41 protein-coding genes and 1 tRNA gene (2 of these 42 cut by a window edge) are annotated in these 57671 nt (G+C 38.1%); 14 read left to right on the top strand and 28 right to left on the bottom strand.

Annotated elements, in window-relative coordinates; translation table 11 throughout:
* The 3 genes from V4P57_RS03050 to V4P57_RS03040 form a co-directional block, all read right to left on the bottom strand.
* Window positions 1-6598, bottom strand: the 5' portion of a protein-coding gene (locus tag V4P57_RS03050; protein ID WP_455466712.1) for a two-partner secretion domain-containing protein. It extends 1415 nt beyond the left edge of the window; 6598 of the gene's 8013 nt are visible here — the first part of the coding sequence; it begins with the start codon at window positions 6596-6598; its stop codon lies beyond the left edge, outside the window.
* 23 nt (window positions 6599-6621) lie between these two features.
* Window positions 6622-8385, bottom strand: coding sequence for a ShlB/FhaC/HecB family hemolysin secretion/activation protein (locus tag V4P57_RS03045; protein WP_455466711.1), 1764 nt, complete (start codon window positions 8383-8385; stop codon window positions 6622-6624).
* Window positions 8386-9530: 1145 nt separating this feature from the next.
* Window positions 9531-10925, bottom strand: coding sequence for an amino acid permease (locus V4P57_RS03040; protein ID WP_455466710.1), 1395 nt, complete (start codon window positions 10923-10925; stop codon window positions 9531-9533).
* A gap of 1012 nt (window positions 10926-11937) precedes the next feature.
* Between V4P57_RS03040 and V4P57_RS03035 the strand changes: the two genes are divergently transcribed.
* A complete protein-coding gene (locus V4P57_RS03035) occupies window positions 11938-12108 on the top strand; it encodes a hypothetical protein (protein ID WP_455466709.1) in 171 nt (56 codons plus the stop codon).
* A gap of 257 nt (window positions 12109-12365) precedes the next feature.
* Here the strand turns inward: V4P57_RS03035 and hutH are convergent, their stop codons facing one another.
* Together hutH and V4P57_RS03025 are read right to left on the bottom strand one after the other, a co-directional pair.
* Window positions 12366-13904 carry a histidine ammonia-lyase gene (gene hutH / locus V4P57_RS03030; protein WP_455466708.1) on the bottom strand — a complete coding sequence of 513 codons (1539 nt, stop codon included), beginning with the start codon at window positions 13902-13904 and terminating at the stop codon, window positions 12366-12368.
* Window positions 13905-14402: 498 nt separating this feature from the next.
* Window positions 14403-14479: transfer RNA gene (locus V4P57_RS03025), tRNA-Arg, on the bottom strand.
* 269 nt (window positions 14480-14748) lie between these two features.
* Between V4P57_RS03025 and V4P57_RS03020 the strand changes: the two genes are divergently transcribed.
* Window positions 14749-15522: an NAD kinase gene (locus V4P57_RS03020; RefSeq protein WP_455466707.1), complete on the top strand. Its 774-nt coding sequence runs from the start codon at window positions 14749-14751 to the stop codon at window positions 15520-15522.
* 148 nt (window positions 15523-15670) lie between these two features.
* The gene (locus tag V4P57_RS03015) at window positions 15671-17074 is read left to right on the top strand and encodes a DEAD/DEAH box helicase (protein WP_455466706.1); all 1404 of its coding nucleotides are present in this window, start codon (window positions 15671-15673) and stop codon (window positions 17072-17074) included.
* Between the two features lie 60 nt (window positions 17075-17134).
* Here the strand turns inward: V4P57_RS03015 and gltX (V4P57_RS03010) are convergent, their stop codons facing one another.
* The 7 genes from gltX (V4P57_RS03010) to V4P57_RS02980 all read right to left on the bottom strand — a co-directional run bounded on the left by gltX (V4P57_RS03010) (window position 17135) and on the right by V4P57_RS02980 (window position 27424).
* Complete coding sequence (gene gltX, locus V4P57_RS03010; protein WP_455466705.1) at window positions 17135-18514, bottom strand: glutamate--tRNA ligase; 1380 nt, start codon at window positions 18512-18514, stop codon at window positions 17135-17137.
* 10 nt (window positions 18515-18524) lie between these two features.
* Entirely contained in the window at window positions 18525-20186 is a 1662-nt protein-coding gene (locus V4P57_RS03005; protein WP_455466704.1) for an NAD+ synthase, read from the bottom strand.
* Between the two features lie 123 nt (window positions 20187-20309).
* Entirely contained in the window at window positions 20310-21689 is a 1380-nt protein-coding gene (locus V4P57_RS03000; protein ID WP_455466703.1) for a class II 3-deoxy-7-phosphoheptulonate synthase, read from the bottom strand.
* Between the two features lie 73 nt (window positions 21690-21762).
* Window positions 21763-23154, bottom strand: a complete 1392-nt coding sequence (gor, locus tag V4P57_RS02995) for a glutathione-disulfide reductase (RefSeq protein ID WP_455466702.1) — start codon at window positions 23152-23154, stop codon at window positions 21763-21765.
* 193 nt (window positions 23155-23347) lie between these two features.
* On the bottom strand, window positions 23348-23905 hold the full coding sequence (locus tag V4P57_RS02990; protein WP_455466701.1) for a DUF2059 domain-containing protein: 558 nt from the start codon (window positions 23903-23905) through the stop codon (window positions 23348-23350).
* A gap of 107 nt (window positions 23906-24012) precedes the next feature.
* Window positions 24013-24717, bottom strand: a complete 705-nt coding sequence (gene rpiA, locus V4P57_RS02985; RefSeq protein ID WP_455466700.1) for a ribose-5-phosphate isomerase RpiA — start codon at window positions 24715-24717, stop codon at window positions 24013-24015.
* Window positions 24718-25084: 367 nt separating this feature from the next.
* Complete coding sequence (locus tag V4P57_RS02980) at window positions 25085-27424, bottom strand: ComEC/Rec2 family competence protein (RefSeq protein ID WP_455466699.1); 2340 nt, start codon at window positions 27422-27424, stop codon at window positions 25085-25087.
* A gap of 116 nt (window positions 27425-27540) precedes the next feature.
* Between V4P57_RS02980 and gltX (V4P57_RS02975) the strand changes: the two genes are divergently transcribed.
* The 7 genes from gltX (V4P57_RS02975) (at window position 27541) to V4P57_RS02945 (ending at window position 35612) form a co-directional block, all read left to right on the top strand.
* A complete protein-coding gene (gltX, locus tag V4P57_RS02975) occupies window positions 27541-28965 on the top strand; it encodes a glutamate--tRNA ligase (RefSeq protein WP_455466698.1) in 1425 nt (474 codons plus the stop codon).
* 256 nt (window positions 28966-29221) lie between these two features.
* Entirely contained in the window at window positions 29222-30517 is a 1296-nt protein-coding gene (gltA, locus tag V4P57_RS02970) for a citrate synthase (RefSeq protein ID WP_455466697.1), read from the top strand.
* Window positions 30518-31362: 845 nt separating this feature from the next.
* A complete protein-coding gene (locus V4P57_RS02965) occupies window positions 31363-32115 on the top strand; it encodes a transporter substrate-binding domain-containing protein (protein ID WP_455466696.1) in 753 nt (250 codons plus the stop codon).
* Window positions 32116-32505: 390 nt separating this feature from the next.
* Entirely contained in the window at window positions 32506-33258 is a 753-nt protein-coding gene (locus V4P57_RS02960; RefSeq protein ID WP_455466695.1) for a transporter substrate-binding domain-containing protein, read from the top strand.
* Window positions 33259-33334: 76 nt separating this feature from the next.
* The gene (locus V4P57_RS02955; RefSeq protein WP_455466694.1) at window positions 33335-34057 is read left to right on the top strand and encodes an ABC transporter permease; all 723 of its coding nucleotides are present in this window, start codon (window positions 33335-33337) and stop codon (window positions 34055-34057) included.
* Window positions 34054-34761: an ABC transporter permease gene (locus V4P57_RS02950; RefSeq protein ID WP_455466693.1), complete on the top strand. Its 708-nt coding sequence runs from the start codon at window positions 34054-34056 to the stop codon at window positions 34759-34761. Before V4P57_RS02955 ends, V4P57_RS02950 begins: the two co-directional genes overlap by 4 nt.
* 77 nt (window positions 34762-34838) lie before the next feature.
* The gene (locus tag V4P57_RS02945) at window positions 34839-35612 is read left to right on the top strand and encodes an amino acid ABC transporter ATP-binding protein (RefSeq protein ID WP_455466692.1); all 774 of its coding nucleotides are present in this window, start codon (window positions 34839-34841) and stop codon (window positions 35610-35612) included.
* On the opposite strand, the gene lpxB is transcribed toward V4P57_RS02945, so the two are convergent.
* From lpxB to V4P57_RS02880, 13 genes are all read right to left on the bottom strand, one after another.
* Entirely contained in the window at window positions 35613-36809 is a 1197-nt protein-coding gene (gene lpxB / locus V4P57_RS02940) for a lipid-A-disaccharide synthase (protein ID WP_455466691.1), read from the bottom strand. It lies immediately after the preceding gene.
* Window positions 36802-37674 (bottom strand): LpxI family protein, encoded by an 873-nt coding sequence (locus V4P57_RS02935; protein WP_455466690.1) that lies wholly within the window; start codon window positions 37672-37674, stop codon window positions 36802-36804. The genes lpxB and V4P57_RS02935 overlap by 8 nt, the downstream gene beginning before the upstream one ends.
* Window positions 37675-37676: 2 nt before the next feature.
* Entirely contained in the window at window positions 37677-38501 is an 825-nt protein-coding gene (gene lpxA / locus V4P57_RS02930) for an acyl-ACP--UDP-N-acetylglucosamine O-acyltransferase (RefSeq protein ID WP_455466689.1), read from the bottom strand.
* 23 nt (window positions 38502-38524) lie between these two features.
* Window positions 38525-38992 carry a 3-hydroxyacyl-ACP dehydratase FabZ gene (fabZ, locus tag V4P57_RS02925; protein WP_455466688.1) on the bottom strand — a complete coding sequence of 156 codons (468 nt, stop codon included), beginning with the start codon at window positions 38990-38992 and terminating at the stop codon, window positions 38525-38527.
* 1 nt (window position 38993) lies between these two features.
* Complete coding sequence (gene lpxD / locus V4P57_RS02920; RefSeq protein ID WP_455466687.1) at window positions 38994-40040, bottom strand: UDP-3-O-(3-hydroxymyristoyl)glucosamine N-acyltransferase; 1047 nt, start codon at window positions 40038-40040, stop codon at window positions 38994-38996.
* Window positions 40041-40105: 65 nt separating this feature from the next.
* The gene (bamA, locus tag V4P57_RS02915) at window positions 40106-42502 is read right to left on the bottom strand and encodes an outer membrane protein assembly factor BamA (RefSeq protein ID WP_455466686.1); all 2397 of its coding nucleotides are present in this window, start codon (window positions 42500-42502) and stop codon (window positions 40106-40108) included.
* Window positions 42503-42709: 207 nt separating this feature from the next.
* Window positions 42710-43858 carry a M50 family metallopeptidase gene (locus tag V4P57_RS02910; RefSeq protein ID WP_455466685.1) on the bottom strand — a complete coding sequence of 383 codons (1149 nt, stop codon included), beginning with the start codon at window positions 43856-43858 and terminating at the stop codon, window positions 42710-42712.
* 15 nt (window positions 43859-43873) lie between these two features.
* On the bottom strand, window positions 43874-44689 hold the full coding sequence (locus V4P57_RS02905) for a phosphatidate cytidylyltransferase (protein WP_455466684.1): 816 nt from the start codon (window positions 44687-44689) through the stop codon (window positions 43874-43876).
* Between the two features lie 776 nt (window positions 44690-45465).
* Window positions 45466-46026 (bottom strand): ribosome recycling factor, encoded by a 561-nt coding sequence (frr, locus tag V4P57_RS02900; protein ID WP_455466683.1) that lies wholly within the window; start codon window positions 46024-46026, stop codon window positions 45466-45468.
* A 37-nt stretch (window positions 46027-46063) separates the two neighbouring features.
* The gene (gene pyrH / locus V4P57_RS02895; protein WP_455466957.1) at window positions 46064-46783 is read right to left on the bottom strand and encodes a UMP kinase; all 720 of its coding nucleotides are present in this window, start codon (window positions 46781-46783) and stop codon (window positions 46064-46066) included.
* 162 nt (window positions 46784-46945) lie between these two features.
* Window positions 46946-47869, bottom strand: a complete 924-nt coding sequence (gene tsf, locus V4P57_RS02890) for a translation elongation factor Ts (protein ID WP_455466682.1) — start codon at window positions 47867-47869, stop codon at window positions 46946-46948.
* 105 nt (window positions 47870-47974) lie between these two features.
* The gene (gene rpsB, locus V4P57_RS02885; RefSeq protein ID WP_455466681.1) at window positions 47975-48748 is read right to left on the bottom strand and encodes a 30S ribosomal protein S2; all 774 of its coding nucleotides are present in this window, start codon (window positions 48746-48748) and stop codon (window positions 47975-47977) included.
* A 157-nt stretch (window positions 48749-48905) separates the two neighbouring features.
* The gene (locus V4P57_RS02880; RefSeq protein WP_455466680.1) at window positions 48906-49730 is read right to left on the bottom strand and encodes a cell envelope integrity EipB family protein; all 825 of its coding nucleotides are present in this window, start codon (window positions 49728-49730) and stop codon (window positions 48906-48908) included.
* A gap of 140 nt (window positions 49731-49870) precedes the next feature.
* Here V4P57_RS02880 and V4P57_RS02875 point away from each other — a divergent pair, with 140 nt between their 5' ends.
* Both V4P57_RS02875 and V4P57_RS02870 read left to right on the top strand, forming a co-directional pair.
* Complete coding sequence (locus V4P57_RS02875; RefSeq protein ID WP_455466679.1) at window positions 49871-50332, top strand: RidA family protein; 462 nt, start codon at window positions 49871-49873, stop codon at window positions 50330-50332.
* A 137-nt stretch (window positions 50333-50469) separates the two neighbouring features.
* Window positions 50470-50892 (top strand): HIT family protein, encoded by a 423-nt coding sequence (locus tag V4P57_RS02870; protein WP_455466678.1) that lies wholly within the window; start codon window positions 50470-50472, stop codon window positions 50890-50892.
* Window positions 50893-50901: 9 nt separating this feature from the next.
* Here the strand turns inward: V4P57_RS02870 and clpA are convergent, their stop codons facing one another.
* Both clpA and clpS read right to left on the bottom strand, forming a co-directional pair.
* Window positions 50902-53253, bottom strand: coding sequence for an ATP-dependent Clp protease ATP-binding subunit ClpA (gene clpA, locus V4P57_RS02865; protein WP_455466677.1), 2352 nt, complete (start codon window positions 53251-53253; stop codon window positions 50902-50904).
* Window positions 53254-53259: 6 nt separating this feature from the next.
* The gene (gene clpS, locus V4P57_RS02860) at window positions 53260-53631 is read right to left on the bottom strand and encodes an ATP-dependent Clp protease adapter ClpS (RefSeq protein WP_455466676.1); all 372 of its coding nucleotides are present in this window, start codon (window positions 53629-53631) and stop codon (window positions 53260-53262) included.
* 243 nt (window positions 53632-53874) lie between these two features.
* Between clpS and V4P57_RS02855 the strand changes: the two genes are divergently transcribed.
* Window positions 53875-55221 carry a D-alanyl-D-alanine carboxypeptidase gene (locus V4P57_RS02855; protein ID WP_455466675.1) on the top strand — a complete coding sequence of 449 codons (1347 nt, stop codon included), beginning with the start codon at window positions 53875-53877 and terminating at the stop codon, window positions 55219-55221.
* Between the two features lie 31 nt (window positions 55222-55252).
* On the top strand, window positions 55253-55531 hold the full coding sequence (locus V4P57_RS02850; protein ID WP_455466674.1) for a hypothetical protein: 279 nt from the start codon (window positions 55253-55255) through the stop codon (window positions 55529-55531).
* 767 nt (window positions 55532-56298) lie between these two features.
* Here the strand turns inward: V4P57_RS02850 and V4P57_RS02845 are convergent.
* Window positions 56299-57671, bottom strand: the 3' portion of a protein-coding gene (locus V4P57_RS02845; protein WP_455466673.1) for an L-serine ammonia-lyase. 25 nt of this gene lie beyond the right edge of the window; only the last 1373 of its 1398 coding nucleotides appear in the window; the start codon falls outside the window, past its right edge; its stop codon occupies window positions 56299-56301.

Below are 57671 nucleotides of genomic sequence, written 5' to 3'. Positions count from 1 at the left end.
GACCAGAAGCAGATTGCTGAGAGTTAAATGTTTGAGCATTGTCACTACGGCTAGCAATGGTAAAATCGCCGCCAATATTGGCTTTTATACTCTTTCCAGCAACGACTGCACCACTTAATGTTGTATCTTTCTCACTGATGATGCGAATGTTCCCCGTACCTGAAAGACGGCTATTCTTGTGTTGAACACTCTCGTCAGACTTCTTTTGTTGGTTGAAAAAGCCATTACCCATCAAACTTATACCACCCTTTCCATAGCTGTATCCAAAATTGATGGAAGCGCTTCGCGATTTAATTGTGCTTTTTTGCACATTTTGCGCACTTTCAAGAGTGATATTCTGTCCTGCTTTCAGGATGATTTCTCTACTGTTTTCATTATTATGCTTATCATTGTTTGGGATATAAGTAGAATTTGCACCAATAATAACATCTGCTCCAACATCATGAAGTGTCCCTTTGTTGGCTTCAATACTCACAACACGTTTAGCTTCTATTTTATCCGTTACCGCCATTGAGGCATGAGAAGACGCCTCTGTTTTATCAGACATAAAATCTACTGTAACGCTAGAGGAAATATTTTCTGTATTGAGAAGAATATCCTTTGTTGTTTCATCTTTTATCCCATTGTAAAGATTTTTACCTTTGTTATAGAAATCATCGCCTTTGGTGCTGGCAATAGTATCGTTATTAATTTTGTCTTTACTCTCCCCATCTTTAAAAGACGTTGCTACATCTCCCACATTCTGTACAGTGCTCAAAAAATCAGCATTGACAACAGCTTTAACTCCTGCAAACAAAGTGTCGTGCATTTCGTTAGCGTCAAAAACATTATGACTTGCCAACAGCGTGACATCATTGCCTGCATAAACCTTGACATCACGGTCAGCCAAAATATCTGTCGCTTGCAAATGGGCATTATGTTTTGCGTTGATCTGCACATCTCGTCCTGCTGCAAAGCCAGCTTGATTCGCAAAATTTTCCTCTTTATGCGCTTTATCTGTCGATGAAGAGATTCCAATACTGAGTGGGACACTACTACGATTTTTTTTAAAATGAATACCAAAATCGGAGTGCTTTTCTTCAAAATTCATCGAATGGCTTTTGTGCCCAGCAATAACATTAATATCATGCGCAGCGGAAAAAATAAGGTCTCTGCTTGCTGCAAGGTCAGAACTCCCCACTATCAAATCTGATTTTTCTGCAATGATGTTGACAGTACCACCAGCAACTATTGAAGTTCCTTTATGCGTACCTGTTTTGTCTGTTTGTGTTTGCGCTTTTCTCCCCCATAGTGATAAAGAGCTAGAGTTTGAACCAACCCCAAGGCCAGAATTACGCTTTTCTGATTGAACGTTATAGTGCTCTTCCATTCCGATGACTGAAACACCGGCTCCAGTTACAGTAATATCTTGACCAGCAAAGAGTTTTGACCCTGAAATCATCGTATCTTCTTTTGCCTCCATAACAATATTACCCTTTGCAGTAAAACCAGAAGAGAGCGTTGTTGACTGTTTCTGAAATTGGTTTGAAGATTTCCCTCTCAAAAATCCACTTTTTGATAGTCCTTTTTGCTGATTAAACCGCTCTTTCTCTCCTGTTATGATAATGTTACCGCCAGATACAATGGAAATATTAGCCGCTAAACTACCTTGACTTGTTACATTTTTCATTTCCTCCGCTGTACCAGCAACAAGCGCTGATCCAACGAATTGAGTATGTCTTCCTGAATCCAATGCTGCTCCTTTACTCCCTGAGATATTTGCGCTCACTATTTGCGCATTTGCAACATTGTGATGGACTGATTTACTGCCGCCAAACACTCCACCAGTTGTGTGAAGTGATACCTCACGCTGTAAACTATTTTCTGTATTGGTGATCAGAATATCATTGCTGGCTTTCAGCCCCACTTTGCCATCAGAGGTAACAGTGCTTCCCGTGATGATGAGATCATGCTGTTTTCCATCTTTCCCCGCAACAGCCATAATATCACCTTCAGCTTTAATGGATGCCCCAACAAAAGCTGACACATGCCTGTCAATTGTCATGTTTTGAGTTTGAAGATGATATGCTATTTCATCTTTTTTTGCTCCTACAGTTACATCCCCTTGTGCGCTAAGAGCAACATAACCCTCAGCGTTTAAAGTAGAAGCAGCAACATGGACATCTCGTCCGGATTTGACAAAAATATCTTTTCCAGCACTCAAATAAGAAGCTTTGTGCAACACTAGGCGTGATGTTTCACCATGAGCATTGTTATTTATGCTATTGTGTATAGCCTCTATTGAAATATTTCCCTCTGCTTGTAAGCGCAGAGTATCGTGGGCTTGAATACAAGAACTTGCAACATTCAAATCTTTCCCTGCTAAAACTACCATCAAGCTTCCAGAACTCACTTTTGATGGATACTGTCCGACGGAATCACGCTGTCCCATGCGGTTGATGGTAGCTGTTGATCCTACAGACAAAGTGCCTTGTTCTGCTGACAACGCCAATCTCCTCCTTGTTGTGATACACACTCCTGAAGCTGTGAGGTCTTGTTTAGCAATCACTGTTGCATTGCTACCAGCAGAAAGCGCCTCGGTGTTTAAAACAGTTTCCACGCCTTCAACGCTTGTTCGCCCTGCATCAAAACGAATGTTTTTATCCGCAACCAAAACAATATCATCACCAGCAGTTAAATACCCTCCGTGATTAAGAATATTACCACCCTTGATATACAATTGGTGTGATGACTCAACCCGCCCTGAATTGATTACCGTGGAATTGCTCGTATTATGGCTGGTAATATTGACATTATCTCCCATGATCAAAGCACCTGCAGAGATAAAGGATGCTCTCTCTTTTTCTGGAATATAAAGTACGGGTGCATAAACATCCATACCCTTCACTTTTTGGCGCGTATAAATAACCATAGGAGTTTCTAGAGAAGTCAATTGTTCTTTGCTCAAAGCCTCACCAAAGGGGAGATGATGAGATTTTATATAATCAACCCCATTATCAAGTAAGGTTTTGACTTGTTCAATGGCATCACTTCCAGGAATAAAGGAGCCTTTTCCTAAACCTTGACCAACAAGATCATGCATTTGTTTTTCAATCAATTCCTTTTCAAAATACGCATCACCTAAGAAAAAAATCTCCCGATCAGGATTATAACCAATTCTCTTTAAATAATAAGAGACACCATAAGACTTGCTGACATCAAAGAAATCTGTTTGAGTTTCATAAAGGAAATTTTGTTTGGGCAACGTGCCATCATCTCCACTCGATTGGAGCTTTGGTAAAGACAAATCTCTTCCATTGGAAAAAGCGTCACGATTGATTTTCGGGGTAAATAAACCACCACCAACTGCTGTTAGGTTTTGCAATGCTTCTAATGGATTACCCGCAACCGCCTTTGCTTTAAAATGAGCACTTCCTGAAATGGAGCCTTCCGCTGCCTTGTTGTTTATTTGATCGACTTCCAAATTGAGAATGCTCCCCGCGCGAACAAGAGCAGAAACTGTATCTGTAGCTACTGAACCGGTATGGCGAAAAGTATCATTTGCTAGGTCTAAAGCGCTATTGCGACTTCCATCCGCATTATAGGCATAGCAATTATCTGTACCTGCTTTACAACCTAGATAGGTATTTTTATAAGTTGTTGCACCTGAATTGGTGAGCATATTGGCGTGAATATCAGCGTTTTCCCCTGCTTCTATAATACTATAATGGTTATCAATGTTGTCGGCATGAATGATGAGATTGCCACTAGTCTGTATCATCCCTTGAACGGTTGGCTTATGCGAAAAACTCTGTGTAACAGTTTTTTCTGTCATGTATGACCTATCATTCCATACATACGTTTGCATGCGATTTTTTCCATGTTCCGATGCTATTTTCCAAGTGAATGCCTTGTATACTGTTCCACCATTCAAAGTTAATTTTCCATAGGTTCTCTCTTTTTTACCCCACATCGCTTCTTCCAAGATAAATTCTCTGTGTTCAAGGAAAAGATCGTTAATGTCCCCTTTGCTCCAAAGATCCAATGTTTTTTTGTTAAATAGCCCCTCTTCATTGAGCGAAGAGTAATTGTCTGGCTTTTCAAATGCAAAGAGATTGCTTTCAATTTTTTTAATGTTCACCACAGGAGTACTATCGGCTTCATTTTTCAGACTGTTAGTTTGGATGGTTAAGTTTCCGCCTGCTTGAATAAACCCAGCTTTGTTAACAAGGGAAAGGCTTTTCCCTGTACCTTCTGTATTGACAAAAAATAAATCACGTTCTGCCAAAATAGCGCCAAAATCATTCAACACAGTGCCATCAACTTTCAAAAAACCATTGCCTCCTGCATAGATTAGACCTGTTTTGCTGTTGGTTATATCGCCCATCACGCTAAAGACTAAATTCTGCCCCGATACCAATTGCCCGCTATTCTCAAGACCCCCTGTTTTGATCGTGAAATCCCTGGCCGCTAAAACAGAAGTGTCCTGATCCACCATAACACTTGGAGCAACAAAGAGAATATCCCCAGTCCCTCCCTCATCAGTAATAGCTCTAAGCAATGCATGGCGAATCTCAAGAGCATTGGTGCTGTTAAAATCTAGCCCCCCATAAATCAAAGTGCTCCCCGATACATCAATATGATCCGCAATTAAATACAGCGTTTTTGGGGTATGAATATGAGAACGGTCATTGCTCAAATCTAGTATTTTTACTGTCAATCTAACATCCCCACTGACAGACATCTCATTCTCAATACTGATCGCTCCAGACACCGATATCAGTGTTGCGGTTCCATAGCCCATAACCTGATCATAATAAATGTCATTGCCCGCAAAAATATCAATATTTTTACCACTAACAATCTGCCCAACCTTTACACCTTTTTGTGCTGTAATAGAAAGTGAGCCTTTATCATGCAGAACAATATCGCCTGTAACGCCGTTAGATTGTACAAAATCTACACCACTAATAACTATACCAGCATCGAGACTCTCAACCGTTAAAACAGCATCACCACCCGTCATAAGAGAAGAAAAATCAACTGTTCCGCCACTAATGTCTGCCTTATCATAAGCCACAAGTTGTTTAAAATGAACGGGGGCATTCGTTTCTGGTTGTGCATGAATGACGATGTTTTGATGAGATAAAATCGATTGGGAAACAGAAATCCCTTCATGAGAAACCAGTCTAACATCACCCGCCCCATAGATATTTTCAGCTGCAATGCTCCCCTTCACACTTTGTAGATCGATATTACCCTGTTTCCCCAGAACAATAACACCAGCAGCTTCAGTAGCAGCCATATCAATCCCACCTGCTAAAAAATGCGCCTGTATATTGCCACCAGCGTGCGCCTTTAGGTTGCCTTCGGATAACACAAGACCACCAACCGTAAGGTCGCCACCTGTTTCAAACGTCAGATCAGCGCCAACGCCAAGTTGAAAAACTTTTATGGCATGGAGCGAAGACAACCCCATATTTCTCCCCGTCGTCGCTTTTCCGGTAATAGATAAAATCCCGCTTTTTGCATCTGCCATCAAATGACCATCAGCACTCAATGTTTCTAAAGAAATCCCCTGATGAGCAACAATCTTAATATCCTTTTTCGATGTAATGCGCTTTGCCAGCACGCTTTGGCTTTTTGATTTCAGTAAAACGCCTCCATGACCAAAAACATTCTTCAGAGAGATTTTCCCATCAGCAGAAAGATGCAACTGCCCAACATTCGCCGCCATATCATGACGCATCCGAACCGCAACGCCCTTTTCTGTCGCAACAAGTTTGATACGATCCGCCTGCAAAGCCCCTAACGCAGAACCATCTATCGCATATTCCGGTTTGCCAGTAATGTCGGTGAGTTCCTTCATTTCACGAGAAGCGTAATCAAAGTGCCCCGTCCCAACCGTCACCCTAATTTCTCTGCCTGCAACAGAACCTTCTAAATGTACAGTCCGTGAAACAATATCGAGAATATCAACTGAACCCTTGCCAGAGAAAAAATTTGCTCCCTTTGTTCCAAAAGTGATATCCCCTCCTTTCACCTCAAAACCTTTCAGAAAACCAGAGACATCAATTTCAGGAACACCTGTTGTTAATGTCGCATGAGGGGTATTAATAAAGCCACAGCCATCACAAGTTATGCCGTTTGGATTAGCAATAATAACATCTGCTTGGTGCCCAAAAACTTCCGCAGGACCGTTGAGTACACTGCGCTTGCCACTGGTCACTTCATTTAAAATCACTTTTGCTGAACCAGAAAAACGCAAATGCGGATTGCCCAGCATAATGCCCCCCAATTGTGATTGTCCCACTTCATTCGCATGATTGTTGAGAATGACACCTGGATTACCAACATTAAAATCGTAATATTTATTGTGTGATAAGCCCTTGCCATTGGGTGTTACAATATCAATCAAGGGAACCCCATTGGGCACTGCCACAATATCAGGGCGATATGCGCTACCTGCGTTAGGATCCACAGAAATTTGTGCATGAACCGCTGGAGATTGGAATAGAAAAGGTAAACTAATTCCGCTTACCAAAACTTTTTTGAGCATTGTACTGGAAACTAAAACTCCAAACAAAGTTGTTCTTTTTTCTCTTTTACCATATGTCATGCTTTAATTCCCCATAGCTATGCTTAAAGATCCATTGTTAATGTCATAAAAAATGTTCCAGACTTTTTATGCTTGACTGTGCTCCACAGAACGTTCGAATATCTCGCATCAAGAGATACAATACCCCCCGCAAGCTTTACGCCTGCTGTCCAACCTGCAAGCTGTTCACTCGTAAAACTATACAAAGGATTGACTGCCTGGGGCTGCGAAAACACACAACCATAGTCCAAACCAATATAAGGACGAAGTTCACCAAAAACCCTTTTAAAAGATGCATTGTTGCTCCACGGAATTATTCGTAACAACAAGTCATTACGGATGAAAAAACCGTCATTACCAAAAATCAAACTCTCACGCGTGCCACGCACATTGGAAGCTCCCCCTAATGAAATCTGCTCCACACCCAATAAATTATGAGGCGAATATTGCCCACTCAAAAGGTTGCTCAGTACAAAGTTCCATTCCCCTAACTTAAAGGGCGTTATTGCACTGATCGTACCAGTAAATTTCGCAAATTGAGGCTCCACATCCCCTGCTCCTGGATCATGTTTCTTTACTGAATGAAACAAGGGGATCCCTTGCAAATAACTTGCATCAAACGTCCACGTTCCACCAAGCATCTGGCGAGAATGCGAAATCCCAAAATTTACAACGCTATATTGGCGATTGCCAACCTCAATCTTATTTCCAAGCAGATAATTATTGGTTCTTTTATAAGAAAAACCTAAATTCAGTGTTGTGAGCGAAAAACTATCACGGTGAAGGACATAACTGGTGCTACCGTGTAATTCACTGGAATTACCTGTCGTTTCAATATCTGTGAAGTTGCCCTCTATAATGCTTTGATAATTATAAGCATAGCCGCTAAGATAAAATGTCCAATAACCGTAGGGAATACTCACACTCGCAGAAATGTTATTGCTATGCCCCTCTTGCTTGCTATCACCCCAATAATCTTGTTCACTGCGTTGATAGCCAAAGTCCCACGCATCATTGATCCCTAAAATATTTTCTACCCTTAAACCCGCATTATAACGCGCATATCCCGTTGATGATTGTCCCAAATTGTCATGGGAAACTGTAACCTTCAAAGCTTTATCAGGCTGATTGCTAATATTGAGAATTGTGCTTCCGTCTTCGTTTCCGGGAAGAAGTTCGCTTTTAGCATGTGCTGACTGGAGCCTGTTGATCTGATCAAGCCCCTGTTCAATATCGCGCATATTGAGAATGCGCCCTTTAAGCCCAGGAAAAGCACTCCATACAACATTGTTATAACGAGACGTTGGTGAACCATTATAGTAAATCTCTGAGAGCTTTCCTTCAATAACAACAAATTTGAGCGTCTTGCTGTTTTTAATATCTTGATCGGGAATATAAAAACGCGCCGTCACATAGCCCTTATCGAGATAAACTTTGGTTAACTGTTTGATCAATGTCTGGATATCAGAAAGCCCGATACATCTCCCAGTATAAGGCTCTGTTACGGTTGCGAGAGCGTGCTTCTTGACGTGATGCACTCCCTCAACAACAATATGATGAATGGCAAAGCAGACTCCATCACTAAGACGCGCATCCTGCTCTCTTTCAGGAGAACTGTTCATGCCTTTAGGCGTTAAAGCCCGTAAATGCTCAAGCTTCTGTGATCTTTGCTGCTCACTATGCTCACGGACAAAGTTATCGGTAGATATTTGCGCAGATACCGTAAAAATATTAAGAAAACCAAAACAATAAAATAAAAAAACAAAAAATCTTAATAAGCAATCTTGGATTAGTATTATAAAAAACATTATAGATTGGCTCCACGCATTTGTATTTCATGAAAAACTGCCTAAAGAAAATTCGGTGATGACAGAACATCCATTTAAAATGGAAAAAATGACTGCTTCCATATCGTTCTCTTTATAAAAGTACGCACAGTGTTCTGTCTTATTTCAATTGTGATAAAATCTGTTCTTCCCATCTTCGCCATCAACCCTGTAACGAAAACCATCAAACAGATAAACATCCAGCAGCATAACACCTGCCAATAAAAGTAACTGTCGGTTCATTCTCTATCTTTTCTGCCACAAAAATGCAGCAGCTATACCAAGAGATTCGTACTGTCACACCAGACTGAATGCTACTGTATCCGTAAAATTTCCTATTGTTTCTTTATTTCAGCTATTTTTTATGAAGGCTTAGAGAGCACACAACGATCAAACTAATCCTAAAGTTATTTTATTTAAAATCCTGCTTGTCGTTGATCCTTTATATAGATTGTTATGTAGTAAATTATATATCAATTGATACATAATGGATAAATTATAGAAAAACATAGTCATTCATCCCCACCATTGTAATTGTTATAATAAACCTGCCAAGTAGTTGTAGATAACTAATTTATATTTAAACCAATATGACACATTAATTTTATTCTAAAAATTAAAAATATCAATATATAAAATAATTAATTTTAAACAAAATGATATTTTAAATAAATAAACTTATTTTATTACTTGTTACATGAATAAAATAATAATAATTAAATAATTTAATTATTATTATAATTTATACATATTTTTGTTCAGCTAATGTTAAATGAAGCAATATTTTTTATAAAACAAAAAATAATGATTTCGATATAATTATTTTATCAAACAATACTACAAAGATTAGAGGATCTCTCCCTCTTTTCACGGCACTTTTGTATGTAGGGAAAAGCTTGTAGCCAGAGCTGGTGTAGTTGAAGTTGGAGAAGCAAATTTATGCAACTGCTTGTTCGTCAGTAATGACCTGTCGATTTTATAACTATCCCTGCTTTATATGATTTGACAGCTATTATCAGCAATAACATACATATCTCTTCCAAACAAAATGAGAATTAGCATGTTATTTCTAATTTTTGTTGAGCAATTACCCTTCCACCATCAAATTATCAGCCTTTTATCCTAGCTTAATTCTTATTCGTACTTTCTTGTTTCTTGTTTTTTTTCAGATTATAAAATTTAAGTGTATAGAAACAAATAACAAGCCAAACAACCCAACTAATACCTACGACTAAAACTGGTCGTGTATCGTCAAAAAAACATAACAGTACAAAAATAAAAACCATAAATAAGATAGAAAAAATTGGCCCTATTGGCCAAAATGGAATTGGAAATCTCAAACCAGATTGCACTTCTTTAGGCATTTTAAGCCGCATAAAAATTTGCGAAAATAATATCATCATCCAAACGAAAACTGTCGCAAATGTTGCCATTGCTGCAATGAGAAAAAAAAGCTGCTCATGGAACAAATAATTCAAAACAACTCCAAGAAGGAAAATACCTAAAATCAATAAAATAACAAAAATCGGTATACCATTTTTTGATAAATATTGAAACTTCTTTAAAGCATAACCTTCCTGAGAGAGCCCATGTATCATGCGAGCAGCGCCATACATCGCACTGTTCATTGCCGAAACAGCCGCTATAACAACAACAATATTCAGAATATTAGCTGCCGCTGAGATCCCAAGACTTTCAAAAATTGAAACGAAAGGACTATCCATAAGGCCAATTTTATTCCAAGGATAAAGTGACATTAAAATGGCTAAGCTAATGATATAAAATAGCAAAATACGTACAGGAGTAGAATTAATGGCCTTTGAGAGTGTCTTATGAGGATCTTGTATTTCCATCACTGCCATACCAATGATTTCTATACCTCCAAACGCAAAGATAACAACACTAAAGCAAGCCAAAAAACCAAACAAACCATTGGGAAAAATACCTCCATTTTTCCATAAATTATCGACACTTACAGTGGAAGAAGCAGGAGTTGCTCCCCAACCATACAAAATAATTGCTATTCCTAAAATAATCATTGCAATGATCGCAATAATTTTAATAGAAGACAGCCAAAATTCTAGCTCACCATACACTTCCACTGCTGCCAAGTTGATACTGGTAATGATCAGTGTAATGCTGAGTGCCCATATCCAAGGAGAAACATCAGGATACCAAAACCCCATATAAGTCGCAAAAGCCGTGATATCAGCCAAGCCAACAAGGAGCATCTCAAAGACATATATCCATCCTGTTAAAAAACCTGCCAATGGCGATATGTAATTTGCAGCATAACGAGCAAAAGAACCAGGCAGCGGATTGTGAATAATCATCTCACCAAGAGCTCGCATAACCATAAAAATAGCAAAACCAGAAATACAATAGGCTATGAGAACACTTGGACCAGCAAGCTTAATGGCTTGCGCAGACCCATAAAAAAGGCCCGTTCCAATAGCAGAGCCAAGAGCTAAAAAGATAACTTGGCGCTTGTTCATACCTCGTTTAAGCTCATTTGTTCCCATTTTTTTCCTTCTTCACTGAATTATTGACGAAAAACCATATACAATGCTGACTTTATCCATCATAAAGCCTCATTTTTCTCCCGAAAGTATATTTAAAGAGCATTGAGCAATGCCTACGAGAATCCTTATTGTAAACAATGAAAAAACACTCTTAGTTATGAGTTATTCAGCTTTTTCAACGCTCTCATTTTTATCATGTTATTTTGATCAAGTGATAATGCAATTTTTTATAATTGTCCTTTAATTTATTTTCGTATTCTCTATTTTTGTTTTGCAGAAAAAATGCTGAATTTGATGAGACTACTAATTGCAACACTCTCTTTTCACTTCACAGAAACAGAAGCCTAAAATCCGTAAAGCTAGATTTTGGGCAAGTCAATAAATTTTCTATCGGTACCTTAGGCAAATTTTCTATTGCTTTTTCAGTTTACAACAAACACAAATTGTGTACAACAGCCCATGAAACAGCTTTTAATACCAACTGAATGGCTTCAAACCAATAACAAAGGCAGCTTAATCCACTCCTTAGGAAATCTAATTACTTTAAAACACACGTTTTCCCTAAAAGAGCTATTTTGCCTCATGGTGATCTGATTTATCAGCATAAACTTATAAAAACCAATATTGAAAAAATTGCTTTTGGAAGTGATTTAATTTTCTATTTTTAGCTTATATTCTATAACATAATTAAAGTATAGACTTTGGCATTATAAATATTTTATTATTATTTTACCATTCACAAATAATATATTATATGTATTGCATCAAGTAAAATTAACAATTTTATCATGCATTTCTCTTTTTTAAGATATTTTATAATTTTTTAGAATTATTTTAAATAAAAAATGAAAAAAATGTTTAAAAGCAATATATTATGTATTTTTATAACAGTTACTTTTTGTTTTTTGCAAATTGTGGAGGTTAATGCAAATCTTGGGAGAATCAGATCTCAAGAGAGTCTTTTCATTGCCATCAAGTCACATGAGAAATAATCCTTGTTAAGGCGAAAAATATGGTTGTCATTCGCATTTCAAATAAAAATACTATAGAAAAAAGTGGATATACAATCAAAGAAAAAGTTAAAAAGGGAGTTATGATCGCTACAATAACTTTTTTTCTTGTAAACCTTGCACTTAAGGGGGCGATTTGGTTTAAAATATGGGCCCATAGAAACACTTTCTAACGCCCTTTCAAAGCTTTTAAAGATTGACGAGTCTCACTATATCACCGATTTTAGACCATTTCTGTTGATATTAAAAAGCTGGTTCATACGCTGTTATGCTCACTTAAGAGATAATTGGATACAGGTATCCACTGCATACTAGCTGATACATGAGTACATATTCATTTATTACTCAAATATATCACTTTACCCAATTTTTATATAAGAAAATTCAAAAATTAAGTGTCTCCCTGCCCTACTTGATATCAAAATAAATATTATTTGGATTCTAGTGATGGAAAAATTGTTTTTGGTAAAATGGACAATAACTGCCCCTCACTTACAAGTATGTACCCCTTATGAAGATCTGGGGCCATATAACGATCTCCCTTAAGGGTCTCAATATTTTTACGCAAGTGATCCATAACAGATTGTAGAAAGGAGCTTGTTTTTAAAGGAGTACGATATTCAATTCCTTGTGCTGCAATAAGCGTTTCAATGCCAATAATAGTAAAAAGGTTTTCACTCATCGTCAGTAACCGACGCGCACCATGGCATGCCATTGAAACGTGATCTTCTTGATTTGCTGAAGTTGGTGTCGAATCAACTGAAGCAGGATGTGCCATTTGTTTATTTTCAGACATTAAAGCAGCCGCAGTTACTTCAGCAATCATAAAACCTGAATTAAGGCCCGCATTTTGCGCTAAAAAAGCTGGAAGTCCATAAGAAACTGCTGGATCAACCATAAGAGCAATACGCCTTTGAGAAATGGAACCTATCTCACATAGAGAAAGAGCAATCTGATCAGCAGCAAATGCTACAGGTTCAGCATGAAAATTTCCACATGATACAACCTTACCATCGCTTAAAATTAACGGATTATCTGTAACTGCATTTGCTTCAATAATCAGTGTTTTTGCTGCTGCGATAAGAATATCAAAACATGCACCCATAACCTGTGGTTGACAACGTATACAATAAGGATCTTGTACACGGACATCATCGCGCAAATGTGCAGCCCGAATTTCTGAATCCTCTAAAAGCTTTTCTAATGTTTGTGATACGACAATCTGCCCATAATGTCCCCGTAAAATATGGATATCAGGGTGAAATGGAGCTGTTGATCCCATGACGGCATCTGTCGTCAATGCTCCTGCAAGAAGTCCACCACACAATGCCCTATAACCACGAAAAAGGCCTGCAAGAGCAAGTGCTGTTGATGTTTGGGTACCATTGATAAGAGCTAGACCTTCTTTTGCTTCTAAAACAACAGGTGACAATCCTGATTTTTCTAAAGCAGACGCCCCACTCATGCGAATATTTTGAAAGAATGCCTCTCCCTCTCCCATCATAACAGCGGCCATGTGAGCAAGAGGCGCAAGATCACCTGATGCACCAACAGATCCCTTTTCAGGGATGACAGGAATAACTCCATTTGCAAGCATGTTTTCTAACAAATGCACCAATTCTAGACGAACACCAGAAGCTCCTCGCCCGATCGAAATGAGTTTTAAGGCCATCATCAGACGTACAACATTTTCCGGTAAAGGCGCCCCCACACCACAACAATGTGATAAAATAAGATTTCTTTGTAAAACCGTTACATCATTTACATCAATTTTAATCGACGCTAATTTTCCAAAACCAGTATTGATACCGTAAACCGGCTCACTTCCCGCAGCAATTTTAGCAATGCGATCTGCTCCCTTTTTGATAGCTAGATGCGTATCATTATGAAGTTTGCTTACTTCACCATTCCAGTAAATAGCTTCAAGTTCGCTAAGCGTTACTTTACTAGGATTTAGTATAATAGTCATAATTTTCTCTCTCGCTCATTTATAGCTTATATTCATACTTTCCATTTATTTAGGATAACAGAAAAAGCACTTTCGCTCTCTAACACTTATGTGGGGATTAAAATTATTTTGATAAACAAATTATGTTCTTAAATAACAAAATAAAAATATCGAAAAGAATTTCTTAATTCCAATTGACTGAATAAAATAATGGAAAGAATAGCTTTACCTCATAAATTAAGGAGCATTTTCTGTTTTGTGTACAGAGTGTAATACCATTGGCAAAATAACTGCAACTTTCTCCATTATTCTCCCTAATTTTTTTATTTCAATATCCAAAATAATGAACCAAAATAGCTCCATAAAAAGAAACAAACTTGCTCATTTTAAATTACTTTCACCATTTAATATATAACTTAACAATGCACTTTAATGAAATTTCCTTTTAAAATAGGAATACTTTATTTTCAAAAAAATCAATACTGTTATAAAAATGATACAAAATGGTATTGAAGAGTTTGGTGCACCCGACAGAATTCGAATCTGTGACCTCTGCCTTCGGAGGGCAGCGCTCTATCCAGCTGAGCTACGGGTGCTTAAAACTGATCATTAAAATCATCCGTAGCCTTTTAACTGATCACACTCTCAGCTTCAATGGAGAATTATCATTCTGATAAAAAATACTTGTTTATGATTTATGCAACTACGCACACTTCTTATCCTCTCCTGCCAAGAGAATTTATCTTAAAACAGCTTCTTTGTCGCACAAAATTCTTTTCTTGTTGAGAAAACAGCTTTTATTACAACTTCAAAATTCTCAAAAAGTAAGCTACAAAATAAATTGTAAATATCAGGATAATTCTTAATGACTAAATTACCAAGCCGTTTTCATTTTATCTCTGCAGAAACTATAGATGCCACCAAAGCTACCCATAAATTAATTTCCATTTACGGTCATTCTTCTCTCGAAGAAAGTGACGTTGTTGTCGCAATTGGTGGTGATGGAACAATGTTACAAACAGTACGAGACGTTATGAACACCGGAAAACCTATTTACGGCATGAATCAAGGTTCTGTAGGATTTCTTATGAATGAATTTTATGAACAAAAATTGCCAAATCGCATTGCTGTCGCACATAAAAAGGAAATTCATCCCCTGCGCATGATTGCAAAAGCTGAATGTCAAAAATATATTGAGGCACTCGCAATCAATGAAGTCTCATTATTTCGTCAATCTTACCAAGCAGCAAAAATCCGTATCAGTATTGATGACAACGTGCGTATGGAACAATTAAATTGTGATGGTATCCTCGTTGCAACACCAGCAGGGTCTACTGCATATAATTTATCAGCACACGGACCTATCTTGCCCCTCATGGCTCCCCTTATGGCACTCACCCCTGTTAGCCCCTTTCGTCCTCGTCGCTGGCATGGAGCGCTGCTTCCCGATACGGCAATAGTACGCTTTGATATGCTCGAACCTGAAAAACGTCCTGTAAATGCTGCTGCCGACAATGTTGAGGTAAAATCTGTCCATTCAGTTACTATTTCAATGGCAACAGAAGTAACAGTCTCAATCCTTTTTGACTCTAACCATTCATGGGATGAACGTATTTTATCAGAACAATTTCGCTATTAATTATTGTAATATGATTTCTCTAGGTATACGGCCGTTAGAGTTGACTTTTTTATGAAGGCACTTTAACCCTCTTTAAGAGTATCGAATACTTAAATCTCACGAATAGTTCGGATAGAGAAGTTAAAATCGCAGAGCAATTGATAAAAAAATGATACCAGCTTTAAAAAGTTTTGATGATTTGGGCCTTTCCGAAAAGGTTATTAAAGCAGTAAAGTCAGCGGGATATACGATTCCAACACCTATTCAGAGTGAAACAATCCCTCACGTGCTTCAAAGAAAAGATGTTCTAGGTATTGCTCAAACAGGGACTGGAAAAACAGCTTCTTTCGTTTTACCTATGCTCACACTGCTTGAAAAAGGGCGTGCAAGAGCGCGAATGCCCCGTACTCTCATATTAGAACCAACACGAGAACTTGCAGCCCAAGTCGAAGAAAACTTCGATAAATATGGAATAAATCATCGTTTAAATGTTGCACTTTTGATTGGTGGTGTTTCTTTTGAGCACCAAGATCGTAAACTTGAACGGGGTGCTGATGTGCTTATCGCAACGCCAGGACGTCTTCTCGATCATTTCGAACGCGGTAAACTGCTCCTGATGGGCGTAGAAATTCTTGTTATTGATGAAGCTGATCGCATGTTGGATATGGGCTTTATTCCTGATATTGAGCGCGTCTGTAAACTCACCCCTTTTACACGTCAAACTTTGTTCTTTTCTGCAACAATGGCGCCAGAAATTGCAAAACTAGCAAAGAAATTTTTACATTCTCCTGTTTCTGTTGAAATTACAAAAGCATCCTCAACCGCAACCACAATTACACAGCGGCTCGTCAAATCGGGAAGTAAGTCATGGGATAAAAGAGCTGTTTTGCGAGAACTTATTCATAATGAAGGTGACGAACTTCAAAACGCTATTATTTTCTGTAATCGAAAAAGAGATATCTCTGAACTTTTTAGATCTCTCGTCAGACATAATTTTAGTGTAGGTGCACTTCATGGAGATATGGACCAATACTCGCGCATGAGCACATTAACCGATTTTAAAGACAATAAACTCACACTTCTTGTTGCATCTGATGTTGCTGCCCGTGGACTTGATATTCCAGCCGTAAGCCATGTCTTCAACTATGACGTTCCTACACATGCTGAAGACTATATTCATCGAATTGGTCGTACAGGGCGCGCAAATCGTAGTGGAAAAGCTTTTACGATTGTTACAAAAGCTGACCAAAAATATATCAATGCTATTGAAGAAATAAGCAATGAAAAACTTGAATGGCTCAATGGGGATCTTTCTACTTTAACGACCGATGATCAAGAAGACGACATCGATGTAAAGAAAAAATCTCAAAAATCAGTAAAAAGGACTTCTCAAAAAGGACGCGCTGTTCGAACTAAAAAGTCTTTACAAGATAATAAAGTGGATGATATGGAAACTGCAAACAATAAAGAAAAGCCACCTCAGCAGCATCATTCTCGAAACAATAAGAATTACGCTCCCCTTGGATTTGGCGATGATATTCCGGCATTTATGCTCATAAAAATCCGCACTTGAACTGAAAGTTTGCTTTTTTATAGGGCAAAAAATGAGTAAAGTACTCTGAAAGCGCTTCTTTTACTTCCCTTGGATAGCTAGCCTTTCTATTACTTTCTCACGCCCTAAAAGCTGCAAAAATTTTCCCATTTCAGGTCCATGATCCATACCTGTAAGTGCCTGACGTAATGGCATAAACAAAGCTTTTCCACCACGTTCTGTTTTTTCTTTTAATGCTGTTGTCCAAATTTTCCAACTTTCCTCATTCAAAGCACCTTTAGGTAAGAAATTGAGTGACTGCTGCACGAAAGCACGATCCTCTGGTGCCACTGTATCAAAATTCTGTTCATCATGAATGATTTTCCACCACAAAACTGCATCATTTACTTTATCAATATTGCTTCTTATCGCGTTCCAAAAATACTCCGCCTTTTCTCCATCAATAGAAAGACTTTTAAGTCGCATTTGAACTTCTTCATAGGTTAACTCATGTACAAGATGACTATTCAAAGCAAGAAGATCAGCAATATCAAATTTTGCAACAGATCTTGACGTATCTTGGAGATTAAAATGCTCTAAAAGCGCTGCTTGATTGGGATATGGATATACACTTTGTGATGTCCCAATCAAAACAGCAAGGCATTGAACAGCTATAGATTCAAACCCTTCTTCTCGTAGAGAGCGAATAGAAAGATCATTATTACGTTTTGAAAGCCCTTTTCCTAAAACTGTAGTCAATAAATTGATATGCCCAAAAATTGGTAATTCTGCATCAAGAGCTTTAAAAAGAGCAATTTGAGCGCCTGTATTTGTAATATGATCATCCCCACGAATAATATGCGTAATAGCCATATCTACATCATCAACAACAGAGGGTAATGTATAAAGGTAGCTTCCATCTTCACGAATAAGAACAGGATCTGAAAGAGAAGCTAAATCAATCGTCTGCTTTCCTTTTACTGCATCATTCCAGCAAGCTTCTGTTCGCTTTGTTTGTAGAGGATTATTTTCAAAATTAGGAAGAAGAAAACGCCAATGAGGTTTACGACCTTGTGATTCAAATTCTTTTTTATCTTCTGCTGTCAATTTTAATGCTGCACGGTCATAAATAGGAGGCAACTTGCGTGAAAGCCGGATTTTACGACGCCGCTCTAATTCTTCTGCAGTCTCATAACAGGGATAAAGAAGCCCGCGTTGTTTAAGAGTTTTTGCAACTTCATCATACCGGCCAAACCGTTTAGATTGGTAATAAATTTCATCTGGTTGGATACCAAGCCACTCAAGATCAATCGCAATAGCATCAATATATTCTTGTTTGGAACGTTCAACATCTGTATCATCATAGCGCAAAACAAATGCTCCATTATGCGCTTGCGCATAAAGCCAGTTAAATAAGGCAATACGGACATTGCCAATGTGAACATAACCTGTTGGAGATGGGGCAAAACGAACTTTTATCATTAAACAATGCTCAACTTTTATCACGAAAACGATTGACAATAGGATAACGACGAGCACGTCCGAAGTTCTTGTCGCTGATTTTTACACCGGGCGCGGACTGTCGCCTTTTATATTCGGCACCATAAAGAAGATGCTCAATTTTCTCAACCGTCTCCCGTAGATACCCACGTTTAATAATATCACACACGCTCATGTCATTTTCGACAAGAGATTGCAAGATGTCATCCAAGACAGGATAAGGAGGAAGAGAATCTTCATCTTTTTGATTTTCCCGCAGCTCTGCAGAAGGCGCTTTTTCTATAATATTGAATGGAATGACAATTCCTTCTGGTCCCTCAAAATTTTGCAAGTGATTTTTATTGCGCCACTTAGCTAATGCATAGACCTGCATTTTATAAATATCCTTAATAGGATTGAAGCCTCCATTCATATCACCATAAAGTGTTGCATATCCCACAGCCATTTCAGACTTATTACCTGTTGTCACTACCATTGAGCCAAATTTATTGGAAAGTGCCATTAAAAGTGTACCGCGTATACGGCTTTGAAGATTTTCTTCTGTCACATCAGACGGCAACCCTAAAAAAACTGGCGCCATTGTGTTCAAAAAAGATTCAACAGGTTGCTCAATCGGTATTATTTCATAATGACACCCTAAAAGACGTGCACACTCTTTAGCATCTTTTAACGATTCTTGCGAAGTATAGTGATAAGGCATCATTATGGTGCGAACTCTCTCAGAGCCAAGAGCATCCACCGCTATTGCCGTACAAAGTGCTGAATCAATCCCTCCTGAAAGACCAAGAATAACATTCTTAAAGCGGTTTTTATTGACATAATCTCTTAAACCCAAAACACAGGCTTGATAATCAGCAGCTAATCCATTGAGAAGAGTTTCATTGGGACCAGAAACGCATTGCCATCCTGTCGTTTTTCGTTGCCAATGGCTCAAAGCAAGATGGCTTTCAAAATGTTTCATTTGAAACACCATTTTTCCTTGTCCATCCAGCGCAAAAGACCCCCCGTCAAAAACAAGCTCATCTTGACCACCAACCGGATTAGCATAGATAATTGGCATACCAGACTGAAGCGCTTGTGCACGCACAACTTCTACACGTTTTAGTGTTTTCTTGCGGCAATAGGGAGATGCATTAAGAACGAGAATAATCTCAGCTCCTTTATTGCCAAGCTCCGCACAAAGTGAAGAATCATGCCAAATATCTTCACAAATCACTATTCCTAGTCTTACTCCACGATAGATAAAAGGCTTAGGGCGCGAACCGGGAGAAAATACACGCTTTTCGTCAAACTCTGCATAATTAGGCAAATCAAATTTCAAGCTTTCAGCAATTATCCGTCCTTCATCAAGAAGCATAGCAACATTGTAAACTTTACCATCCCGCCTTAAAGGAAGACCAATCACGATTCCAGTTCCCCCTACTGTTTCCTTTGCTAATTCCTTAACAGCATCTTCACATCTCTTTGTAAAAGCAGGTTTAAGAACAAGATCTTCTGGTGGATAAGCACTAATAAAAAGCTCAGTGAATAAAACAAGGTCAGCTCCCTTTTCTTTAGCCTCCTGATACACCCTTACGGCAAGAGAAAAATTCCCTTCAATATCACCGACAACAGAGTTCAATTGGGCAACTGCTACCCGAAAATCATTTTTCATAAGCTTTGTATCATTTCATCAGTTTTGGAACCACAACTCTATTTTAATCACCAAAAATATTCCTTTTCTCAAAAAATCCCCTTTACAAACACCTAAAATAAAAAGTGTTATGTCATTTTTTGTCTAACCATTCGCAGCAAGTGCTAATGAATCAGTATCACGATTTTTTTTAAGGAGTTCAGCAACAAGAAAAGCTAATTCCAAAGCCTGATCTGCATTTAATCGGGGATCACACTGCGTATGATAGCGATCCGACAAATCTTCTACAGAAATAGCATGTGCACCACCTGTACATTCGGTTACATTACGACCAGTCATTTCAATGTGAATGCCTCCTGGATAAGTTCCTTCCCCACGATGCACTGAAAAAAAGTTTTCTACTTCTTTTAAAACATAATCAAAGGGGCGAGTCTTATAGCCATTTACAGTGACTGTATTGCCATGCATTGGATCACACGACCATATAACCTTACGTTTTTCCCGCTCAACTGCACGGATCAATTTAGGAAGATAATTTTCAACTTTATCATACCCAAAACGCGTAATGAGAGTCAGTCGCCCCATCTCGTTTTCAGGATTCAGAATATCAATTAATCTCAAAAGTTCATCAGGTTCAATGGAAGGACCACATTTTAACCCAATCGGATTTTTAATACCGCGACAATATTCAACGTGAGCATGATCAATCTGACGTGTACGATCACCAATCCATAACATATGACCAGATGTTGCATACCAATCTCCAGAAGTCGAATCAATTCGTGTTAAAGATTCTTCATAACCAAGCAAAAGTGCTTCATGACTGGTATAAAAAGATGTTTCACGTAATGAAGAATTTGTTTTGGACGTAATTCCTATGGAACGCATAAAATCAATCGCTTCAGAGATACGTTCTGCTAATAGCTCATAACGCTCACCCTGCGGGCTATTAGAAACGAAACTCAACATCCATGCATGAACATTTTCTAAATCGGCATACCCTCCTTGTGAAAAAGCACGCAACAGATTAAGCGTTGCTGCAGATTGGCGATAAGCCATAGACATTCGTTGTGGATCAGGAATACGAGAATCTGCTCCAAACTCAATGCCATTAATAATATCCCCCCGATAAGAAGGAAGTTCAACCCCTCCTTTTTTTTCCATATCACTCGAGCGTGGCTTTGCAAACTGGCCAGCAATACGACCAATTTTAACAACTGGCTTAAAACTTCCAAAAGTTAAAACAATCGCCATTTGCAAAAATACACGAAAAAAATCACGGATATTATCAGCTTCATGTTCTGCAAAGCTCTCTGCACAATCTCCACCTTGTAATAAAAAAGCCTGACCTTGCGCAACAGCTGCTAATTCATTTTTCAAATCACGTGCTTCACCCGCAAAAACTAAAGGAGGATAGCTACGTAGCTTTCGTTCAACATCCGCTAACACAGATTTATCTGGATAAGTCGGAACTTGTTTAATTGGCTTTACTCTCCAAGAGCTAGGCGTCCATTCTTTTATCATTACACTCTCTCCAGAGCTTAAGATCACAACTCGTCGTAATAAAAGCTTCGTCGCTTACCATAACATGCGCTGTTCAATTTTCTACTTTTCTTCCATTTTCATAGACATAACTTGGTTTATACATCGTTACCAGTTCTTCTGCCATTGTTGGATGCACGGCCATGGTTTTATCAAAGATATCTTTCATCAACTTTCCTTTGAGAGCTATCCCAATAAGCTGCGCCATCTCACCAGCGTTTTCTCCCAAAATATGGGCTCCTACAACGATACGACTTTCACCATCAACAACGAGCTTTATAAACATTTTTTCTGAACTCCCAGAAAGAACATTGCGCATAGGACGGAAAACTGAACGATAAATTTCAAGACGTTTATAACGGCGTACCGCATCTTCTTCTGAAAGACCAACCGTTCCAATTTCGGGCTGTGAAAAAACCGCCGTCGTGATTAAATCATAATCAGGTGTTGTGGGCGTATTCTCAAACGCAGTTTTAACGAAACACATTGCATCATGAATCGCAACAGGTGTCAATTGAATATGACCTGTTACATCACCAATAGCCCAAATATGGGGTACATTTGTTGTCATTCGTTCATCAACAACAACTGCACCAAATTCATTCAATTTAACACCTGCCCGTTCGAGTCCTAAGCCCGTTGTATTTGGCACACGCCCCGTAGCCAACATAATCCGATCAGCACCGATCGTTTGCCCACTTGATAAAACAACATCACAACAATTCCCTCTCGCTTGCACTTTGGAAACTGTCGCCCCATAGATAATAGAAATCCCTTTTTCAATCATTGCATCATTAAGCAATTGTCGCAAATCATAGTCAAAGTTACGAAGGATTAAATCACCACGATGGAGTAACGTTGTTTTTACACCTAATTCATGAAAAATGTTAGCAAATTCAACACCAATATATCCGCCACCAACAATGACTATTGATTTTGGGAGTTTTTCAAGGTCAAAAATTTCATTAGACGTAAGGCACAAATCACTGCCTTTTATCGCAGTGTTTGGTGCAATTTTTGCCCCTGTTGCGATCAAAATCTTTTTTGCCCTTACCCGCTCACCTGTTGCAGAGAGCTCTAATGTATGATCATCTACGAAGGCAGCACGACTTTCGTAAATATGAACATTATTATCTTGCAATCCCTTGCGATAAAGCCCTTCTAATCTTGATATTTCTTTATTTTTAGCCGCAACCAATTTTTCCCAGCTAAAAATTGGATCAGCATATTTCCATCCAAAACCAATGCTTTTCCTGAACTCTCTTGCATATTGTGACGCATAAACATACAATTTCTTGGGAACACAACCGCGAATAACACAAGTGCCCCCTATACGGTATTCTTCTGCTATAGCGACACGCTTACCAAGCCCTCCAGCAAGGCGTGCAGCACGCACTCCACCAGAACCACTTCCAATAACGAATAAATCAAAATTAAAAGTTTCCACGAACTATTCCTTCTCATACGTCTACAATAATAGGCTATGGTCATTTATTATCAAACGAAAATCTTTTTTATTTTCAAGCACTCTTTTTTCTATAACGCAGCTTTCTGAAAAGACCTACTTTTATTAAAAACGGCGAGAAACCGCCGCTTTTAAAAATAAACATCGCACATTTATTGTAATGAAATTAACTAAACTATTTTTGATTTTCTGAAGTGTTCGATTTCATAGGCGTAATAGAGTTGTTCAAATTAAGTGCTTCAGACATCTCTTTTCTTACATTTTTTATAAGATCCTGCATAAGAGCAGAACGCCATGCATCAAATGTAGAATAAGCATCACGCGCAATATTTGGAACTTCTGTCAAAAACTTTTTACCGGTATCAGAACTATAAAATGCTGTAATTTCATCAAGTTCTTTTTGAGTAAAATATCTTGCATATACGTGAGCAATCTCTTTTTCTAAGTCAGAGCGTCGTTTAGCCAGAGCAAGCGCTTGCTTGTCAACAATCTCAGAAATAGCAGTTGCTAAATTGGGATCATCGCTGATTAATTCATTTTTTAGATCATGTGCCGCATTCGGTAAAAAATTATCAAATTGATCAGTTGCGTGAATGGCACTTATAGCCTTCCTAGCTGAATCTAAATGCTGATCACTCACACCTTGTGCATAAACCATTCCAACATTCACAACAAAAACGGCAACTGCACTCAAATATACGACAAAACGCTGAAAAGAAAATATTGTTTTCATTTAATGATTACCCCGATTACTAGTTATAATTCAAATTCGTTATTTTATTCAAAATCTTCAGTACCCTTTACTATTATGCTAACATATCGTCATGTAAACTGTCTTTTCTAAAAATCAAACGGTTCTAAAACTTTTATTTGACCATCTGCCATCGCTACAACGGCACGCGAAGCCAATCCCAAAAAAAGACCATGCTCGATAACACCAGGAATTGCAAGAAGTGCTTCCGATAATGGTTTTGGCTGCAAAATACACCCCAAAGATGCATCAAGAATGAAGTGACCACTATCTGTTTCAAAAGGATTGTCCCCATCCATTCGGAGTGTAATTTCTCCAGAAAGCCCTAGATCCTCAGCTGCTTTTTCAATGGCTCTGCGTGTAGCATTCATACCAAACGGATTGACTTCAATTGGCAACGCAAAAGCACCAAGCGTTTTTACTATCTTTGTTTCATCCGCGACAACAAGCATCGTACGAGATGCAGTCGCTACAATTTTTTCACGCAACAACGCTCCACCACCCCCTTTAATAAGAGTCATCTCTGGGCCAATTTCATCGGCCCCATCAATATCAAGATCAAGTTCAGGCATTTGTTCTAAAGTAGTGGTAGGCACCCCAAATTCACGACAGAGCTGCTCAGAATATCGTGAAGTAGCAACACCCGTCACACGCAGACCTTCCGCAACGCGCTCGCCAAGAAGGCGAATAAATTCATTTGCTGTAGAACCTGTTCCTATACCAAGCCGCATATTATCTTGAACAAACTCAAGTGCTTTAGCAGCCGCCATTTTTTTTAATTGCTGAACATCCATGAATCACTTCACCTTTGTGCCAATCAGTGACATTTATTACAGATTGATAACAAAAAGTAGCCTATTGCCTCAACCTGCCATAAATTTATTCGCCACCTCTTGGTTAAAAAAGTGTTAATTGCTACAAAATACGTGATAATAATAGAATAGAATAATTAACAATTTTATCTCTTTCTAAAATTTATTAACATTTTCCATAGCCAATAAGCATTTTAGCTTACCACTATTGATAAGGTGTACTAAGCACTTCTGCAAACTTATAAATTATTCAGATACTAAAAAAGTTGTCTGCTTTTTTGAAAAACCACGAATTATCAGTTAGCTCTAGTGAAACTGACAATGCCATAACAAAAATAACAAAGCATGATCAAAAAATATACCTCTCATTTCCTATTCTGTTGTTATCCGGACTGAGGAAGGAAAATGGGTAGTTATACGCTTTTTCTGAATGCTGCCTGTGCATATTCCACGGTCTATGAAACCCCATTGAAGACCAAATGATGTCCCCATTTTTGGTCATCATAACGCTCCCTCGTGATAACAATTGTTGAGAAGTAAATATTATTTTCGCTTTTTTGTTGCATGCCTTATTATCCATTGCGAATGCCGTAATCATAATGTCTGCCTCTACGCATCGATCTGTTTCTCCACGTAACACAATCACTCTTAATCCATTTTCTAATAAGGACGCACATACATGATTATCACAAACGAACTGTCCCTTAAATGGGGGACCATATTTTGTTGGCTTGATCGTCTCATTCACACGAAATGATTTTTTCCATATGGATGTCATAAGCTGAGAGATATGATAACGATCAATATATAATTTCTTTTTATTGATAACACCCACAAGCCTCATATTATCTGCTATAATGAGTTGTACAGGTGAATGCATCAGGCAAACATAAATACCAGCTAAAATTAAAAGACTAAAAAAGAACCTGATGGGTGTTTTACAAAAAATAAGTCCAACCAAACCTATATTCAATAAAATCAACGCAGATAACGGCATAAATCCAGGATTTAAATCAGGAGAAATATCCTTTATAAGGTAAGCAATTTTTATCACAAGACCAACACCAAAACCCATAATTTGAAGCGGTAACCATTCAAGACCCCAAAACATTGCAAGGACTGCTATTAGTCCAAAAGGTATGATGAGGGTTGATACTATCGGCAAGGCTAAAGCATTACTGACAATACTAAGAAATGCAATATTGGAAAAGTGATAAGCAGCGTAAATTCCACTGGCAGTTCCCGCTACAAACGAAGATGCACATATTGAAAGTATCGATAAGAATGCAAAATGAGTCACTCTACCTCCAACATAAACAGGTGTTGTTTTGTTTTTACGAAAAAACGACCTCCCACTCCACCAATCAAAAAACGCAATCAAAGCTGCTGTTGCAGAAAAAGACATTTGAAAGCTTGGTCCTAATATTTCATGCGGCTTAACAGCCAAAGTTATCAAACCCGCAATAGCAAAATTACGCATTGTTATAGCTGAACGATTACATAATACAGCAACCAACATAACAGCAATCATCACAAAACTTCTTTGTGCTGATACAGCCATACCAGACAGTAATAAATAAAAAGCTGTCATCATCAATGCAACAATAGCTGCAAATTTTTTAGCAGAATAATAGGATGAAAAAACTGGGAAAAGTGCTAAAAAACTACGGATGCTTACAAGAACTATACCACTCAACAAAGCCATATGCAAACCTGATATTGATAAAATATGCGCTAATCCAGCCGCACGCAATGCTTCATTTGTGTCATTTGAAATACCACCCCGCTGTCCCGTTATAAGAGCAGCCGCAACACTGCCCTTTTCTCGGTCAATTGCCACACGGATTCTTTGTGTCATGTTTGTCCGTAAATTTTCAATTTTTTGTAAGAGTATACCTAATATTCTATTGGGCTGTGAAACTGATATTTTAATTGGCTTTCCCAAATAAATTCCCTGAGCACCAATTCTTTTAAAATAATTATGAAAACTAAAATCGTAACCTCCTGGCCGTACAGGCCCAGATAATGCACGAATCTTTACCATCCCACGTAGCCCATCGCCAATTACTAATCCATATGGCAAATGCCTTGCCGATAAACGGACACGATTAGGCCCATGACGTAATGCTGGCTTTTCTGTCCTCAAAACATCCAGAACTAAACGAAATCCCCCTCTTTGCATTGCCTCAATAGAAACAATTCTTCCCGTTAATGTTGTAACAACATCACCACTTAGCATTGGTGTAGATATACGCTGCGTTTCTATTTTTGCAGCCAAAGCGCCCAATACAATACAAAACAGAAATCCCGCGGTAATCCATATTCTCGGATAAAAACGCAAAATGTAGAGCATTCCAAGAAAGATACTCATTAACACACCAAATTGCCCCCAACTTGGCTCTTGCTCTAAACTAAAATAAAAAATGATACCTGTAGAAAAAAATACTAAAATCAACGAAAAAAGAATTCCAAAAGAGATTTCTTCGTCTATATAATCTACAAACCACTTCCAGAAAAAAATTATTGCTTCTTTTAAAGGTGTAAATAAAAAAATCTTTTGTTTATTACGGCTGTCGTTATTTGCATTATAAAGAGTAAAAAAAGCATCTTTCCATGGAAAAATTAATTTTTTTCTTTTTGACACACCGATTCTGGATAAAGTACTCTTGGCTTTGTTTTGATTAAACATCTGCAAACCTCCCACTTTAACCTGCAATGCTGCTATTGCACACCCTGTCACTTATGCTAACATAATCTTTCCATAAAATTCTACGAATAACATCTTAATTTTAAAGGAAGATATCCGTGTCCGTTATTACCCGCTTTGCTCCCTCACCAACAGGATTCCTTCATATCGGAGGTGCTCGTACTGCTCTCTTTAATTGGCTTTATGCAAAACATACTGGTGGGAAAATGCTTCTAAGAATTGAAGATACAGATCGGGAACGCTCAACAGAAGCAGCTGTAAAAGCTATTATAGATGGCTTACACTGGATGGGTCTTAGCTATGAAGGTGAGCCTATTTCTCAATTCGAACGCGCAGAACGTCATCGCCAAGTTGCTGAACAATTGGTAAAAAACGGCAAAGCTTACTATTGCTATGCCTCACCTGAAGAATTGGCTGAAATGCGCGAAAATGCCCGTGCAGAAGGTCGTCCACCACGTTATGATGGACGTTGGCGCAACCGTGATATTTCTGAAGCTCCTAAAGGTATTACGCCTGTTATTCGTATAAAAGCTCCACAAGATGGAGAAACAATTGTGCATGATCGAGTCCAAGGTGATGTTCGCTTCCCTAATAAAGATTTGGATGATTTTATTATTTTGCGTTCTGACGGCTCGCCCACCTACATGCATGCTGTTGTCGTTGATGATCATGATATGGGTGTGACACATATCATACGCGGTGATGATCATCTCACAAATGCAGCACGTCAAACAATTATCTTTAATGCAATGGAGTGGGATATCCCTGTTATGGCGCATATTCCACTTATTCACGGTGAAAACGGTGCAAAACTCTCAAAACGTCATGGCGCATTAGGTGTTGATGCCTATCGAACAATGGGATACCTTCCTGCTGCTTTGCGCAATTACCTAGTCCGTCTGGGTTGGAGTCATGGTGATGACGAATTGATTTCAATCGAAGATATGATTTCTTGGTTTGATATTGATGATATTAATAAAGGTGCGGCTCGTTTTGATCTCAAAAAGCTAGATGCCATCAATGGACACTATATACGTACAAGCAATGACCAAGATCTTTTTGTTGCTGCACTTCATATTCTACCAGAGATTGAAGGCGGATTAAAAATAATAGAAAGACTTGATGAACAACGCCGTGATCAATTTTTTAAAGCTATACCAAATTTGAAAGAACGTTCAAAAACACTGTGCGAACTCATTGACAATGCCTCCTTCATTTTTACACAACGACCGTTACTTCTTGATGAAAAAGCACAAACACTCTTAGACAAAAATGGCCTAGCGATCTTAGAAAATATCTATCACGCTCTGAAAGCGTGCCCCTCTTGGGATACAGAAACGTTGAGTGAAACTCTTCGATCTTATGCACAAACACAGGATATCAAATTAGGAGCTGTTGCCCAACCACTTCGAGCAGCTCTCACAGGACGCGCAACATCACCAGGGATTTTTGATGTTCTGATTTTATTGGGACGAGACGAAGCTCTCAACCGCATCAATGACCAACTGCTCATGACCGCGTAGGCTAATTACATGTACCTATGTTTGCTTAGCCAAATGAGCATTTAAGTACAAATGTCTCAACGTGAACTGAAGGCTGTCCTCTATCTTAATTAGTCGCAATACATATTTTATAAAATTACAAATAAAAAATATTTTTAGATTGCATGAGTTAACTTTTAGAGTAAATCTACCTTCAGTGTAGGTAGGAAAATCTTCCGTTGTATACCTCCCTATTTAAATCTAGATTTTATGGCGAAGGATCTGAAAGGAACATCTAATGTCTAAGAATAAAGCGCACCTTACAGTAAATGATAAAAAAATAGAACTTCCCATGCGTAAAAGCACAAGCGGACCTGATGTCATTGAGATTGCTTCTCTCTACAAAAAAACAGATACTTTTACTTACGATCCTGGCTTTACCTCAACTGCTTCTTGTGAATCAAAAATCACTTATATTGATGGTAATAAAGGAATATTGCTTTATCGCGGTTATCCTATCGACCAACTGGCTGAAAAAGGAGACTTTCTCGAAAGCTGCTACCTTTTACTTTATGGTGAACTCCCAACAAAGCAAGAGAAAAATGATTTTGACCATTGTATTATGCAGCACACGATGGTACACGAGCAGTTTGCACGGTTTTTTCACGGATTTCGTCGCGACTCACATCCTATGGCCGTCATGGTTGCATGCCTTGGAGCTATGTCTGCATTTTATCACGACTCTATTGATATTACAGACCCTCAACAGAGAATGATTGCTTCTGTTCGCCTCATCTCAAAGGTTCCAACTCTCGCTGCTATGGCCTATAAATACAGTATCGGACAAACTTTCGTTTATCCGCGGAATGATCTTAGCTATGCTGAAAACTTCCTTCGTATGTGCTTTGCCGTTCCTTGTGAAGAATACAAAATCAACCCTGTACTCGCTCGAGCTATGGATCGAATCTTTATCCTTCATGCAGATCATGAACAAAATGCTTCTACATCCACTGTACGTCTTGCAGGATCATCAGGCGCCAATCCATTTGCATGTATCGCAGCAGGTGTTGCATGCCTTTGGGGACCAGCGCATGGTGGAGCCAATGAAGCATGCTTAAAAATGCTACAAGAAATAGGTTCCGTTAAGAGAATTCCTGAATTCATTGAACGTGCAAAAGATAAAAATGATCCTTTCCGCCTGATGGGATTTGGTCATAGAGTCTATAAAAATTATGACCCACGTGCAAAAATCATGCAAAAAACCTGTCATGATGTTTTAAGAGAACTAAATATTCAAGATGATCCGCTTCTTGATATCGCTATAGAACTTGAGAAAATCGCCTTAAATGATGAATATTTTGTTGAGAAAAAGCTTTATCCGAATGTTGATTTTTATTCTGGCATTACATTAAAAGCTCTAGGCTTTCCAACCGAAATGTTTACTGTTCTTTTTGCATTAGCGCGTAGTGTCGGTTGGGTTGCACAATGGAAAGAAATGATTGAGGATCCTGCACAAAAAATTGGTCGTCCTCGTCAACTCTATACAGGTTATGCCATGCGTGAATATGTCCCTATAGATAAACGTATGAATTAAACAAAATAACTAAATCAATAAAGCTTCAATTTACTGGATCTCTATTATAGATAATCAGATGCTATAATCTGAAAGTACCTTTACAAACCTTTATTTTGAAATTCTTTTTGCAGATATAGTACCATCATAGGGATTGTACAGAAAATTTTCTGATAGCTTCCCTTTAATAAATCAATAAAATTCACAATGCTTTTTTTAGATTGAAAAAATATTGATAAAAAAGAGATAAAAAATTTCAACTTATGCTTCTCGTTCCGCTCAATGAGGCGTATTCTCCATCATTCTATGTAAAAATTCTGCCTCTAAAAACAGTACTGCAAAAAAATTACAAAAATACTCTTTATAATTATACGCCAAACATTGCCTACTGCTCTTCAGAAGATTGGAAAAAATGATATACGCTCTTACAACCCTCATACGCAAAATGATATTTTACCAAAGAAGTGCCACAAGAAGCACCATTGTGTAACTAGCATCCCCTCAAGAATTCCTCTTAAAATTATCTGTTAATAACACGCTTTTTTACAAGAAAAACATTCACTCTTCTCAGAAAATAAATTCCCATGTATCTCTCGAAGTATTTAAACATTTTATAATACCAGTGATGACAATCACATTTTACTTTTTTCCTAATGTCTAAAATTTCTTTATGCTTAAATTGAATAATTTTTCTTTAAAGCTAAATTCCGCATTTTTAAAATAAATAAATTTTTTTGATAATAATACCCATTATGATGATAGCAAAATGGAACACTCATAAATTTTTGAATTGCTCCACAAGAGTTTACAGATTATAAAAAACTACGACGATCTTATATTTTTCCGCTTATCCAATAGGAGACAGAATGAAATTATTTAAAATGGTTCTTATAATAAGCGCAACACTGTTCATCCAATCTGCCAATGCTCAAACGCTGAAAATTGCGAGTGATGCCTCCTACCCCCCATTTAGTTACATTGATTCAAATAATGAATTGCAAGGTTTTGATATTGATATATCTTATGCACTTTGTGAAAAAATGAACGTTGAGTGTACTATCATTACCCAAGACTTCGAGGGAATGATTCCTGGTCTTCTTGCAAAAAAATACGACGCTATCGTTTCTTCCCTTGCTCCTACACAAGAGCGCTTACAAAAGATCGACTTTACGGATCCTTACTATAATACAGCACTTGCTGTCATTGTTACAAAAGATTCAGAAATTAAAGAGATCTCAACTAAAGCCTTTAAAGGTAAAAATCTTGGTACGCAATCAAATACAACACAAGCCGCATATGCTGAAGATCATTATGCCCCTGAAGGAGCAAATATTAAACTCTATCCTACAATAATAGAAGTGAATCGTGATCTTTTAAGCCATCGGCTTGATGTGATAATCAGTGACAAAGTACACGCCTTAAATTGGCTCCAAAATGAAGGAAAAGATTGCTGTCAACTTCTAGGAATTCTTGAAGAAACAAAATTGCCCATTGCAATTGCAATCCGTCAGAATAATAATGATCTTAAAAATAAATTCAATCAAGCAATAAAAGAAATCCGTTTGGATGGAACCTATGATAAAATTATGAAAAAATATTTTACATCCGATATTTACTAAAATAAGTGTGAGCTAAAATTGGACAAACCATCTATTTTTGAAAATAGCATTCGTAGTTATTAAAAGGTCAATACTTCTTGGTACCTAAATGTTTTACAATGCTAATGACGACAGCAATATGTTATTTTTGTCTTCCTAAGATTTAAGCTTGTACGTAGATTGAATTGACTTTTCTAAAACAAAATTTTGTATTTTTTTGAAGAAAATGATAAAAATCGTCTTATAAGATGTAATCATGCAATATAATCAATGAGATATTTATTTTTTTGTATCTATCATAATGAGGGCAAAATGAACACCAATAAATTTTTGCATTGCTCCCTCAAAAACTTACAGATTATAAGATACATGACAATCTCATTTTTCCCGCTTATTCAACAGGAGAACATAATGAAATTATTAGCAATAGCTCTTATAATAAGCGCAACACTGCTCACCCAATTTGCCAATTCTCAACCGCTAAAAATTGCAAGTGAAGGCTCATACCCTCCATTTAGTTATATCGACTCAAATAACGAACTCAAAGGATTTGATATTGATATATCTTATGCACTTTGTGAAAAAATGAATGTCGAGTGTACTATCAACACTCAAGACTTTGAGGGAATGATTCTTGGTCTTCTTTCTCAAAAATACGATGCCATCATTGCTTCTCTCGCTCTCACACAAGAGCGTTTACAAAAAATTGACTTTACAGACCCTTACTATAACACAGCACTCGCTGTAATTGTTACCAAAGATTCAAAAATTAAAGAGATCTCAGCAGAAGCCTTTAAAGGTAAAAATCTTGGTGTGCAATCAAATACAACACAAGCTGCGTACGCAGAAGACCATTATGCTTCTGAAGGAGTAAATATAAAACTCTATCCTACAACAATAGAAGTGAATCGCGATCTTTTAAGCCATCGCATTGATGCCGTTATCGTTGATAAACTACACGCATTAAACTGGCTCAAAAATGAAGGAAAAGATTGCTGCCAACTTCTAGGAACTCTGGAAGAAACAAATTTTCCTATTGCAATTGCAATCCGTCAAAATAATAATGATCTTAAAAATAAATTCAATCAAGCAATAAAAGAAATCCGTTTGGATGGAACCTATGATAAAATTATGAAAAAATATTTTACATCCGATATTTATTAAATATCACTCTGAACTAAAATTAAACAAACTATCTATCACTAAAAACATTATCTAACTCTTTATGAGGAACACAAGAATGATTGAAGATTTAGCATTGCTATCATTTAGCAATGGTCGGTGGGGTATGGTTATACTTTCTAGTGCGGGAATGACGCTATCATTGGCTTTGTGCTGTGGGCTCTTAGGGCTTCCTTTAGGTCTTCTAGCTGCTGTGATGATTCGATCCAATATTAAAGTAGCTAAAGCTATAGCGTCTCTCTTTTCATCAGTCTTCCGTGGATTACCGGAGCTTTTAACATTATTTTTAGTTTACTATGGTCTACAGAATATTATTCAAATTGTTTTTGATTATTTCAATATTGAGATAATGTTCAGTATCAATGCTTTTGTTGCCGGTGTTCTTGCACTCAGTATGGTTCTTGCTGCCTTTTCTTGTGAAGTTTGGCTTGGAGCATTCAACATTTTTGATAAAGGACAATATGAAGCGGCTAAAGCTCTAGGGCTTTCACGCTCGACTACATTTTTTCGTATTGTTTTTCCTCAGCTCATTCAAAATGCTTTGCCAGGGCTTTCTAATAATTGGCTTACCTTACTTAAAGATACATCCCTCGTATCAACTATTTCGCTTGTTGACCTTATGCGACAAACGAACTTAGCAGTCGCAGCCACCGATAAACCTATGCTTTTTTATCTTGTGGCATGCTTACTCTATTTGTTATTTTCAGCATTCTTTTCTGCAATCTTACGCACTCTGGAAATATATACTCAAGCAGGATATCGGAAGGTATTGTGTTCATGATTCCTGAGTGGCTTTATTTTCTTTTTAATCCTGCTCTTTTAAACCGCTATGGGCCTAAATTTATTGAAGGCTTTATTGTTACTGTTGAGCTTGTTTCTATTGCTTGCTCTATTGGATTTTTTCTTGGTATGCTTATCGCATTTGCACGTTTGTCAAATAATAAATTTGTACGATATTCTGCAGAAATTTATGTCTATTTTTTTCGTGGCTCTCCTTTATTAGCCCAACTTTTTCTTTTTTATTACGGTCTTGGTTCAATGAATGACTTCTGGCAACAGGTTGGTTTGTGGTGGTTCTTTCAAAATGCATGGTATTGTTGTCTTTTCATTTTTACACTCAATTCTGCTGCCTATCAATCCGAAATCTTTAAAGGAAGTTTTTTATCTGTAACAACTGGACAACGTGAAGCATCAAAAGCTTTAGGATTGAGCAGTTCTGTAACATTTTTTAGAGTTATTCTTCCGCAAGCCATGATTGTAGCATTACGCCCTTTGGGAAATGAAGTTATTTTAATGATTAAATCCAGCGCCATTGCCTCACTCATTACTATTTATGATTTAATGGGAATTACCAAGCTAACTTATTCGCGTACGTTCGATTTCCAAGTGTATATTTGGGCTGCTCTTATCTATCTTCTTATCGTTGAATCTATTCACCATTTTATCGTTTTTATCGAACATCGTCTAACCCGATATTTACGATAAATAAAGAGCACAATAACTTCTACCAAATAAAAATGTTAAATTAACCAATTTATTTATCAATGAAAGAATACAACAAGATGAGTTTGGAAAATAATAAATCTGCCGATACCTCCAAAAATTCCGTGATTTCTATTCGGAATTTAAATAAATGGTATAGAGATTTTCAAGTACTCTATGATATTAGCTTCGAAGTTAAAGCTGGAGAACGAATTGTTATTTGTGGCCCTTCCGGTTCAGGTAAATCGACTTTGATTCGTTGTATTAATCAATTAGAAAAAGCACAAAAAGGTTCAATCCACATTCACAATGTTGATATTCATACTGCTCCTCTATACCAGCAGAAAAACGTTCTTCGTAAAATAGGAATGGTTTTTCAGAACTTTAATTTATTTCCTCATATGACTGTTATGCAAAATTGCATTTTAGCACCTATAACAGTCCAAGGACTTTCCAAAAAACAAGCAAAAGAACGGGCAATTCGTTATCTTACTGATGTTGGAATTGAACAACACTGTAATAAATACCCTTTACAACTCTCTGGAGGGCAACAACAGCGTGTTGCAATCGCCCGTGCACTTTGTATGAAGCCAGAAGTGATGCTGTTTGATGAACCTACGTCAGCTCTTGATCCAGAAAGTGTTGGAGAGGTTTTAGAAGTTATGGTTCAATTAGCGGATACAGGTATAACGATGCTCTGTGTTACCCATGAAATGGGTTTTGCACGTGAAGTCTCAGAAAGAATACTCTTTCTAGAAAACGGAAAGATTATTGAAGATACAGCATCTGATGAATTTTTTACCAATCCTAAAAACCAACGTGTTTATGATTTTCTTTCTAAAATCAAACATTAATCATAAAGGTTGTTTTGTGGATACAATTTTAGCACTGCTCTTCAGAAAAGTCATAATTGTTTGCGCACCCAAAACTCCCGATGGTATTTCAATTTTCATTCTCTGTTCCATCATCTCAAAAGCGTCGAGCTGTGCCTGTCGTATTAAAGGATTATACAAAAGTTGTTCTATCTGCCTTGCTAACATGCCTGGGCGTAGAAATTCATCAAAATATTCCGGGACAATAGGCTTATCAGAAATAATATTGGGAAGCGCTGCACTCCATAACATTATTTTAGGAAAAATAAAGAATTTAGAAAAACGATCAAGTTTATAGCAAAGAACCATTGGAATTTTAGCTAATGCTAATTCAAGTGATACCGTTCCAGATGCTGCAAGTGCCACATCTGCATTAGTGAAAGCATGCCATTTTGCATCCTCACCAACGACAATCTCTACTTTGCTGTTCCAGCCCTGAACAAAATCACGAATTTCATCTACTAAATGTGGCAAGGTTGGTAAAATAATACGTAAATAAGAAATACGTTGTGCAAGAATTTCTACTGCTTCTCTAAAAATAGGCATTAAAGAACGAATTTCTAACTTGCGTGATCCTGGTAAAATAACCAACGTGGGGCATAATGCTTGTTTAATACACGGCTGTTCTTTTTTTGATTGAACAGCCAAAAGCGGAGGATAAGTTAAAAGACGATGTCCGACATAAGTAGTGGGAGGACCACCCAAATCTTGCATAATTTTTTCTTCAAAAGGAAAAACTGCTAAAACATGGTCAATAAATTTGCGCATAGCTTTAGCGCGCTCTGAACGCCATGCCCAAACAGTTGGTGCAGCATATTTAATGATAGGAATAGAAGGCGCTAAAACACGTACCTTTTTTGCAACACGATGGGTAAAATCAGGGCTATCAATAATGATGAGACAATCGGGTTGTTCTTGTGCGATGAATTTAGACAAATTACGAATATGCATCAGCAATGAAGGCAGTTTTTTTAACACTGCACCTAAACCTATTAAAGCGATATCATTAATATCAAAAATGCTTTTTAAACCTAACGCCTTTAAATGGCTTCCACCAACACCAATCAAATGAATATTGCACCCTGTTTGTTGTGATAAACAAGAAATCAAATCTGCTCCAAGCAAATCACCAGATTCCTCCCCTGCGACAATAGCAATTTTAAAGGAATAATCATTCATGATTAAACTCTTCAAATGTTTCTATAAAAAGTGAATGTTCATTAGCTTCTTTTACTGTTTCTTTTACAGACAAGATCAAACTTCTATTCGCTTCTAAAGCAACACCAGATAGTCCACTCTTTGCAGAATTCATCATCGTCGTAGGTCCAATTGATGGCAAATCAACACGATGGTCTTGTTGTGGTTTTGCACATTTAACAAGAACACCACCTTTAGGTGGAACCTGCCCTCTTTCTCTCATTTCACAAACCCGCCACAGCATATTATCAGTTCCCTCTGCTCCTTCAACCGCAACAACTCTCCCATTGATAGCCACAACTGCTTGCCCAATATCTAATTGACCTAAAAGCTTTGCTACTTCTGCTGCTAAGAAAATATTTTTTTTCTCTTTTCGCGTAGCACGCCGCACTGTTAAATCAAATTTCATTGGAGCTAAAAGATCTGCTACTATCTCGTGAGCACCAACAACACGAAAACCATACGCTTCAATAATCCGTATAAAAACTTTCAATAACGCATCATCCCCCTTTTTTAAAGCCCACAGTAATTTAGGTAAAGCTAAAAAGGTTGTTAAATCAGGACGCAATTGCGTAAAAAGCGGTCGCTTTTTTACACCACCCGCTAAAACGATATTACAAACAGAAGCTGCTTTTAAGATTTTAATAAGGCGTGCTAATTCTACAATTGATAACTCACAATGCTCATAACGATAAAGTACAGCGTCTGCCTCATCACGCAACAGTACGAGAAAAGGGTTCTGTCCATCTTTCTCAAGAGCCTGAGCAACGCTAATCGGTAGAACACCATTGCCTGCTATAATAGCAGTACGACCGGAAAGAAAACTTCTGGCACCAGAGACAGACATTTTTAATCCTTATTTTCTTTTAGTCTATCACCTTCAAATTTTGGCGTACAATAAAAACGTTTTCCTTCTTCCTTAATAAAATTAACTATGTCCAGAACAGGCTGCGAAGTGGAATAGAAAGAAGAAACATCACTTACACGCTCTTTAAATGGCTTACTGTGATCAAAAAGCATGGCAACCGCATGGCGTAATGCATGAATATCTTTACGCTCAAGTCCCGCTCGCTTCATACCAATAATATTTAATCCAGCAAGTTTTGCCTGTACCCCAACAGCTGTTCCATAGGGAATGAGATCACCAACCAATGCCGATACACCGCCAATAAATGCATGATGCCCAACTCGAACAAATTGATGCACAGCAGCACCACCGCCAATAATAACATAATCATCAACGATAACATGACCAGCAATCATCGCATTATTTGCAAATGTTACATGATTGCCTACATGGCAATCGTGGGCGATATGAGCATAACAAAAAAATTGGCAATTATCACCAACAACCGTCATTCCCACACTCGAATCGGAGCCTCTATGCATTGTTACGCCTTCACGAATCGTACAGTTTTTACCAATAGAAAGAGTTGTATGCCCCCCCTTATGTTTATTATTTTGTGGATCTCCCCCCAAAATTGCATGTGAAAATACTTTACTATTGGCTCCTAACGTTGTTTTCCCCATTATCACAACATGACTCATCAAACTGCATCCATCATCAATAACAGCCTCTGAACTAATATGACAAAATGGTCCAACTTGTACATTCTCACCAAGCTGCGCTCCCCTCTCCACAAGAGCAGTTGGGTGGATTTTCGTACCGGACATTTTTAAATTCCCATCAATATCGTTTACTCTTCTTCGATAATCATCGCAGCAATTTCCGCTTCAGCGACGCGGACATTCTCTACTTTTGCAACACACGAAAAACGCCGCATACCAGACCTCTTTTTTAAAAGCTGAACATGAATTTTTAACTGATCACCAGGTACAACCGGTTTGCGAAATTTCGCATGATCAACAGTCATAAGATAAACTAAATTGGTTTGCTTATTCCCTAATCTTAAAAGTGAAATTGCCCCTGCTGTTTGTGCCATAGCCTCTAAAATCAATACCCCAGGCATAACGGGTTTTGCGGGAAAATGTCCCGTAAAATGTGGCTCATTAATCGTTATATTTTTAATACCAATAGCTTCTTGCTCACCATCAATTTCAATTATGCGATCAATTAATAAAAACGGATAACGATGTGGTAATATTGACAGCAATTTTTCAATATCTACAGCCTCTAAGCTTTTAATTTCCTCAGTGTTGATCATATTAGCGTTTCTCCTTTTTAATTTTGCCAATACTGCGCAACGCCGCCACTTCACGGAACCACTGCTTAAATGGTCGTGCTGGACTCCCACCCCATTTTTCCCCATCCGGAATATCATTCATAACACCACTACCAGCAGCAATCTGAACACATTTACCTATTACGATATGATCTGCTACTCCGACGCTACCTCCAAGTTGAGACATATCACCTATTGATGTACTTCCAGCAACTCCGCATTGCGCAGCAATAAGGCAATTGCGACCAATCTTTACATTGTGCGCAATCTGGACGAGATTATCGATCTTGCTTCCTTCACCAATAACGGTGTCTTCAAATGTTCCGCGATCAATCGTTGTGTTCGCACCAATTTCTACACCATCTTCGATAATAACACGACCAAGTTGCGGGATTTTTTCAATCCCGGAAACACTACAAACATAACCAAAACCATCTTGCCCAATGCAAACGCCAGGGTAAATTTGAACTCTATCACCTATTAAAGAATACTGAACTGTTACCTTGGGAGCAATATAACAGTTACGCCCAATACGACAATTTTCGCCAATTACAGCAGTGGAGGAAATAAGAGTTCCTGCACCAATCTCAACATTTCGACCAATAACAGCTCCTGCTTCGATACATACATCGTGCGCAAATTTAGCGGTTGGATGAATATGCGCATGCGGTGAGATTTCTCTCTTTCCAAACCAAGGCATTGGCTCGACAGAATCAGGAAATAAGATGCGACCAATCCGAGCAAAATCACGCTGTGGTGTGGATGTTACCAAAATCGCCATGGACTCAGGAACTTTGAAGACAATTTCATTCGTGCAAAAAACAGCAACAGCAGAGCTCCCTAAAAGCGCATCGGAAAATTTTCTATGCTCCACAAACACAAGAGAACCTTCCACAGCACTCTCAAGTGAAGAAAGAGTGTTTATAACCGCATCAGAAAACTCTGGATTAAGAAGTTTAGCACCTGTCAACTCTGCAACATTAGCAACCGTCAATCGCCGGGACGGCGTAAAAAAAAATATATCCGCCATCAAAATAATTTCTCTCCCAGCCTAATCCATTCTCTTCAATTTTTTTCTTCTAAAGAAAATTCAAATCAGAACTTCGTAGAAATACCAAAATTTAATTTCTGCAATCGGTCACCTTCCTGTTTTTTTATTGGCCAAGCATAATCAAAACGCAGCGGACCAAATGGTGAATCCCATATCAAACTTAAGCCAGCAGACGAACGCCAATCACTTTTAGTATGTGTAACAGGCGTTTCACCCTGAAAAACAGGCTGATAATTATTCCCATAAAGTGTTGCAACATCCGCAAATAAAGCGCCACGCAATCCTAACCCTTCAGGTACAACAGGTATAGGAAATTGCACTTCAGCAGTCGCATTCATATATGTCGTTCCACCCAAGAAATAAACTTCACCTTTATTAGAAATCTGACGAGGACCTATTCCATTGTATTTGAACCCTCGGATCATATCAGTATTTACTTTAAACATATCGAAGATACGAACACCATCTTGGCCCATTCCATGGATATATCCCCCCCCAAAGGAAAGCAAACCAACAATATCCATTTGTTCAGAAATCGTCTTATACATCATCGCTTTACCAGTTGTCTTCAAGAACTTTGCACTTCCGCCAAGCCCCGCATATTCCTGAAGAAGACGTACATACCACCCATCATGTGGGTTTTTCATATCGTCAATCGTATTATAAGTCAAACCATAGCTAATTGATGAACGCTTCCAAGGGCTGTGCTTTGCCGCTTGAACAATTGCACCAGAATATTTCCCATATAACTCTTTTATGTTAGTCTCTGTGCTTAAATCATACTCTTTACCAAAATCATATTCTTCTTGCACATAAGAATAAGCTAAATTAGCCGATAATCGATCATTAATAGGCAACGCGAACCGAAGCGACCCACCTGTCTGCCGTACATCATATGCTTTATCAGCACGATACACACTGCGAAAAATATCAACACCAGCAGACAAACGATAACCTAAAAAATAAGGATCAACAAATGACAGATTGTAATTACGAGATTTTTCTTGCCCAGCACCTAATCCTAAACGAACATATTGACCACGTCCTCCAAGATTACGTTCGGTAACAGACACCTCGAGTGACATACCAGGGCTTGTACCACCCGTTGTATATCCTCCAGACAAAGAAAGATCCCCTGTGGGAGCTTCAACAACATCTATAACTAAGGTAACCTGATCAGACTGATCCGTTGGGACCATTGAAATGTTAACAGCTTTGAAAAAGCCTAGACTTTCTAGGCGACGTTTTGCTCGTTGCACTAAAGTCTGATTGTAAGCATCCCCTTCATTTAAATCAATCTCACGGCGAATAACATAATCACGTGTCTTCTCATTGCCGCGTACCTCGATACGCTGAATATAAGCCCGTGGCCCTTGTTCAATGTTATATAAAATTGAAATTGTATGATTTGCCAAATCACGATTTCCCCGTGGCTCAACTTTAGCAAAAGCATATCCCGAATCAGCAACCTTATTATTAATAATTGCAACAGACTGTTCAATGCTCTCTGCACTGTAAACGTCACCTGGTCGAGTTTTAAGAACCCCTTTTACAGATTGAACGTCAATCCCATCAACATCACTTTCGACCTGAATGTCACCAATTCTATAGCGTACCCCCTCATCAAGAACAAAATAAATTTTGTACGTATTACTTGCTTCATCAAAAGTTGCTTTAGAGGAAACAACACGAAAATCTGCATAACCGCGATTATAATAAAAGCGGCGTAAAACTTCTTCATCAGCAGCTAAACGCTCCTCACTATAAACATCACCCCCCAATAACATCGAGAATATTCCCGAAGACTTTGTTGAAATCACATCACGCAACCGGCGGCTTGCAAAAGCATGATTCCCCTTAAAGATGATATCACCAATTTTTGTTTTTCGGCCTTCAACAACATTAAACACCACATTTACACGCCCTTTTCCTAGATTAATGGTCTGAACTGTAACAGCAACGTTATTACGACCAACAGTCTTATAAGCTTCACGAATCGTATTAACATCCGCCGAGAGCTTACCAGAGTTAAAAGGCTCATTCGGTTTTAAAGAAATAAATCGCTTAAGATCATGATCTTTAAGAGACTTATTTCCCTGAAACAACACCTGATTGACTACTTCATATTCCTTGACGAATACAACCAACCTATCGTTAACTCGATTTATTTTCACATCATAAAACAAGCCCAATCCAAAAAGCTGCTTCACTGCAGCATCGACGTCACCACTGGAAAAATTCTGTCCAGCTTTAATACCCAGATTGTCTCGAACTGCTTGAGCGCTTACAAACTTATTCCCGCGAACATCAATAGAATGAACCACAGATGCTTGCACTTCTCCAATCATCGCAGTTGACATAAAGATTGCTGCTGGAGCAATCAACCCCATCCTCAACATCAACACAGATGCTGCATTTAAAAATTTTGAACTCATAGTCATTGGCTTTTTTTACCTTACTCTTACTTCCCTGGACATGATGCCTCAAAAAGCTAACCGCCATAATAACTCTTTTTTCACAGCGAAACTCTTCACCCCTTAATTACTTATTACAGTCCACGATGCCACAATATTTTGCGAACATGGTAAACGACCTTTAATTTACTTTCCCTATTATTACCCAATTTATAAAATGTTTTCCATCATTTATTAGCTAAACCAACAAAAATAATCATTAAAGAACGCAAAAATCATAAAGAAGAGAATAACCAAAAAACCTAAGCGAAAAAAAAACTTCCGAATTTTAGCAGATATTGACCTTCCAGTAAAAACTTCAATAACGTGAAATAACAAATGCCCACCATCAAGTGGCGGAAGTGGAAAAAGATTAATAAACCCAATACTTACAGAAAGAAAAGCTGCAAAATTCAATAAAGAGATAAAACCTGTTTCACTTACTTTCCAAGCAATCTTAACCGTCTTAGAGGGACCACTTAGCCGACAGCGATCTTCTTTTCCTCCTATTAAACGACTCACAAAAAAAATTGTTTGGGTAACAATAGATGCAGTACGTGCCGATGCTTCCTTCACTGCTCTTACAAAGCCGTAGTTAATATGTTTCACATAAGCTGGATCTAAACGCGCTGGATTATCTCGATCAATAGGAACTCCTACGCCTATCATGCCGCTTTGAATCCGATTACCAAATCCATCATCCCGTTCAATCACTTTTGGCGTGATCACCGTCGTAAATACCTGCCCCATGCGCTCTATTTTAAACTCTATAGGATCTTTACCATGTAAAGTCATATAATTCATCAGATCTTCAAAACTTTCAACCCGATGCCCAGCCATTTCAACAAAACGATCACCCAATTCTAAACCAGACTGAATAGCAGGGCTATCTTTTACCAAAGACCCAACAACAGGTTCAATGGCTACACGACCGTAAAAAAAGAAAAAAAATGTTAAAATAACAACAGTAAAAATCGCATTGAATAAGGGACCAGCAAAAACAGTTGCTGCTTTTTTCCAAGCATGCGCATTCGCAAATGAACTGTAAACTATCGGAAATGATTGAGATGATGGCAGACCCGTTTCCTCTTCATTCTCACTAAACTTTACATATCCTCCCAAAGGAATAAGCGCTAAACGCCACTGTGTGCCACGCTTATCTGTGTAACCAAATATTTGTGGTCCAAATCCAAGCGAAAAAACCGATGCCTTAATACCGCACCACTGCCCAACAAGATAATGCCCGGCTTCGTGCACAAAAATGATAATCATAATGACGAAAAGAACGCCAAAACTTCTCAAAAGCAAATTGCCTACGTCAATTATATGATTCAAAAAATCCAAGATATCTTCTCCCGATTAAACCATGCGAAAAAGATTAAAAGGTGTATCCATATCAGACATAAATGAACCAATTAAATAGAGGAGAAAAGCAGCCCCTACCAACCCATCCATACGATCCATAAATCCTCCATGCCCAGGCAATAAAGAACTAGAATCTTTAACAGAAAATTTCCTTTTTAGCCATGATTGCCCCAAATCACTCAATTGTGAAACAATCGATAAAATGAGGGAAAGTAATGGCACAAAAAAGCCTACTACACTGACGTCAAAAAATCGATAAGCAACCAATATACCGCCAGAAACTCCAACAAAGGTACCACCAATCGCCCCTGCCCATGTTTTATTAGGGGAAAATTGTGGCGCTAATTTAGGACCACCAAACGCACGTCCGCTGAAATATCCAGCAATATCTGTTCCCCACACTATCGTAAATAAGAAAATAACAACTTGGAATCCTAACATTTCATAGCCTCGTAAAAAGCATAAAGCCACAACCGGAAAAGAGGCATATAAAAAGCCTGAAAAAACCCAACTACCCTTTTTCACAGATCCAATAGCTAACATTGCTGCTAAAACTACCAAAACACAAAGAATCAAAGAAGCAGGTGCACCCGTTAGCAAAAAAGAACCAAAAACCAAATAAAAAATACTTGCCAATATTTTTTGTGAAACATGCCATTTCTCTTTAGTGATACGAATCCATTCATAAAGAATAAAACCACCAATGAGCCATGCAAACAAAAAAAAGATAGTTCCTCCAAGCCATGTCAAACTCAAAGCAATAATACCAAAAACAATGGCTGTCAGAGTACGAGAAATAAGATTAGACAAAACAACATCCAAACAGTAAAAATAGAAAATACAAACTCAAAAACTGACACAAGCAAAAAACTTTTCTACGTAGTCTTTATGCTCATACTTTTGCAAACTTTTCATACAATCCATTGTATATGATCTGATACACCAAGATGACGCTTATAAGACTAAAAATCCGTGTAAACAGCGTCAAAATTCTAAGTATTAAGATTAATCCTAAAATATATTTCCTAACACTCCATAGAGATTAAAAAATCAGAAAGCTGCTGTTTACTCCCTCCGTGAATTACGAAATCTCAATTTAATATCCCTTCTCATTATAAAAGCATTTTTTATCAAAATATAAATTATCTGAAAAAAATTACGCAAAATCGCAGCGGCTTGACCTATCCCACTGCATTTCTTATAATAGAAAGCAATGGTAAAGTTAAAGCGTTATTCTTTATGTAACATTTTTTCTCCAACATTTATCATGGCAGATTTAAACAACCTCCAACAACGAAAAAATTTTTATCATGTAATTTAACAAAAATATGTTAAACAAAGGTCTTTTATTGTCCTGTTAGGTAACTTTTTCCAGCAGATAGCCTCAATTCGACGCATAGATATAGATCTTTAAAAAACGCCTGTCTCTTCAAACCAGTCTTACTTTGTATTGTACAATCATAACGAAATATGTCTATTTCCATCTCATGGTCTTCTATCAACAGCACAGAGCGTTTCGCACTCTCATCCCTAAAAAGATGTTATAGGACACAGATATTAACATTTTTTCTAGCGACAAAATCGCCTTAAACATGCATAATTTCAGATTCTTTCACAGCTAAAATTTTATCAATATCAGCAATGGTTGCATCCGTAAGTTTTTGAACTTTATCTGACAAACCATGAGCTTCATCTTGACCAATTTCACCTTCTTTCTCTAATTTTTTTAAATTATCCATGCCATCCCGACGGACATGGCGAGCAGCGACACGAGCTAACTCTGCATAATGATGTGCAATTTTTACGAGTTCTTTACGGCGCTCTTCATTTAATTCAGGCAAAGGAATACGCAAATTCATACCGTCCGTGATGGGATTTAAACCAAGACCAGAATCGCGAATAGCACGCTCCACAGCTCCGACCATCGTTTTATCCCACACAGAGACTGAAAGCATCCGCGGTTCTGGAACAGAAATATTTGCAACCTGATTTATATGGACAACAGAACCATAAGCCTCAACTGTCAACGGCTCCAATAAACTGGCTGATGCTCGCCCAGTCCGCAAACCACCTAATTCATGTTTAAAAGCCGAAATAGCTCCATCCATGCGACGTTTCAGATCATCCATAATCGATGTAATACTCATATTTCTGTCTCCTTTAATTACGCCTTGAAGATTATCTTCATTCCGACACTATTGTAAACCGTCCAGTTCCATTCAATACCTTCGCTAAACCACCTTTTTCATGAATAGAATATACAATGATCGGCACATTGTTCTCGCGTGCTAAAGTGACGGCAGTTGTATCCATAACAGAAAGCCCCAATTGTAAAATATCCACGTGTGTTAATCGATCAAAACGCTTAGCCGTAGGGTCTATTTTAGGATCTGCAGAATAAATACCATCTACTTGTGTTCCCTTCAGGAGAACATCCGCACCAATTTCTGCCGCACGCAAAGTAGCAGCAGAATCAGTAGTGAAAAATGGATTACCAGTACCACCCGCAAAAATAACGACTTTTTCTTGATTCATATAATTTATAGCTTTACGCTGTGAAAAACTCTCACAAATTTGTGGCATAGCAATTGCAGATAATACAACTGTTTCAACCCCTAATTTTACCAATGATGTTCGCAACGCTAAAGAATTAATAGCAGTTGCAAGCATTCCCATATGATCACCTGTTACACGATCGCCACCATGTGAAGCAACAGCAACTCCGCGAAAAATATTGCCTCCACCTATAACAATAGCAACTTCTATACCCATCGCCCGCACTTCAGCAATATCAGCAGCGACACGGTCTGCAACGGAAACATCAATCCCAAAGCTCTGTTCCCCCATAAGGGCTTCACCAGAAACCTTTAAAAGGATACGTTTATACTGAAACGCTAATGCCATTGATAACCTCTCTCCAAAAGCACTTTTACTTTTTGCTTTTGACACTACTAAGGGCACCACTTTTCCACGTGACGCCCTCTCGATAATCATACTCTTTGCTCTTTAGTGATTTTATAATCAACGATACGATTTAAAATCTCTTAATCAACAGCTTACAAAGAGCTACCCTTTTGCAGCAGCCGCAACCTCTGCTGCAAAATCAGATTCTTCTTTTTCCACACCTTCACCCAATGCAAAACGAATAAAACCTGTAATTTTTGCCGGCGCCCCAATCGATTTTTCAGCATCCCTTAAAGCTGTCTCAACGGTAATATCAGGATTTATAACGAAAGCCTGAGATAGTAAAACAACTTCTTCATAAAACTTGCGCATGCGTCCCTCTACCATTTTTTCAATGATATTTTCAGGTTTTCCAGACTGACGTGCTTGATCTGAAAAAATCGCTTTTTCACGCTCAATAGCACCGGCATCAACATCTTCCGCTGTTAGCGCTAACGGATTTGTTGCAGCAATATGCATGGCAACCTGCCGACCAAAAGTAGCAGCCGCCTCCTTATTTCCTGCAGTTTCAACAGCAACCAAAACACCAAGTTTGCCAAGCCCCTCAGCCACACTATTGTGTATATAAGTAGCAACGACACCATTCTCAACAGAAAGTTTAGCGGAACGCCTAAATGTCATATTTTCGCCAATGGTACCAATCGCATCTTTAATTGTTACCTCAACTGTCTTCTCAGAACCAGGGTAAAGAGATGCCGAAACAGATTCAACCCCCCCTTGCGTACCCAAAGCAGCTGTTGCTACATTGCGTACAATGTCTTGGAATAGTTCGTTGCGCGCCACAAAATCTGTTTCAGAATTAATTTCAACTAAGACCGCGCTTGAACCATTTGATACAGTTCCGATTAATCCCTCAGCCGCCGTACGACCAGCCTTTTTATCTGCTTTGGCGATCCCTTTTTTACGAAGCCAATCAATAGCGGCTTCCATATCACCATTGGTATCCGCCAGTGCTGCTTTACAGTCCATCATACCAGCACCTGACAATTCTCGAAGTTCTTTTACTTGTGCAGCAGTAACGCTCATATTTGCCTCTTTATTCTGTAACGGTAAAAGCGTGCAAAAAAAATTCCTGTGCACGCCTATAACCTTTTCTTTAGAAAACAATTACCCTAACGGGCATTTTTAATATTACTCAGAAACTGGAATCGCATTTTCCAAAATAGGTTCTATAGGTGCATCAACTTGAGCTCCTAAATCGACACCCATTGCGCCTTGTTGGCGCGCAATACCATCAAGAGCTGCACGAGCAAAAAGATCACAATAAAGAGAAATTGCACGTGACGCATCATCATTACCTGGTATCGGATGAGTAACATTATCAGGATCACAGTTGGTATCAATAATAGCAATAACCGGAATACCTAAACGTTTTGCTTCTTGAATAGCAATATTTTCTTTATTTGTATCGATAATGAATATAAGATCTGGAACAGATCCCATATCCTTAATGCCACCAAGAGCGCGATTAAGCTTTTCACGATCACGTTCAAGATTTAAACGTTCCTTTTTGGTAAAACCTTGTGCTTCAGCAACAAGAATTTTGTCTAGCTTACGCAAACGGTGTATCGAATGGGAAATTGTTTTCCAGTTCGTGAGCATGCCGCCAAGCCAGCGCGCATTGACATAATATTGCGCCGAACGATTTGCCGCATCAGCAATAATGTCAGATGCCTGCCGTTTAGTACCAACAAAGAGAATGCGGCCACCACGCGCAACCGTATCTGAAACAAGTTTAAGCGCTTGGTGTAAAAGAGGGACGGTCTGAGCAAGGTCAATAATATGGATATTATTACGCTCTCCGTAAATGTAGGGAGCCATTTTGGGATTCCAGCGATGTGTCTGGTGTCCAAAATGCACACCCGCTTCTAAAAGCTGGTGCATAGTAAAATCTGGTAGTGCCATAACTTATCCTTTCCGGTTCAACCTCCGCGGAAAAAGCAGGGAAACCTACTACCGGCGGACATTTGCAAGATTTTTTTGCAAACACCCAAATTCCGCGTGTGGAATAACGCTACCATACTAATATTTAATTCTTTTTCAAGTTATTTTCTGCAATCATTTAATGTTTACATTGATTAATATCTTTTCCAGCCTCAAGAAATTCAAGACTGTTCAATTTTGCACGCACTGCAAAAGTCCCATAATCTATATACAGATCACGCATAACACCATTTTCATATAAGAAGAAACTGGTACGATAGACTGGCAAACCATCTTTTTTTTCTATATCATCAAAATAAGAAATCGTAATGGGCCAATATTGCTCCTCATCTAATTCTCCTATTTTTTTCGTTTCAGCACCAGATAGTTGTATCTTCGTCTCGCCAATGAATACACTTTCTTTTATCACTTTGTCTGCTTTATCTGTTCCGTCAAATACAGTGGTATGGTAGAAATGATCTCCTGCTTTTGCATGGCGGATGATGTTCTTTAATTGCATAATTGGAAACTCAGCCATTGCGAGCTTGTATTCTTTTTCCTTTGGCTTTTTTAGTTTAACTATAACTCCATTTTGAATACGCTCTGCTACTCCTTCGGCACGATGTGCAACCTCTTGTCCAACTTGGTCTGTAACACTAAAATGAAATGTACGGCTGTCACCCGTTTCATAACTCGTCGTCTGTTGATCAGTTAAACGCACCGGCATATCTTCAGTATGAATACGATTGACAAAACGAAAACGTGTAGTATAGCCCTGACATTCTGAACCTGTGAGCTCGTAAACCATTCGCCCTGACATCCCCGAAATTGTCATTTCATGAGAAACACTATCGAGTTGAAAATCATAGATAGCCCGATGAGGTGCAATAAAAATTGATTCCTCAGCTTTCGCCGTGTCTAAAAAAACAACATATAAAATTATCATAAATAACGATCTGATCATTCCCAACTTTCCATTCTATCCCCGTCGCATAACACCATACAATAAGGTAAAAAAGGTTCTCTTCTCGATTAATCACACATTTCCTTAAATCGAAAAATAGTCTATGCAATGTACAATAGAATAGCTATGGAGTTTAAATTATGACCAATGCGATTGAAATCCATTTAAAAAAATTAGGAATCGCTCTCCCCGAAGCAATGCAACCTATTGCTAATTATGTAACAGCCTTACAAAGCAGCAACCAGCTTTTTATTTCTGGACAATTGCCTTTTTCTTACGGAAAGCCCATAGCAATCGGGAAAGTTGGTGCAACTGTTAGTGCCGAACAAGCAAAAAAGGCAGCTGAAATCTGTGCACTCAATATTCTCGCACAAATCAAGGCAGCTCTTGGTGATTTAAATAGAATAAAACGCGTAGTAAAAATCACCGTTTTTGTCGCTGTAGCTCCTCATTTTACCGATATTCCTCTTGTCGCTAATGGAGCTTCTGATTTACTCGTCAATATCCTTGGTGAAGCTGGGAAACATGCCCGATCTGCTATTGGTGTTACCTCTCTTCCTATGGATGTTCCAGTAGAAGTTGAAGCCATCATAGAAATCTAAATTTTCATAAATGGCAGCGCACCTACATAAAGCGACAATTGAATGCAAAATCTCTCTTCTAACCCTCTACTAACCCTCACATTCTTCAGTCTTGAAATTAAAGTTCTGAAGCAAAACTCACAAAAGGAAATATTTGTATGAAACAAGCCTATGACAATAACAATATTTTTGCCAAATTGATTCGCAATGAAATCCCTTCTGTTCGTGTCTATGAAGATGAGGATGTTATTGCATTCATGGATATCATGCCACAAGCACCAGGTCATACACTCGTTATTCCCCGAAAAGGCTCTAGAAACCTACTAGACGCAGATACTGAAACATTGTTTCCAGTTATCAAAGCTGTTCAAAAAATCGCTAAAGCTGTTAAAAAAGCCTTTCAAGCAGATGGTATAACAGTCATGCAATTTAATGAGGCAGCTAGTCAACAAACCGTTTATCATCTCCATTTCCATATTATACCACGTATGGAAGGAATAAAGCTTACCCCCCATAATAATGTTATAACGCCTACAGAAATACTTGAAGAAAACGCAAAAAAAATCCGTGCAGCCCTTTAAAGCACTTCTTTAAGTTGTTGAGCTTTTTTTCTTTACACGTTTTTTTGTAAAATGCGCTATTTTTCTACCCTTTGAATCAACAGACATATCAGAAGATAAAACTTTTAACTGCAACCTCTCCTTTTCCCCGTTTAATTTTTGTGTCAAGACGCGTACCATGCCGCCATTGCGTAACTTTCCAAATAAAATTTCGTCAGCTAATGGCTTTTTAATATGTTCTTGTATAACACGACTCAATGGGCGTGCCCCCATCTGAGAATCGTATCCCTTATTAGCGAGCCAAATCATTGCAGGGGGAGTTAATTCAAAACAAACTCTTCGTTCAGCTAATTGCGCTTCAAGCTGAAAAATAAATTTTTGCACAATCTTGTTGATAATTACCTGGGATAAAGGTGAAAATGGAATGATCGCATCTAACCGGTTACGAAATTCCGGCATAAAGAGTCGATTGATCGCTTCAATATCATCACCATCACGATGCACTTTGCCAAATCCGATGGCTGATTTTACCATATCTGAAGCACCAGCATTGGTCGTCATGATTAAAATGATATTACGGAAATCAATTTTTTTGCCATTATGATCTGTTAACTTACCGTAATCCATCACCTGCAATAAAATATTAAACAAGTCTGGATGTGCTTTCTCAATCTCATCCAGCAAGAGAACAGCGTGAGGTTTTTGATCAACTGCATCGCTCAGAAGCCCCCCTTGATCAAACCCTACATAACCTGGAGGAGCCCCAATTAAGCGTGCTACCGTGTGCCGTTCCATATATTCTGACATATCAAAACGCAATAGTTCAATTCCTAAAGAAGATGCAAGTTGTTTTGCAACTTCAGTTTTTCCTACGCCTGTTGGTCCTGAAAATAAATAACTTCCTATTGGTTTATCTGATTCACGCAATCCTGCTCGCGCTAATTTAATTGACGACACTAAAGCGGAAATTGCCTGATCTTGTCCATAAACAACATGTTTTAATTCTCTTTCAAGCTTGCCAAGCATTTTCTGATCATCACCAGAAACTGTTTTTGGTGGGATCCTTGCCATAGTGGCAACTGTTGCCTCAATTTCTTTAACGCCTATGATCTTTTTCCGTTGTCTTTTTGGCAAAAGCTTTTGTGCTGCACCACTTTCATCAACAACATCAATTGCTTTGTCAGGTAATCGACGATCAATCATATAACGTGACGACAATTCTACAGATGCTCTCACTGCCTCATCAGTATATTTGATCTGATGAAAATTTTCAAAATAAGGCTTCAACCCCTGCAAAATCTTAATTGCATCGATAATAGAAGGCTCGTTAACATCAATCTTCTGGAAACGGCGCTCTAAAGCATGATCTTGTTCAAAAATTTTGCGATATTCTCTGTAAGTCGTCGAACCAATACATCTAATAGCTCCGGAAGATAATGCAGGTTTTAAAAGATTTGCCGCATCCATATTCCCTCCCAATGTAGCTCCCGCTCCAATTAAGGTATGAATTTCATCAATAAATAAAACAGCATCTGGATATTGCTCAAATTCTTTAATAACTTGTTTTAACCGTTCTTCAAAATCACCACGATAACGTGTACCTGCAACAAGCCCTCCCATATCAAGAGAAAATATCGTTGCATTTGATAAAACTTCAGGAACTTGCCTATCAATAATGCGTTTTGCCAACCCCTCAATTATAGCGGTTTTTCCAACTCCAGGATCACCAACCAAAAGCGGATTGTTTTTTGATCTTCGACATAAAACCTGAATCATGCGTGAAATTTCCACTTCACGACCAATTAATAAATCAATTTTTCCATTGCGTGCTTTATAATTGAGATCAACACAATAACTCGTCAATGCACTCGTTACCCTTTTATCATTGTCTGAAATCTGTTGATCTAGTTGCTCTTCAAGCCCTTCAAGCAACATGGATAATCCCTCATCCCGTGTGATACCATGTGAGATGAAACGCACAGCATCATAGCGTGTCATTCCCATCTCTTGAAGGAAATATGCTGCATAACTTTCACGTTCAGAAAAAATTGCAACGAGAACATTTGCTCCCGATACTTCATCTTTTCCAGCTGATTGAGCATGAATTACTGCACGTTGAATAACACGTTGAAAAAATGTTGTCGGTTTTGTATCCTCATCAGCTTTAATCTGTACACCCAACTCTGACTGGATATAATTTGTTAAGCGTTCTCGCAATTCTTCCACATCTACCTGACAAGCCTGAATAACTGAATTTGCATCAGCGTCATCTAACAGAGCAAGCAAAAGATGCTCTAATGTCGCATATTCATGCCGCGCTTGGGTAGCGATCGTTAATGCGCGATGCAAAACCTCTTCAAGGCTAGGTGTAAAAGATGGCATAATCCCTCACTTCCCATCCATTACACATTGTAGTGGATGTTCATTTTGACGTGCACACTCCCTCACTTGTACCATTTTCATTTCGGCGACTTCATAACTATAAGTTCCGCATTTGCCTACCCCATTATGATGAATATTTAACATAATGCGTGTTGCTTCTTCGAAATTTTTCTTAAAAAAGCTTTTTAAAACAAAAACAACGAAATCCATAGGGGTGTAATCATCATTAAGTAAAAATACCCGATATAGCTTAGGCTTTTGCAATTTTGGTCTAATCTTTGGCATTACAATAATATCAAGCCCACTTTCATCCCAATTATCGCCCTTTTCTTTGTGCATAATATACGCTATGGGATTCGTTATTCGCTTCTGTACCATTATCATTTCCTGTGGAGCACATTTTCTGTTAATCTTAAATTCTTTCGTAACTATTGCAATATCTATTTGTGTAAAGAAGGAAACTTTCCTTTATAGTTATAAAATTTAAGCCAAATATGGAAACGCACAAAATAATTTCTGTAAATAAATTGGTAATACCATTCACCTAAACTGCGTTAACGAGCTGCAGAAAAATGAATTTTACAAAATTTTTGAAGTAAATGGAGAAATAGGATATCGCAAGTGTATATTAACTGCCAAAAAATTGTGCGCTGCTACAAAAAGGTAGCAATTGCGTTTTTTGTTTCAGCTCTTTCTTACTCCTTGGCATCAGCTACTCCTCAAGGAGCCTATCCTGATAAGTATGCTGCTATCGTTATGGATGCAAATACAGGAAAAACTTTATTTCAAGCCAATGCAACGCTGAAACGTTATCCTGCTTCTTTAACAAAAATGATGACGCTGTATATACTCTTTGAAGCTATGTATATGCGTCGTGTGACACCAAATACACCTATCCCAATTTCACGTTATGCAACAATGCGCCCACCAACAAAAATCGGATTTAAAGCGGGCGAAACAATTTCTGCAGAAACAGCAGCTAAAGCACTCATTACGCGATCAGCAAATGATGTTGCCACTGCCATTGCAGAATATCTCGGCGGCAGTGAAAAAAAATTCGCTCAAATGATGACAGCTAAAGCCCGAAAACTTGGCATGATACATACGCATTTTGCAAATGCTTCAGGACTTCCGGATGTGCGCAATTATACCACAGCACGGGATATGGCCACTTTATCATTAGCCCTACGCAAACATTTTCCACAACAGTATAAATTGTTCAAAATAGAAAGTTTTAATTTCCGTGGACAGACAATTAATAATCACAATAAACTCGTCAAAATAATCAAGGGTGTCGATGGAATTAAGACAGGCTACACACAAATGTCAGGTTCTAATTTAGCAACTTCAATGCGTCTTGAGGGACGATCTATCGTTGCTGTCGTTATGGGAGGCAAATCTTCTACCGCACGTGATGAGCATATGGCTAGCTTATTGAGCCAATATTTGCCAAAAGCAAGCCAGATGAAAACTAATGGTCGTTTAATAGCTTCTGCACACTATAATTTGCCCACTGGTGCGAACATTCCTATACCAATCATTAAAGCTGAGCCAACAAATTCAGATGACGAAATTTATCCACTTTTGACAGCATTTTCAGAACAACCTAGAAATTCCAATATGGCTATAGCTGCTGTAAACAAGGTGATTATACCAATTCCCAATCCTCAGAAAACTATACCCGATGAGACCAAAATTATTACAGCTTCTTTATTCACAAACGCTGGATGGGCCATCCAAATTGGTTCTCTTCCTGGCAAAGAACAAGCAAAGACTTTGCTTTTAAAAGCAAAAAATACAGCTTATTCTGCTTTAAAGAATGCATCTTCACATATGCAACTATTTGAAAAAAGTGGACATCGCTATTATCGTGCGCGGTTTGTCGGATTTCAATCAAAAAAAGCTGCACTCAATGCTTGTTCTACATTAAAGAAAGCAAATTTTAACTGCTATACTGTAGCTTACTAAAAGTTTTTGAATTCGCGTTAAGGATAGTATCATGATACATAATGCTCTTGCTTCATCTTCTGAAAAAGAAAAATTATTGAAGCAATCATCTTTTCTCTCATTGCGTTCTCTTCACGATGCTGCAGCAAAACTTGCTCATTTACAATATACTCCAGCGACGTTAGACACGAAATCTCTTGTCAACCTTCTTATTTGCCAAACGACGCGAAATCGTCGTCTCGTAATGCCTCCTGTACGCATTCATTTACGCGTTGCAAGCCAAACCGGTAATATACCTATTAAAATCCATCTAGGTGCAACAAATAGCTAATTATATAGATAATTTTTACAAAAATTATTTTGTAAATCAGAATATTAGCGCATTATCTAGAAGTTTTTAAAGATTCTTTAGCACGCGCACGTCTTCCTTTAAATTTATAAGAGTTGCGGTTGTAAATTATTGCTCTCTAACCATCTGATCAATTTTTTAATGAAACCATCCCTTAAAGAGCACAGAAAATACTAAATGTTAGCTCACCTTTGAATTTAATATCAAAAATTATCCTTGATATTTTTTCATAAGAAAGAAGTGATCTCATTGAATGTCAGCTTTTCTCATTGTTTAGATACTATTGTAATAACTCAATGAAGAAAATTCTTTTTAATAACACACAAATCTACCCAAGAAATATAAACTGTATAAAAAATTTCCTAAGCCGTTTCCAAAACTCATGATATTCTTTCCAAAACATAAAGCAACTTGAAAAAACTCTCTTATTGAACAATACACTTTTAGATAATTCACCCTTTTACATTTTGAATGATAACCCCTGATACAGGAATATGCTCTCATTTCAAATCCATATAAAATAAGATGATAAAAATCACTTGCGTACACATTATAAGTAGATATTGCTGTGTTAAATAAAAAAACGTTCGAGAAAGAACTGCATATGCCTCTTTTATAAACCGTTTTAATACCGAGGGTAGTCGGCAATATTGGGGGCTAAAAACTATAATGATGGTGTCCACTTGTACCTTCGTAAACGATAAATAGCCCCTAAAGAATCTACCAGATTAACTATCCGTTGCACGCTTTTAACAAGATATAGCATTGACTGCGAGACCAGCTTTACTTGTTTCTTTATAGCGTTCACTCATATCATGTCCAGTCTGGCGCATTGTTTCTATACAAGCATCAAGAGAAACAAAATGATCCCCATTACCATGCAAAGCAAGAGAAGAAGCCGTCACCGCCTTAACAGCCCCCATTGCATTACGCTCAATACAAGGAACCTGAACAAGACCTGCAACCGGATCACACGTCATTCCCAAATGATGCTCAAGGGCAATCTCTGCTGCATTTTCAATTTGAGCCGGTGTACCACCTAACGCTGCTGTCAACCCCGCAGCTGCCATTGACGACGCCGTCCCAACTTCACCTTGACAACCAACTTCTGCACCAGAAATAGAGGCGTTATGTTTTATGACACCACCAATAGCCGCTGCCGTCAACAAAAAATTGTGTATTCCCTCTCGATCTGAATCATCATTAAACTGAAGATAATAACGCAGAACTGCAGGTACAACACCAGCTGCCCCATTCGTCGGTGCCGTAACAACACGACCACCAGCGGCATTTTCCTCATTCACCGCTATGGCATATACTGAAAGCCAATCGTTTGCCCAAAGCGGGTAATTGCGATTTTTCTTTCGATTTTCCAAAAGCGTTTCGTGCAGTTTTTTAGCACGTCTTGGAACATGCAATCCGCCTGGCAACTCGCCTTCTTGTGAGAGACCTCTATCAATGCAATTTGTCATAGCTGAAAAAATTTCATCGAGCCCTCTATCAAGAGCAGAACGCTCCATCTTTGTCTCTTCGTTTAGGCGCTTCATTTCAGCAATTGAAAGTCCTGACTTTTCTGCCATTAATAACATTTGGCGCGCAGAATCAAAGGGATATGGAATCTCAAATGTTTTTGATTGTATATTATCATTCATATAGCTTAATTCATCTTCAGTCACAACAAAACCACCGCCGATAGAATAATAAACCTGCCTCAAAAGAATATTCCCATCAGCATCAACCCCTTCAAACGCAAGTCCATTAGCATGCCCAGGTAGGGCTTTGTTTCGTTCAAAAATAAGATCACTTTGCAAATCAAACTGATAAGCGGAATGACCTTCTGGTTGCACTTTTTTTTCACGTGTAACTTTTTCTAACAAGAATCCTATACAATCAGGATCAACAGTAGAGGCTTTTTCTCCCAAAAGCCCTAATATAATGGCTCTATCTGTAGCATGACCAATTCCTGTGAAAGCTAAAGAACCATAAAGATAAACACGTATACGAGAGACTTTAGCACCAGATGGCTGAGAAAAATTCCGTGCAGAAATCTCTCGCAAAAACATATTAGCAGCCGTCATTGGTCCCATCGTATGTGAACTAGAAGGACCAATACCAATTTTAA

This window comes from Bartonella sp. B39, assembly GCF_053795145.1.
Note: the sequence above shows the minus strand (reverse complement) of the source record. Positions and strands in the feature narration are given on the sequence as shown.

What these genes read in the sequence shown, in the direction of transcription:
- V4P57_RS03045 (WP_455466711.1), bottom strand. Translation starts at nt 8,385, where the DNA reads ATGTTTTTTATAATACTAATCCAAGATTGCTTATTAAGATTTTTTGTT.
- V4P57_RS03040 (WP_455466710.1), bottom strand. Translation starts at nt 10,925, where the DNA reads ATGGGAACAAATGAGCTTAAACGAGGTATGAACAAGCGCCAAGTTATC.
- V4P57_RS03035 (WP_455466709.1), top strand. Translation starts at nt 11,938, where the DNA reads ATGGTTGTCATTCGCATTTCAAATAAAAATACTATAGAAAAAAGTGGA.
- hutH (WP_455466708.1), bottom strand. Translation starts at nt 13,904, where the DNA reads ATGACTATTATACTAAATCCTAGTAAAGTAACGCTTAGCGAACTTGAA.
- V4P57_RS03020 (WP_455466707.1), top strand. Translation starts at nt 14,749, where the DNA reads ATGACTAAATTACCAAGCCGTTTTCATTTTATCTCTGCAGAAACTATA.
- V4P57_RS03015 (WP_455466706.1), top strand. Translation starts at nt 15,671, where the DNA reads ATGATACCAGCTTTAAAAAGTTTTGATGATTTGGGCCTTTCCGAAAAG.
- gltX (WP_455466705.1), bottom strand. Translation starts at nt 18,514, where the DNA reads ATGATAAAAGTTCGTTTTGCCCCATCTCCAACAGGTTATGTTCACATT.
- V4P57_RS03005 (WP_455466704.1), bottom strand. Translation starts at nt 20,186, where the DNA reads ATGAAAAATGATTTTCGGGTAGCAGTTGCCCAATTGAACTCTGTTGTC.
- V4P57_RS03000 (WP_455466703.1), bottom strand. Translation starts at nt 21,689, where the DNA reads ATGATAAAAGAATGGACGCCTAGCTCTTGGAGAGTAAAGCCAATTAAA.
- V4P57_RS02990 (WP_455466701.1), bottom strand. Translation starts at nt 23,905, where the DNA reads ATGAAAACAATATTTTCTTTTCAGCGTTTTGTCGTATATTTGAGTGCA.
- rpiA (WP_455466700.1), bottom strand. Translation starts at nt 24,717, where the DNA reads ATGGATGTTCAGCAATTAAAAAAAATGGCGGCTGCTAAAGCACTTGAG.
- V4P57_RS02980 (WP_455466699.1), bottom strand. Translation starts at nt 27,424, where the DNA reads ATGTTTAATCAAAACAAAGCCAAGAGTACTTTATCCAGAATCGGTGTG.
- gltA (WP_455466697.1), top strand. Translation starts at nt 29,222, where the DNA reads ATGTCTAAGAATAAAGCGCACCTTACAGTAAATGATAAAAAAATAGAA.
- V4P57_RS02965 (WP_455466696.1), top strand. Translation starts at nt 31,363, where the DNA reads ATGAAATTATTTAAAATGGTTCTTATAATAAGCGCAACACTGTTCATC.
- V4P57_RS02960 (WP_455466695.1), top strand. Translation starts at nt 32,506, where the DNA reads ATGAAATTATTAGCAATAGCTCTTATAATAAGCGCAACACTGCTCACC.
- V4P57_RS02955 (WP_455466694.1), top strand. Translation starts at nt 33,335, where the DNA reads ATGATTGAAGATTTAGCATTGCTATCATTTAGCAATGGTCGGTGGGGT.
- V4P57_RS02950 (WP_455466693.1), top strand. Translation starts at nt 34,054, where the DNA reads ATGATTCCTGAGTGGCTTTATTTTCTTTTTAATCCTGCTCTTTTAAAC.
- V4P57_RS02945 (WP_455466692.1), top strand. Translation starts at nt 34,839, where the DNA reads ATGAGTTTGGAAAATAATAAATCTGCCGATACCTCCAAAAATTCCGTG.
- lpxB (WP_455466691.1), bottom strand. Translation starts at nt 36,809, where the DNA reads ATGAATGATTATTCCTTTAAAATTGCTATTGTCGCAGGGGAGGAATCT.
- V4P57_RS02935 (WP_455466690.1), bottom strand. Translation starts at nt 37,674, where the DNA reads ATGTCTGTCTCTGGTGCCAGAAGTTTTCTTTCCGGTCGTACTGCTATT.
- lpxA (WP_455466689.1), bottom strand. Translation starts at nt 38,501, where the DNA reads ATGTCCGGTACGAAAATCCACCCAACTGCTCTTGTGGAGAGGGGAGCG.
- fabZ (WP_455466688.1), bottom strand. Translation starts at nt 38,992, where the DNA reads ATGATCAACACTGAGGAAATTAAAAGCTTAGAGGCTGTAGATATTGAA.
- lpxD (WP_455466687.1), bottom strand. Translation starts at nt 40,040, where the DNA reads ATGGCGGATATATTTTTTTTTACGCCGTCCCGGCGATTGACGGTTGCT.
- bamA (WP_455466686.1), bottom strand. Translation starts at nt 42,502, where the DNA reads ATGACTATGAGTTCAAAATTTTTAAATGCAGCATCTGTGTTGATGTTG.
- frr (WP_455466683.1), bottom strand. Translation starts at nt 46,026, where the DNA reads ATGAGTATTACATCGATTATGGATGATCTGAAACGTCGCATGGATGGA.
- pyrH (WP_455466957.1), bottom strand. Translation starts at nt 46,783, where the DNA reads ATGGCATTAGCGTTTCAGTATAAACGTATCCTTTTAAAGGTTTCTGGT.
- tsf (WP_455466682.1), bottom strand. Translation starts at nt 47,869, where the DNA reads ATGAGCGTTACTGCTGCACAAGTAAAAGAACTTCGAGAATTGTCAGGT.
- rpsB (WP_455466681.1), bottom strand. Translation starts at nt 48,748, where the DNA reads ATGGCACTACCAGATTTTACTATGCACCAGCTTTTAGAAGCGGGTGTG.
- V4P57_RS02880 (WP_455466680.1), bottom strand. Translation starts at nt 49,730, where the DNA reads ATGATCAGATCGTTATTTATGATAATTTTATATGTTGTTTTTTTAGAC.
- V4P57_RS02875 (WP_455466679.1), top strand. Translation starts at nt 49,871, where the DNA reads ATGACCAATGCGATTGAAATCCATTTAAAAAAATTAGGAATCGCTCTC.
- V4P57_RS02870 (WP_455466678.1), top strand. Translation starts at nt 50,470, where the DNA reads ATGAAACAAGCCTATGACAATAACAATATTTTTGCCAAATTGATTCGC.
- clpA (WP_455466677.1), bottom strand. Translation starts at nt 53,253, where the DNA reads ATGCCATCTTTTACACCTAGCCTTGAAGAGGTTTTGCATCGCGCATTA.
- clpS (WP_455466676.1), bottom strand. Translation starts at nt 53,631, where the DNA reads ATGGTACAGAAGCGAATAACGAATCCCATAGCGTATATTATGCACAAA.
- V4P57_RS02850 (WP_455466674.1), top strand. Translation starts at nt 55,253, where the DNA reads ATGATACATAATGCTCTTGCTTCATCTTCTGAAAAAGAAAAATTATTG.